Source organism: Ramlibacter sp. (genome assembly GCF_035627355.1).
Classification (GTDB): domain Bacteria; phylum Pseudomonadota; class Gammaproteobacteria; order Burkholderiales; family Burkholderiaceae_C; genus Ramlibacter.
The window spans coordinates 1-40,392 of sequence record NZ_DASPLW010000027.1; the positions used below are offsets into that span (position 1 = coordinate 1).

A 40,392-nucleotide genomic window follows, 5' to 3' on the forward strand; every position below is an offset into this window, starting at 1 on the left:
TTCTGGAACGAGTCGATGGCGCCGGCGATCCGCGCCGGCCGGCGGCTGGTGGTGGCAGCCCACGGCAACTCGATCCGCGCGCTCGTCAAATACCTGGACGGCATCTCCGACGACGACATCGTCGGGCTCAACATTCCGAACGGCATCCCGCTGGTCTACGAGCTCGACGACGAGCTCAAGCCACTGCGGCACTACTACCTCGGCGATGCGGCAGCCGCCGAGAAGGCGGCGGCCGCGGTCGCCGCACAAGGCAAGGCCTGAAACTGAAATCTGCCGCGGCGCCCTCGGGTACGAGGAACCCCGGCAGACAACTTGCTTCCAAGCTGTGTATATTGGTTTGACAGGCGACAAGGACATTTAAATGGGGCAGAAACTCAAGATCACCGGCTGGGTCGCAGCCGGCGCCGTTGCTGGCGCGCTGACCACCGTCTCGTTGCAAACAGTTGCACGAGGCTCATTGGCCCCTCTCCCACTCGAAGAACTGCAGCAGCTCGCAGCCGTGTTCGGCATGGTGAAGAGCGACTACGTCGAGCCTGTAGACGAAAAGAAGCTGATCTCGGACGCGATCTCCGGCATGGTCGCCGGGCTCGATCCGCATTCGCAGTACTTCGACAAGAAGTCCTTCAAGGAATTTCGAGAAGGCACCACCGGCCGCTTCGTCGGGGTGGGCATCGAGATCTCGCAGGAAGACGGCCTGATCAAGGTGGTGTCGCCGATCGAGGGCTCGCCCGCCTTCCGCGCCGGCCTCAAGCCCAACGACATGATCACCCGCATCGACGACACGGCAGTGCGCGGGCTCTCGCTCAACGAGGCGGTCAAGCGCATGCGCGGCGAGGCCAACACCAAGGTGCTGCTGACGATCTTCCGCAAGGATGAGAACCGCACCTTCCCGGTGACCATCACGCGCGAGGAGATCCGCACCCAGTCCGTCAAGGGCAAGATGGTCGAGCCGGGCTACGCCTGGATCCGGCTGTCGCAGTTCCAGGAGCGCACGGTCGAGGACTTCGTGCGCAAGGTCGATGAGCTGTACAAGGCCGACCCCAACCTCAAGGGCTTGGTGCTGGACCTGCGCAACGATCCGGGCGGCCTGCTCGACGCCGCGGTCGCCATCTCCGCCGCCTTCCTGCCGGACAACGTGACGGTGGTCTCCACCAACGGCCAGCTTCCCGAGAGCAAGTTCGTCTACAAGGCCTCGCCGGAGTTCTACCAGCGCCGCGCCGGCCCCGACCCGCTGCGCCGCCTGCCGGCCGCGATCAAGAACGTGCCGCTGGTGGTGCTGGTCAACGAAGGCTCGGCCTCGGCCAGCGAGATCGTCGCCGGCGCCCTGCAGGACCACAAGCGCGCCACCATCCTGGGCAGCCAGACCTTCGGCAAGGGTTCGGTGCAGACAGTGCGCCCGCTCGGCCCCGACACCGGCCTGAAGCTGACCACGGCGCGCTACTACACGCCGAGCGGCAAGTCGATCCAGGCGCGCGGCATCGTGCCGGACGTGCTGATCGATGAGAGCGAGGAAGGCAACCTGTTCTCGCTGCTGCGCACCCGCGAGGCCGACCTCGAGAAGCACCTGGGCAACGGCCAGGTGCCGGAGGTGAAGGACCCCCTGCTGGAGAAGCGGCGCGAGGAAGCGCGCAAGCGCGCCGAGGAGGAAGCCCGCAAGCCGGCGTCGGAGCGCAAGCTCCCCGAGTACGGCGTGCTGGAAAAGGACTTCCAGCTGGTGCAGGCGCTCAACCAGCTCAAGGGCCGCCCGGTGCTGGTGAGCAAGACCCAGGTGATCGAGAACAAGGCCGAGAAGAAGGAGAACTGAACTGGCGCGGCGCGCAGCGCCGCCCGGTCATCCCCGCCTTCGCGGGCCTGACGCGATCCAGAAGCCGGCGACCTGCCGGCTTTTCTTTTGCGCCCACAATTCCCCCATGACCGACGACGACCTGCTGCGTTATTCCCGCCACATCCTGCTGGAGGAAATCGGCGTGGAGGGCCAGGAGCGGCTGGCGCGCAGCCATGCACTCGTGATCGGGGCCGGGGGCCTCGGCTCGCCGGCGACGCTGTACCTGGGCACCGCCGGGGTCGGCCGCATCACGCTGGTGGACCACGACCACGTGGACCTGACCAACCTGCAGCGGCAGCTCGCCCATGCCATGGACCGGATCGGCCAGCCCAAGGCGCAGTCGGCCCGGGCGGCCGTGGCGGCCCTGAACCCGCACGTGCGGGTCGAGCCGGTCGTCGCCCATGCCGACGACGCGCTGCTCGACCAGCTGGTGCCGCAGGCGGACGTGGTGCTGGATTGCTGCGACAACTTCGCCACCCGGCAGGCCGTCAACGCCGCCTGTGCGCGCCACCGCAAGCCGCTGGTGTCCGGCGCCGCCATCCGCTTCGACGGCCAGGTGGCGGTCTACGACACCCGGGATCCGGCCTCGCCCTGCTACGCCTGCCTGTTCCCGCCGGACAGCGCCCCGGAAGAGACGCGCTGCGCCACGCTGGGCGTGTTCGCGCCCCTGGTGGGCATCGTGGGCGCCACCCAGGCCGCCGAGGCCCTGAAGCTGCTGTGCGGCATCGGCACCTCGCTGGCCGGGCAGCTGCTGATGCTGGACGCCCGCAGCATGGACTGGAGCCGCATGCGCACGCCGCGGCGGGCTGGCTGCCCCGTTTGCGGAACTCGAAGCTAGGCGCCGAAGGCCGCTAGGGCGCGGCCGGCTTGCCTGGAGTGGCGATGCCGGCGGTGTCGGCCGCTTGTGCGGGCGTCCGCGCGCTGGCGGCCGGCGCCTTCCGCGCAGGGCCCGACCCCTGGCTCGCACGGCCTGCGGCCGGACCGGCACCCATGCGCTTGCCCGCATCCGCGGCGCCCGCGCCCGCTGCCACATCCTTGTCCAGCCGCGATTTCGCGCGCGGCGCCGCCACCGACTGCAGCGTGCCGGCGCAGTTCGCATCCTGGCCCGGACCGGTCTCCACGGTGGCGGCGAGCGCCAGCAGCGGGTTGATGGCCCCCAGCGCGATCGCCAGCCCCGCACGGCCGGCCAGGGCGCCCTTGTCCAGCCCCACCTCGGGCGCACCGAAGGTGCCGGCGATGTGCAGCGGCGATCGCAGGCTCAGGATGCTGGTGTCCTTGGGCGAGGGGCGGATCACGATGTCCATGCGCTCGCGTCCCAGGTGGAGGGTGCCGCCGCCTTCGAAGACCGTGTCGTCGGTGTCGATGACCAGCGCGCGGGAGGTCATGAGGCCATCCTGGACGTCGAACGAGACAGCCGCGCATCGCAGCTTCACGCGGTCGTCGCCCCGGACCAGGAACTTCATGATCTCGCCGCCGTCCAGCCCGGCGAACTCCAGCAGCAGGTTGCTGATCTGGCCGTTGCCCATCAGCAGCGCGAGCTGGCCGTCGGCACTGGCCAGCAACTGCGCGACCGAACGCCCCTGCGCCGCCAGGTCGACCTGGCCCTGGATCTTGCCGTAGCTGTTGCGGACCGATTCGGACTGCGGGAACAGGCGGCTCAACTCCAGCGAACGCGCATCCAGCCGCGTCTTCACCGCCACCGGCTGCGCGTTGGCATCGATGCGCAGCGTGCCGGCCAGCCGGCCACCCGCCACCCCCAGGTCCATGGGATCGAGCACCAGCACGCCGTCCTGCAGCCGCACGTGCGCGGCCATGCGGTCCAGCGGCAGGCCCTTCGCATTGACGACCTTGGCGGCATCGATGCGCACGTCCGCGTTCATGGCCTGCAGGCCGCCGACGTTGAGCGGGGCGGCCGGCAGCACCTTGCGGCCGGGGTCCTTCGCCTCCGGGCGTTCGCCGCGCCGCTGGTCGTGCTTCGCCGCGCCGCGCGCGCTTTCATCCAGGCCGATCACCGGAGCCAGGTCCTCGAAGTCCAGGGACCGCGACTGGAGGTGGCCGGTGAGCAAGGGCCGGGCGCCCGAGCGGTCGAAGGCCAGCTCGCCTTGCATGTCGGTGCGGCCCAGCGTGGCGTCGATGTTGCGCACGTGCCAGGTGGCGCCCTCCCGGGACAGGTGCCCCATCACCGCGTAGCGGCGGGTGTCGGGCAGCGTCACGCCCACCAGCCGGTAGAGCTCCGCGAGGTTGGGCCCATGCAGGCGGAAGTCGACGTTGGCGCCGTCCAAGCTGGCCAGGCTGGCGACGGTGCCGCTCGCGCGCAGCTGCGTGCCACCGGTGCTCGCCTGCACCTGCGCCGGGAAAGGCTGCTGCAGCGGCTGGCTCAGGTACAGCACGTCGCCCGTGCGGCCTTCGGCCCGGAACGGCTGGTCGTGCCAGCGGCCCTGCGCCTGGAAGCGCAGGGGCATGGGCGGCCCCGCCTGCCCGCCTGCGGCGCCCTGCCGCGGATCGATCGCGAAGGTGGTGCGGATGTCGGCCCCCTGGTGGGAAGCGAGATAGTGGAGCGAGCCTTCGTCCACCACCAGCGCGCCGATCGCGGGCACGTTCTTCTCGTCCGAGGTGTCGCCGCTCAGCGCCCAGGTGCGGCGGCCGTCCGGCTCGATCTGCAGGCCCAGTTGCGGCTTGCCCAGGTGCACGGAGGGCAGCACGATCTCGCGCCGCAGCAGCAGCGGGACGATGCGCACGGCCACTTCGGCGCGCTCGGCCTTGATGAGGAAGGGATCCTGCGCCCAGTCGGGGTTGGCGAACTCGACGCCGTCCATGAGCACGCGGGTGGTACGGCCGAGCTCGACATCGAGGTGGCGGGTGATCGCGAAGTGGCGCCCGGTCTTCTCGCTCACGTAGCGGTTGACCGGCCCGCGCAGCAGGTCCCAGGGAAAGAGCGCCAGCAGCAGGACGAGGGCCGCGATGGCCGCGGCCAGCACGGCGAGCGCCTTCAGCCACCCCCGCGCTCGCAGGGGATGGGAAGGCGCGGCGGTGCTCATGGGATCAGGCGGTCATCGCCCGCTGGCGGTGTGTGTAGCCGCTGGCGGAGCGACCAGCGCTTGCCAGGCGTCGGCCGGCTCGCCCAGCGCCACGATGGCGGCCGCGACCAGCGTGCCGAAGAAGATCATCAGGGTATCGAGAACCAGCTTCATGGCCGTGGGGCGTACTGCATGGGGGCGGGATGGACCGCGAGCAGTGTGGCGGCCGAGGAGGCACGGATCGGTCAGCACCGTGCGTGACGTCCTGTCGTCCTTGGCCTACGGGACACCGGTAGGAGTGCTCCTACGGCCGGGCTTGCCCATGGGCCTCACAATCGGGGTGAGCGGCGCGCCACAGGAGGCACGCTGGCGCGACCTCACCTTCGCCCGTGGAACTGAAAGCCTTCATCGTCGAGGACAACGCCACCATCCGGGAGAACCTGATCGGCGCGCTGGAAGAACTGGCCGCCATCCAGGTGCTCGGGTGGGCGGAGGCCGAGAACGACGCCAAGGCCTGGCTCGCCAAGCCGGGCGACGACTGGGACCTCGCGATCGTCGACCTGTTCCTCAAGCAGGGCAGCGGGCTGGGCATCCTGGACGCGCTGCGCGGCCGGCGCCCCGGACAGCGCGTGGTGGTGCTGTCGAACTACGCCACCACCGACATGCGCAAGCGCTGCTCGCAACTGGGCGCCGATGCAGTGTTCGACAAGTCCAACGAGATCGACGCCCTGATCGACTACTGCGTGCAGCAGTCGCACGCGCGGGCGTGAATCACACGGGCGGCATCGCCATCATGGCGAGGGGGCCGCGGCCACAGCGACGCGAGGAAGCCAGGAACGCGAAAGCCCTGGATTCCCGCCTTCGCGGGAATGACAGGGCTCCCTGGTACCGGTACGCGCCGCTTCAGTCGATCAGCTTGTTCTTCAGCGCGTAGTAGGTGAGGTCGCTGTTGGAAGCGAGGCTCATCTTCTCCATCAGCCGCGTGCGGTAGGTGCTGACGGTCTTGACGCTGAGCGACAGGGCCTTGGCGATGTCGCCCGCGGTCTCGCCCTTGGCGAGCTTGAGGAACACCTGGAACTCGCGTTCGGACAACTGCTCGTGCGGCGCGCCGCCTTCCTTGCGATTGAGCTGCTGGGCGAGCAGCTCCGCCACCGCCGGCGAGATGTAGCGGCGGCCCAGCGCGATGGTGCGGATCGCGTTGACGATCTCCATCGGCTCGCATTCCTTGTTCAGGTAGCCGCTCGCGCCCTGCCGGATCAGGTTCATCGCGTAGTGCTCCTCGGGGTAGCCCGAGAGGATCAGGATGCCCACGTCAGGCGCCTTCGCGCGGATCATGCCGAGGGCATCGATGCCGCTCTGGCCTGGCATGGAGAGGTCCATCACCAGCACGTCGAGCTCGGTGGTCCGCACCAGGTCGATGGCTTCGCGGCCGCTCGCGGCCTCGCCCACCACGCGCAGGTCCACCTGCTCGGAGAAGAACTGCTTGAGCCCCGAGCGCACGATGGCATGGTCATCCACAATGCCGACTTTGATCATGTCTGTTCTCTTTCCAAGTGGCAGCCGCCAAGGCAATTGTGACCCAAGGCGCGCCTGAAATGGCCTACCCTCCAGCCATGATTATTCCGGGTTTCATTCTCATCGGGTGTGCATCCAAGTGAAAGCAGGGCACTCGAAAGGACTACCCGCGAAGGCGATCAGCCTGCTGCTTGCGGTGCTGTCGGCCTGCCTGCTGATCGGCATCAGCGAGGCCGGCTACTACCGCTCGCGGGCCGAACTCGACAGGATGTCGGAAGAGGTGCAGGCGCGCACGGCCATCAGCCGGCTGCTGCAGCTGGTGCTGGACGCCGAGACCGGCTCGCGCGGCTTCCTGCTGACCGGCGACCCCCGCTACCTCGAACCCTACAACAAGGCGGTGGGCGACATCGGCCAGGGCCTGGAAGCGCTGCGGCAGGCCTATGCCGGGGCGCCGGAGGAGTCCGGCATCGTCGGCCAGCTCGCCCGCAACGTGCAGCGCAAGCTGGCGGAGATGGACCTCACGGTTCGCATGCGCAAGGAGGGCAAGGAGGACACCTGGAAGTTCGTGCTGCTCAGCGACGTGGGCAAGGAGCAGATGGACGCGATCCGCGAGCAGGCCGGGCGCCTGACCCAGCTGACCGGCCGCCGCATCGACGTCGGCCGGGACCAGGTGGGGACCACGCTGATGTACGCGCGCATCGGCGTCGCGCTCGGCGCGCTGGCGGCGCTGCTCGCGTTCTGGCTCTACCTGCGGCTGGCCACCGCGCTGAAGGCGGCCGACGAGAAGCAGCAGCGGGCGCTGGAGCAGGAGCGCGACCTGCTCGGGCAGCAGGTGCGCGAGCGCACCGCCACGCTGGCCGAACTGGCCACCCACCTGCAGCAGGTGCGCGAGGAGGAGCGCGGCCACCTGGCGCGCGAACTGCACGACGAACTGGGGGCCCTGCTGACGGCCGCCAAGCTCGATGTGGCCCGCCTGAAGTCGCGCCTGCACGGCCAGCCGCCGGAAGTGGGGCAGCGCCTGCAGCACCTGACCGAGACCCTGAACAGCGGCATCGCGCTGAAGCGCCGCATCATCGAGGACCTGCGGCCGTCGGCGCTGTCCAACCTGGGGCTGACCGCGTCCCTGGAGATCCTGGCGCGCGAGTTCTCCGATCGCTCCGGCGTCGAGGTGGCGGCCAGCCTGGAGCCCGTCGAACTCGACGACGCACACCAGCTCACGGTCTACCGGCTGGTGCAGGAGTCGCTCACCAACATGGCCAAGTACGCGCACGCCCGGCATGCGCAGGTGAACGTGCACGGGTATGGCAACCACGTCGAGGTGGTCGTGAGCGACGACGGCAAGGGTTTCGATCCGGCGCAGGTGAAGCCCTCCACCCACGGGCTGGCCGGGATGCGCCATCGCGTCGAAGCCGCCGGCGGCCGCCTGACGGTCACCAGCAGTCCGGGGGCTGGAACCCGCGTGAAGGCGGTGCTGCCCTCCCGGCCACTGCAGGTCCGTAAGGGCCCGCCACGGATGGAGCCCGGTTCAAAAGAACCCGAACGGCTGTAGTCGGGTTCCTACAGAGCGCCGCCTTGCCTGCCGACAGCCGGTCACGCCTGCGGCTGATCAGCCAGGGCCGGCTTCGACGCTTACGCTCATTGCTCGCCCGCGCTTTCCGCAGCAGCGCACGCGACGGTTGCCGCGTCCGGGCCGCGGCAGACAACCACGAACGAGAGGACACCCCATGGCCTTCAGCAGCAGATCGCTCCGTGCCGGAGCCGCCCAGCAATCCTTTGCCGACGATGCGCGGGAGAAGATGCGCGACATGCGCTACGGCGCCCAGGACCTCGCCAGTCGCGGCATGAGCGCGGTGGGCGAAACCGCCGCTGCCGCCCAGGAGCGCCTGGGGCGCTACGCGGGCGCCACCGGCCGCTACGTGTCGGAGCAGCCCGTCAAGTCGGCGCTCATCGCTGCCGCCATCGGCGCCGCGGTGGCCGCCATCGTGATGGTCGCGCGCAGCCGCCGCCACAGCCGCTACTACTACTGAAGCCGGCCATGAGCCTGGTGCACCCGATCTTCTCGGTGCTCGTGAGCCGGCCCGAGCTGGTCATGAACCACGTGGCCGGCTACGCCGCGCTGGCCCAGGAGGAAGCGACCTCCGTCGGCACCGAGGTCGCCAAGCGCGCGATCGCATGGGCCGTCTGCGGCGTCTGCGCCCTGGTTTTCGTGCTGCTCGCCGGCGTGGCGCTGATGCTGGGCGCGGTGAACGGCGATTTCCACTGGGCGCTGCTGCTGGTGCCCGCCGTGCCGCTGGTGGGCGCGGTCGTGGCCTGGACGATCGCGCGCAGGCAGCTGCCGGCGCGGGCCTTTGCCGAGCTGCGGGCGCAACTCGATGCCGACGTGCAGGCACTGCGCACTCTCGGGGGGAGGCCATGAGCGCCGCACGGCCGCCCGAAGGCGCTCGCCCCCTCCGCTTGCGGAGGGGGGAGGCGCAGGCCGCGAAGCGGACAAGCCTGGGGGAGGCTCGATGAGCGCCGGGTCCGATCGCCTGGAGCGCAGCCGGCTGGCCATCCTCGAGCACGTCCACCGCAAGGAACTGCGCCGGCAGGGCCGGCCCGCCGCAGAAGGCAGCACCGCCGCCGTCCACGCCGGTGATGCCGGCACCGAAGTCGACGCGCCGGGCGCGCGACCAGGTGGCGGACCCGCCTGGTTCGAGGCGGCCCAGGACATGCTGGATGGCTGGTGGCGATACCACCCGGCGCACCTGGCGCTGGACATCGCGCGGCCGGCGCTCACCGCCTACGCCCGCCGCAGCCCCCTGCTCTACCTGGGCGCTGCGGCCGCAGCTGGCGCGGCGGTGTTCTACATGCGGCCGTGGAAGCTGATCTCCGTCACCGGCGTGCTGCTGGCGATCGTGAAGTCGCCGCAGGTCGCATCGCTGGCGATGCGGGCCCTGTCGGCCGGTCGAACCCCGCCCTCGGACGGCGGGGCCGTCCAGCAGTGACGAACGCGCGGGCCGGCGTGGTGCGACCGGACCGGGCGTGCAGGACCAACGCACCGTAGTACTGGAACCGGGAGCAGACATGAAGCAGTACGCACGGGCCCTGGCGATCGCCGCGTTGGCCGGCGCCACCGTGTTGGCCACGGGTTGCGCCGTGGTGCGCGGCCAGGAAACGGCCGGCGCCTACGTGGACGACACCGCCACCACCACGGCCGTCAAGGCCAAGTTCGTGGAAGACAAGACGGTCGATGCCGCCGCCATCAAGGTGCAGACCCTCAATGGCACGGTCCAGCTGTCGGGCTTCGCGAAGTCCAACGCCGAGAAGGCCCAGGCCGAATACCTGGCTCGCAACACCAAGGGCGTGCGCGCCGTCCGCAACGACATCCTCGTGCGGCCGGGCAACTGAGCGCCGTCCGGCTATCCGCTCGCCAGCGTGAGCTGGTCGTTCACGCGCCGCACGCCCTTGACGGCGTGCGCCAGTTCGCCGGCGCGCGCTCGCACTGCCGCCGTGGGCACCGAGCCGCTGAGCGTGACGACGCCATCGCGGGTGTCCACGTCGATGCGCACCTCGCGCAGTTCGGCATCGGCCGCCAGGCGCGCCTTCACGCCGGCGGTGATCTCGGGATCGGGCTCGCGGCCGCCGGCGGGGGGCGGCAAGGCCCCCGGAACGCCCGGCGGCAAGGCCCGCGCGGGTGCCGCGCCCATGCTGGCGGTGCGGGGGTCGGGGTCATCGCCGGCCTGGCGCGTGGCCGAGCGGTCCTGCGCCGCGGCCGTCGTGGACGAGCGCGGGCTGCTGTCCGCCCGGTCGCTCTCCGATCGCGGATCGGGCGCGGGCTTGCACCCCGCCAGCACGAGCAGGGCCAGAGCGGCTGTCGCCGCGGCCAGGGCTTTGTTCACCAAAACTGTCATCGGATCTCCGTCAGGGGCCAGGCGGCTGCGCCGCATCGGTCCAATCTAGGAAGCTGCACGCGACCTGTCCGGCCGCCGAGGCCGCAAGCGGCTGTAGGACCACTCGCGCAGGCGCTCAGCCAGGATCGCGGGCGGCCTGCCGCAGGATGCGGTCCAGCCGGGCCGACAGCTGCTCGGTCGTGAGCTGCTCGCGGAAGCGTTCCACCATCAGCGGCAGGCTCAGCGGGCTGGGGTGCCGCAGCTGCACGTGGTCGATGCGCAGGGTGCGGAACCTCTCGAGCGTGGCGCGCAGCCGCGAGATCTCCAGTTCCTGGCCCAGCACTTCCTGCTCGGCCTGCGACAGCAGCAGGTTGCCGCGGTCGTACTTGCGGAACACCTCGTAGAACAGACCGCTGGAGGCCTGCAGCTGGCGCAGGCTGCGGGGCTGGCCCGGGTAGCCGGTGAACACAAGGCCGGCCACGCGGGCGATCTCGCGGAAGCGGCGCTGCGCCAGCTCCGAGGCGTTGAGCGAGGCCAGCACGTCGTGCAGCAGCTCGCCGGTGTCGAACAGGCGGCCATCGAGCGCCGGCGCGATGTCGAACGGCTCGGCGCTCACCAGCTCGAAGCCGTAGTCGTTGACCGAGAGGCTGAAGGTGTTGGGCCGCTCGCGCGCCAGCCGCCACGCCAGCAGGCTGGCCAGGCCCAGGTGCACGTGGCGGCCGGCGAACGCATGCACGTACAGGTGCTGGCCCTCGCGCGACTGCAGGCTCTCCAGCAGCAGCATGCCGGGGGTGGGGATGCGCGACAGGCGCGCCTGCAGTTCCAGCAGCGGCCGCGCGGCCCGCAGCTCGGGATGCGGGTAGCGGCCCTCGGCGGCGACCTGCAGCATCTCCAGCACCGCGTCGGCCAGTTCCGCGCTCAGGGCCATCTTGCTGCCCATCCAGGTCGGCACGGTGCCGCGGCTGCGCTCGGCCTTGCGCACGTAGGCGACCATCTCGCGCACGCGCACGAACTCCAGCAGGCGCCCCGCGAAGTAGAAGCAGTCGCCCTTGCGCAGGCGGGCGATGAAACCTTCCTCGATGGTCCCCAACGTGCCGCCGGAGAGGTATTTCACCTGCATCGCGGCGTCGCTGACGATGGTGCCCACCGACAGCCGGTGCCGGCGCGCGATGCCGCCATCGGGCACGCGCCACAGGCCCTGCTCGTCCTGGGCGATGCGGTGGTAGTCGGGATAGGCCGTCAGGCTCTCGCCGCCGCGCGCGCAGAAGGCCAGCGCCCAGTCGAACTCTTCGCGGGTGAGCTCGCGGTAGGCCCAGGCGCTGCGCACCTCTCCGTACAGCGCGTCGGCCTCGAAGCCGCCGCCCAGGGCCACGGTGACGAGGTGCTGCACCAGCACGTCCAGCGGCTTGGCCGGCGACTCGCGGCTTTCCACCCGCCCCTCGTAGGCGGCGCAGCGCGCGGCGGCGGCCTCCACGATCTCCAGCGTGTGGGTGGGCACCAGGGTCAGCCGGCTGGCGCGGCCCGGCGCATGGCCGCTGCGGCCGGCCCGCTGCAGGATGCGCGCCACCCCCTTGGCGGACCCGATCTGCAGCACCCGCTCCACTGGCAGGAAGTCCACGCCCAGGTCCAGCGAGGAGGTGGCCACCACCGCGCGCAGGGTCCCTTGCTTGAGGCCCGCCTCCACCCACTCGCGCGTGGCCCGGTCCAGGGAGCCGTGGTGCAGTGCGATCTCGCCGGCCCAGTCCGGACGCGCCTGCAGCAGCAGCTGGTACCAGGCCTCGGCCTGCGAGCGCACGTTGGTGAACACCAGGGTGCTGCCGCCGGCACGGGCGATCTCCTCGGCGACGGGCTGCTGCATCTGCGCGCCCAGGTGGCCCGCCCAGGAATACTGGCCCGGCTCGCGCGGGATCAGCGTGTCGATCACCAGCTTCTTGTCGATCCGGCCGCGCACCAGCACGGGCTCGGGTCGGGCGGCCTCCCCGCAAAGCACCGCCATGGCCTGCTCCAGGTTGCCCAGCGTGGCACTCAGGCCCCAGGTCACGAGCCCGGGGTTCCAGCGGCGCAGGCGGGCCAGCGCCAGCTGCACCTGCACGCCCCGCTTGCTGCCGATCAGCTCGTGCCACTCGTCCACGATCACGAAGCCGACCGACTGCAGTTCGGCGCGCGCGTGTTCGCGCGTGAGCATCAGGCTCAGGGACTCGGGCGTGGTCACCAGCGCCGTAGGCCAGCGGCGGTCCTGGCGAGCCCGTTCGGCGGCGGCGGTATCGCCGGTGCGCTGGCCCAGGGTCCAGGCCGGGGCGAGATCACGCAGCGGCTCGCCGAGCGCGCGCGTGGTGTCCGCCGCCAGCGCGCGCATCGGCGTGATCCACAGCGCCCGCAGCGGCTCGGCCATGCGAGCGGGTGGATGGCGCCGCCGCAGTTCGTCCAGCACCCCCAGCCAGACCGCGTAGGTCTTGCCGGCGCCGGTGGTCGCGTGCAGCAGGCCGCTGCGGCCCTGGGCGATCGCGCGCCACACCTGGCGCTGGAAGGCGAAGGGCTTCCAGCCGCGCGCGGCCATCCAGGCCGCTCCCGGCGCGCTGCCCTGCGGGCGGGTGTGGTCGGCAGGCAAGGTCGATCGGATGCGATCGATTGTGCATGGGCCAAGGCCGTCGCGAGGGTCGCTCGCGGACCATGCGGCTCGCGTAAGCTCGGCTCATGCGCAGCAGCTTGTCCCGCTGGTTCCCCTTCCTGAACTGGCCCCGGCCCACCCTGGGCCTGATGCGCGGCGAGGTAGCCGCCGCCCTCACCGTGGCGGTCGTCATGGTCCCGCAATCGGTGGCCTACGCCAACCTGGCCGGCATGCCGCTGGTCACCGGCCTGTACGCGACCTTCCTGCCGATGCTGGCGGCGGTGCTGTTCAGCGCCTCGACCCGGCTGTCGGTCGGCCCCTCGGCCCTCAGCAGCGTGCTGGTCGGCGCGTCCCTCATCGGCATGGCCGAGCCCGGCAGCGGTCAATGGGTGGCACTGGCCGTCTGGCTGGCCCTGCTGGCCGGGGCGATGCAGCTGGTGGTGGGCGGCAGCCGCTCGGCCTGGGTGCTGAACCTGGTGAGCTCGCCGGTGCTCACCGGCTTCAGCCAGGCCGCGGCCGTCCTGATCATCGCGTCGCAACTGCCGCGTCTGCTCGGGCTGCAGGGGCCACTGTCCTCGCTGCTGGACCGGCCGCAGTTCGAGCTGGAGGGCATGGCTTACGGGCTGATCAGCGTCGCGCTGTTCGAGCTGGGCAAGCGGCGCTTCCCCAAGATCCCGATGGTGCTGCTGGTGCTGGCCGCCGCCGGCGCGCTCAGCGCCTTCACGGGCTACGACACGCGCGGCAGCGTGGTCGGCGCCCTGCCGGCCGGCCTGCCCTCCCCCTACTGGCCCGGCTGGCCAGGCTGGGAGGCGCTGCGCGACCTGGTCGCCCCGGCCCTGGTGCTGGCGCTGGTCAGCTCGCTGGAGATGGCGGCCAGCGCCAAGATCGAGAACCAGAAGGAGGGCCGGCGCTGGGACGCCAACCAGGACCTGATCGGCCAGGGCATGGGCAAGCTGGTGTCGGGCCTGTCCGGCGCCTTTCCCACCAGCACCTCGTTCTCGCGCTCGGCCATCACTCTCTACGCCGGGGCCAAGACCGGCTGGGCGACGGTGGCGGCCACGGCCATCGTGCTGGTGGTGCTGGTGGCGCTGACGCCGGCGCTGTACCACGTGCCCTCCGCCGCCCTCGCCGCCGTGGTCGTCGCCGCGGTGATGGGCATGATCAAGCCGCGCGTGTTCAAGGCGCTGTGGCAGGTCGACCGGGTCGAGGCGGTCACGGCCGGCGTCACCGTGCTGGTGACCGTGCTGTCGGCCCCGCGCATCTACTGGGGCGTGCTGACCGGCGTGCTGCTGGGGCTGGCGCACTTCCTGTACCTGCGGCTGCACCCGCGCATCATCGAGGTGGGCCTGCACCCGGACGGCAGCCTGCGCGACCGGCACCTGTGGGGCCTGGTGCCGCTGGCGCCGCAGGCCTATGCCCTGCGCATGGACGCCGAGCTGGACTTCGCCTCCGCCTCGGCGCTGGAGCGCACGCTGGTCGAGCACCTGGCCGCGCACCCCGACACCCGCCACGTGTGCCTGTTCGCGCAGCCGATCAACCGCGTGGATGCCACCGGCGTCGAGGTGTTTGCCTCCCTGCGCAAGCTGCTGCAGGGGCGCGGGATCACGCTGCACATCAGCGGCATGAAGCTGCCGGTGGAACGGGTGCTGCGCCGGGCCGGCGAATTGCCCGAGGGACCCCAGCTGCGCCTGTACCGGACCGACCAGGAGGCGCTGCAGGCCTTCGATGGGCTCAACGCCTGAAGGCGAAGTGCTTGCTGCCCAGGTAGTTGAACGCCAGGGCCGCGATCGACGCGATGGCGAAGGGCACGATGGGCCGGGCCGCCATCGCGGGGGAGGCCAGCACCAGCCCGGTGTAGAGGCCGAAATTGACGCCGGTGCCCACCAGGCTCACGGCCAGGTAGCGCCCCAGGCTGCGCAGCAGGCCGATGCCCGGGTCCGGGAAAGTGAAGCCGCGATGCAGCCACCAGGTCGCCAGCACCGCGGCCGGGAACGAAATCGCCCGCGCGGCGATCGGCCCCCAGCCGGCGATCGACACCAATGCCTGCAGCAGGCCGCCATCGACCACGAAGCCGATGCCGCCGACCAGGCTGAAGCGCAGCAGCGGCGGCAACACCGCGATGCGCCCCGGCACCGTCACACCAGGCCCCGGAAATCGAGCAGGCGCGCCGCCACCCCGACCAGCACGACCAGGGAGACGGCAGCCGCGCTCGCCAGCACGGGCCGCGGCCGCTGCCGCAGCTGTCCGCCCAGCCAGGGCAGCAGCACCAGCGTGGCCAGCATCACCGCCAGCAGCGACCAGTAGTGGTAGCGCATGTCGGTGGCCACCCCGATCAGCAGGTAGGCCCCCGAGTACCCCAGCGCCGAGACCGCCAGCACGCGCGCGAGCGCCACGGCACCCGTGGCCGGCTCGCGCCGCAGCAGCACCAGCAGGCAAGCGGCCCAGGCCAGCCAGGTGACGGGCCAGACGCCCGGGTTCTTGCGCAGCAGGTCCATCCGCACGTCGCGCGCGGTCACCAGTTCCAGCGGCGGGCGGGTCGGGTCGCCGGTGCGGTACTCCGGCGTCAGGCGGATGTGCTTGAGCGGCACGGCGAACAGCAGCGCGGAGTTGAAATGCTTGAGCCGGTGCTGCATCCACGCGATCGGGTGGGCGGCGATGCTGCGCAGCCATTGCTGCGCCAGCCCGTCCGGCCGCGTCGGCATCTCGGCGCCGGCGGGTCGGTGCACCTTGTCGGCGCATCGGCCCCACGGGCTGAGGCTGTCCCACCAGTACGGCGAATAGCACTCGCGCAGTTCCTCGCGCGTGAAGGTCGCGCGCGGCTCCAGGATGGCCGGATCGCCGGTGTGCACGGCGATCCCCATCAGGTCGTACAGGAACAGCGACTGCACGGCGTGCTCGGGCTTGGGATCGAAGAGCACCCGGTTGGCGAACTGGCTGGCCGGCAGCGCCAGCACCGCCACCACGACGGTGGCGGCCAGCAGGCGCGGCGCGCGCAGCCAGCTGGCGGGCGCGAGCGCATAGAGCAGCAGCGGCCCCAGCCCGAACAGCGCGTTGGTGCGGACCATCGCCCCGTAGAACAGCAGCGTCGCCACGGCAACACCGGCCGCGATCGACAGGCGGCGGTGCTGCACGCGATGCACGTACAGCACGCCGATGGCGGCTAGCCAGGCCACGGCCATGCCGACGTCCTTGACCACCTGCGCGTTCACGTACAGGAAGGGCGGGAAGGCGCCGGCCAGCAGCACGGCCCAGGCCAGCCGCGGAAAGCCGCTGCGGCGCACCGCGTCGGCGACCAGCCCGAAGCCCAGCCAGTACAGGGTCAGGTGCAGCAGCAGCAGGGGCGCCGGCCCGTCGCCGAACAGGTGCAGCCAGGACCACAGCCAGGCCATGATCGGCGGGTGCCAGTCGCCGTACTGGCCGGTCAGTGCCTGCCGGTACTGGCCGATCGAGTCGTTGTTCATCACGCCGGGGAAATGCAGGACGGCATTGGCGACGAACAGCCCCAGCGCCAGGGCCGCGAGGGTCCAGCCGGACAGCGACAGGCCGCGGGCACGCTCGCCGGTGTCGCTCTCGCCCCAGCCGAACAGCAGGTCGGAATCGGTGTGCATGGCCTGCGCTCAGGACAGCGCCAGCGGGATGTCGGGCAGGGTCGCTTCGTCGGCAGGCGCGGTCGCCGGCTTGCGTCGGCGGCGCGGGGCGGACGGCACGGCGACCGGCTGCGCCGCGGTCTCGGCCGGCCACCCGGGCGCGGGCACGTCGAGGTAGGCCAGCCGCTTGAGTTCGCGGCGCGAGTGCGTCACGGTGTCGAGCACCAGCCCGCACCCCAGCGAGAGCACCGCCACCAGCATGATGCCCACCGACAGGATGGCGGTCGGGAAGCGCGGCACCAGCCCGGTTCTCAGGTACTCCAGGATGACCGGCGTCGACAGGCCGACCGACAGCAGCGCCAGCAGCAGCGCCGCGCAGCCGAAGAACATCAGCGGACGCTCCTCCTTGACCAGCAAACCGATCATGCGCAGGATGCGCAGCCCGTCGCGGATGGTGTTCAGCTTGGACGCGGAGCCTTCGGGCCGGTCCTTGTAGCGGGTGGGCACCTCGGCCGTCTTCATGCGCAGTTCGAGCGCGTGCACCGTGAGCTCGGTCTCGATCTCGAAGCCGCTGGAGGCCGCGGGAAAGGACTTGACGAAGCGCCGCGAGAACACCCGGTAGCCCGAGAGCATGTCCTCGAACTGGTTGCCGAAGATGACCTGCACCAGGCCGGTGAGCATGCGGTTGCCGAAGCGGTGGCCGAAGCGGTAGGCCTCCTTGATGTCGGTCACGCGGGCCCCGTTGACCATGTCCAGCTGGCGGTCCAGCAGCAGGCGGACGAGCGCCGGCGCGTCAGTCGCGTCGTAGGTATCGTCCCCATCGACCAGCACGTACACGTCGGCGTCCACGTCGCTGAACATCCGGCGCATGACGTTGCCCTTGCCGGGAAAGGGCTCGTGGCCGACGATCGCGCCGGCGCGCGCGGCGACCTCCGCCGTGCGGTCGGTCGAGGCGTTGTCGTAGACGTGGATGCGCGCGGTGGGCAGCGCACGGCGGAAGTCCGCAACGACGCGACCGATGGCGACCTCCTCGTTGTAGCAGGGGATCACGACCGCGATGTCGACGTCGTTCAGGTCTCTTGGCATGAATGGCCTCCGGTGGAACGGGCGACGCGTGCGCAACCGTTCGTGAAGTGGGGCCATGCTAGGTCGACCGCAGCGGCCGCATCGGGCTTTTGGCCCGTTCGGGCCATGCCTCGGCCGTTCGTTCGCGGCGCCTTCCTACGCGCTGACGATCCAGCCTTCCAGCGGGTCCAGCTCTTCGGGCAAGCCGTAGCGGGGCGGGCCCTGCCGTTGGGCCCAGGCGGCCTGCAGCAGGCACAGCACAGCGTCCAGCGAATCGCCGCTGGCATCCTCGACCAGCGCATCGCGCTGCGCATGGCTGAGCTTCAGGCGCAGGCCGAGCCGGGTACGGCCCGCCTCGAGCGCCGCGACGATGTCCTTGCGGGCGATCAGGCGCTCGGGCGTCTGCTTGCTGCGCTCGTCGCTCTTGTAGCTGCGCCGCGCGACCAGTTCGCGTGCCAGCAGGCCGGGGTAGGCCTCCAGCGCGACGCGGGCCGGGTCCCCTTCGCGCAGCCCGGGGATGTGCACCCCCGCGGCGATCAGCAGCGGAATCGCCGCGTGCAGCATGTAGGCGACCGGCGGATTGACCCACTTCATCGACGGGCTGGAGCCGGCGCGCCGGTCGAAGGCGCGGTGCGCGAACTTGTCGCCGGCGGGGCGCGCTGCGCAGTAGGCCGCGAAGGTCTCCCGGATCCGGCTGCGGTCCAGGCTGGCGTAGTGCGCCATGCAGGCTTCCCACTGCAGCGGCCAGCCGAGCTGCTCGACCAGCGCGCGCGGCAGGCCGAAGGGAAAGTCGAAACCGGCCACCCACGGGCCCGGCTGGCGCAGCCACTGCGCAAAGCCTTCCAGCGTGGGCAGCACCTGCAAGCGCTCGAGCACGACAGCGTCGCGCGCGGCATGGCCGAAGGCCAGCACGATGGGCTTGCGGCGGGTGGGGCTGCTGGAGAAGTCGCAGCCGACCAGCAGCGGGCCGGCAGCCGGCGTCGTCACGCCGCGGGCATTTCGCCCCACGCCGCGCGCAGCTCGTCCGGCAGCGGCTGGCTGCGCAAGGGCGTGCCGGGGCCGGCCTCGTAGCGGCACCACACGCGCGCCTCGTGGCCGCGCGCGAGCGGCTGCTCCTGGCCCTGCAGGAAGAACTCGTACTGCAGGGTGAAGGAACTGCGGCCGAGCCGGGTGACCGAACTGCGCACCTCGCAGTCGTCGCCGAACGTCGGCGAGCGCATGAAGGCGCAGCCCGAATCGACCAGCGGCACGGCCATGTGCTCCGCGCGCATGCGCTGCGCCGGCCAGCCGCACTGCGCCAGCAACTCGCCAATGGCGGCGTCCATCCAGCGGTAGTAGGTGGGATAGAAGATGATGCCGGCGGGGTCGCAGTCGCCCCAGGCCACGGTGCGGGACAGGCGGAAGATCCGGCTCATGCGCGGCGCGTGCTCAGGTGCGGTTGCAGATGGAGGCCGAGGCCACCAGGTCGTCAAGCAGCGCGAGCGCGGTCTTGCCGGAGGCGCTGTAGGGGTCCAGCTCCGGTGTCTCGAAGTACTTGAGCAGGACGTTCTGGTTGGCCTTGTCGAGATTGACCATGCCCATGCTCCAGCCGCCGAAGCGGCGCTCGGCGATCTCCTCGTAGTACAGCAGCGCGACGTCCTTGTGGCGGGGATCCCTCAGGATCTCGCCGAACAGGTGCGACACGGGCATGCGGCCGCCTTCGATGCACTGCAGGAAGATGCCGCGTCCCCAGCACAGGACCCCCGTGATGCCGCAGGCGGGGTTCTGCCCGCGGGCCTGCGCCAGGATGGGTTCGATCGCCGCGGGCGATGCGTCCACGGCCCGGCTGCAGTAGAGCAGGCGAACCAGCATGGTCAGCCTCCGTTGCGTCTGGGGATCAATGAGAGGAATTCCCGGCGCAGCGCCGGGTCCTTGAGGAACACGCCGCGCATGACCGAGTTGATCATCTTGCTGTCCATGTCCTTCACCCCGCGCCAGGCCATGCAGTAGTGGCTGGCTTCCATCACGATGGCCAGTCCGTCGGGCTGGGTCTTCTCCATGATGAGGTCGGCCAGCTGCATCACGGCCTCCTCCTGGATCTGGGGCCGGTCCATCACCCACTCGGCCAGCCGCGCGTACTTGGACAGCCCGATCACGTTGGTGTGCTCGTTGGGCATGATGCCGATCCACAGCTTGCCGATCACCGGCACGAAGTGGTGGCTGCAGGCCGAGCGCACCGTGATCGGCCCGACGATCATCAGCTCGTTCAGGTGCTCGGCGTTCGGGAACTCGGTGATGGTCGGCGCCTTGTTGTAGCGGCCGCGGAACACCTCGTGCAGGTACATGCGGGCCACCCGCCGCGCCGTGGCGCCGGTGTTGTGGTCGCTGGCGGTGTCGATCACCAGGCTGTCCAGCACGCCCTGCAGCTTGCCCGCGACCTCGTCCAGCAGCGCCTCCAGCTCGCCCGGCTCGATGAAGGCGGCGATGTTGTCGTTCGAGTGGAAGCGCTGGCGAGCCGCCAGCAGGCGCTCGCGGATCTTCACCGACACGGGCGTACCCTCGTCGGTGTCCGCGGGAACCAGCGGGCTCGGTTCGGCTTTCATGAGCATGGGCAATGGTAGCAAGGTTGGGGCCCGCACCCCGGCTCACCCCAGCAGGGCCTCCAGGTCGGCCAGGGTATTGGCCTCGCGCAGGGGCTTGTCGTGCCGGATGCGCAGCATGCGGGGAAAGCGCACCGCGATCCCGCTGCGGTGGCGGCTGCTGCGGTTGATGCCCTCGAATCCCAGCTCGAACACCAGGGAGGGCCGCACGCTGCGTACCGGGCCGAACTTCTCCACCGTGCTGCGCCGGATCAGAGCGTCGACCTGCCGGAACTCCTCGTCCGTCAGGCCGGAATAGGCCTTGGCAAAGGGCACCAGCTGCAGTGCCCCGGGCACCGGCGGGTCCTTGCGGGCGATCGCCCGCAGCACCTGCTCGACCTCGGCGTCGTCCTGCGGCTCGCGATTCCAGACCGCGAAGGTGTAGTCGGTGTAGACCGACGCGCGGCGGCCGTGGCCGGCCTGGGCATAGACCAGCACGCAGTCGATGCTCATGGGATCGATCTTCCACTTCCACCACAGGCCATCGGCCTTGGTACGGCCGGTGCCGTAGGCCGCGTCCAGCCGCTTGAGCATGAAGCCTTCGACGCCCAGTTCGCGCGAGCGTGCCCGCTGCCGCGCGAAGTCGAGCCAGGATTCGGCGGTCGCGACGGGCGAGAGCCGGATCCCGGTGCCGGCCAGCAGGCGCTCCAGCCGCTCGCGGCGTTCGCGCTGCGGGAGGTCGCGGACGTCCACCCCGTCCTGCTCCAGCAGGTCGTAGGCGAGGAAGGTCACCGGCGCCTCGGCCAGCACCTTGCGGGTCAGGTTCTTGCGCCCGATGCGCTGCTGCAGCAGCGAGAACGGCGCCGGCCCCCCGGCCAGGCTGGCCGAGAGGCCGCTCTCGGCATCGTCCTTCCAGGCCAGGATCTCGCCATCGAGGACCGTGCCATTGGGCAGCGCCTGCGCCAGCGCGACGATTTCGGGAAAGCGCTCGGTCACCAGTTCCTCGCCGCGCGACCACAGCCAGGCCTGCCCCTGGCGCCGCACCAGCTGGCCACGGATGCCGTCGTACTTCCATTCCACCTGCCAGTCCGCCACCGGCCCCAGCCTGGCGGCGAAGGTTTCCGCGGCGCCATCGAGCTGGTGGGCCAGGAAGAAGGGATAGGGCTGGCCCGCGTCGGCCGGCGAGGGCTCGCCGCCCTCCTCCTGCGCGGCCAGCAGCGCGGCGAAGCGCGCGGCCGAGGGCATGGTCTTGCCGTCGGTGTAGCCCATCATGCGCTGGGCGACCCGCTTCGGATCGATGCCGCCGTGGGCCGCCAGCGCGCGCTGCACCAGCAGGCGGCTGACGCCGACCCGGAAGCCGCCGCCCACCAGCTTGGTGAGCAGGAAGCGGCCATGGTCGTCCAGCTCGCGCCACCAGCCGCGCACCCGCGGCGCGATCGCCTCCGGCGGCAGCCCGCGCAGCGGCAACAGCCGGTCCTCCACCCACTCGGCCAGGCCCACGTCACTGGTCTCCCCGGAGTCCGGCAGCACGTGGGCGATGGTTTCGGCCAGGTCGCCCACGGCCTGGTAGCACTCGTCGAACAGCCAGGCGGCGATGCCGGCTTCCTCGCACGCCAGCTGCGCCAGCAGCGCCATCGGCATGACCTGGCGCGGCTTGCCGCCCGCGAGGAAATACACCGCCCAGGCCGCGTCGGCGGCGGGCGCCGCGGCGAAGTAGCGCTGCAGCGCGTCGACCTTGGCGTTGGTCGAGGTGGTGGCGTCCAGTTCGGCGAACAGCTGCGAGAAGCGCTTCATGGCCCCTCCTGCGCCGGCGCCGGCTCGGCCAGGTCGGCCTCGATGCGGTCGTCGCCGTACTCGGTGTCGAACGCGCCGGCATCCAGCCCCTGCTCGCACAGGTAGCGCACCATGGCCGCCGCGCTGCCATGGGTGACGATGACGCGCTGCGCGCCGGTGGCGGCGATCGCCCCCAGCAGGCCGGGCCAGTCGGCATGGTCCGACAGCACGAAGCCGCGGTCGTAGCCGCCGCGCCGGCGCGCGCCGCGCAGCTGCATCCAGCCGCTGGCAAAGGCGGTGCCGGCGTCGCCGAAGCGCCGCATCCAGGGGCTGGCGATCGCACTGGGTGGGCACAGCACGAGCGCCCGCCGCAGCTCGGATCGGTCCTTCACCTCGGTGGCGATCCGGGTGTCCGGCAGCGCGACCCCGGCCGCCCGGTAGGCCTCGTTGAGTGGCTGCACTGCCCCGTGCACGAGGACCGGTCCTATGCCCGGATCGATGCCCGCCAGGATGCGCTGCGCCTTGCCGAAGCTGTAGCAGCCCAGCACGCTGGCACGGCCCGCCAGCACGTTGTGCGACCACCAGTCGTTGACCGACGCCATCAGCTCGGCGTCGGGCCGCCAGCGGTAGATCGGCAGGCCGAAGGTGGACTCGGTGATGAAGACGTCGCAGCGCACCGGTTCGAACGGGGCGCAGGTGGGGTCCGGCGCGACCTTGTAGTCGCCGCTGGCGACCCACACCCGGCCGCCGTGCTCCAGCCGCACCTGGGCCGACCCGAGCACGTGGCCGGCCGGGTGCAGCGACAGGCGCACGCCATGGTGGGTGATGGCCTCGCCGTACGCCAGCAGCTGCAGGTCGATCGCCCCCAGCCGGGCGCGCAGCACGCCCTCGGAGGGCGCCGCGGCCAGGTAGTGGCCGTGGCCGAGGCGCGCGTGGTCGGCATGCGCGTGCGTGATGACGGCGCGCTCCACCGGCCGCCAGGGATCGATGTGGAAATCACCCGGCGGGCAGTACAGGCCCTCGGGCCGCTGGACGACCAGGTCTTCCATGCCTCACCAGTAGGTCTTCTTGCCCTGGATCGCGAGCGCCAGCCGCATCAGCGCGAGCGCGACCCGCTCCAGCACCCGCTCGCGCAGCGGGCGCTGCGCGTACTGGGCGGCTTCCATCCGCTGGCCCTCGTGCGCCACCGCGTGCAGCAGGCGCGCCCGCAGGTCCTGCGCGAACGCGCGGTCCTCGATCAGCACGTTGGCCTCGCGCGCCAGCAGCAGGCTGAGGGGATCGATGTTGGAGGAGCCGACGGTGGCCCAGCGGCCGTCGACCACGGCCACCTTGGCGTGCAGGAAGCTGGGCGAGTACTCGTGGATGTGCACGCCGGCGCGCAGCAGCACGCCATAGACCGGCCGGGCCGCGTAGTACTGCATGAAGTACTCGTAGCGGCCCTGCAGCAGCAGGATCACCTTCACGCCGCGGCGCGCCGCGCTCACCAGCGCCTTGCGCATCTTGTGGCCCGGCACGAAGTACGCGTTGGCGATGATCACCTCGGAACGCGCGCGGCCGATGGCGCGGCGGTAGGCGCGTTCGATGTCGGTGCGATGCCGCAGGTTGTCGCGCAGGGCCAGCGCCGCCCGGCTGCCCTGCCGCGACAGCGGGGCACGCGGCGCGGCTGGCGCCGGCCGCTGGCCGCGCAGCGAGGTGAGCGCGCCGGCAAACCCGCCGTGCTTGAGCTCCTCGAAGGCCCGCATGCGCTGCCACAGCTGCAGCATGGCCAGCCGCGCCTGGGCCACCAGCGGGCCGGACGCCTGGACCGCGAAATCGAGCCGCGGCGCGTCGAGAGGGCCGTGGTTGGGGTCGTGCAGGTCGTCCAGGATGTTGATGCCGCCGCAGAAGGCCACCTGCTCGTCGACCACGCACAGCTTGCGGTGCAGCCGGCGCCAGCTGGCCGGCCGCAGCACGCCGAAGCGGCCCGGCGGCGCGTACGAGCGCCAGTCGACGCCGGCGGCCACCAGCCGCAGGCGCCAGGGCGGCGGCGGCTCGCCGGAGCCGAAGCCGTCGACCAGCACGCGCACGTGCACGCCGCGGCGCGCGGCCCGCTCCAGCGCCCAGGCCACCTCGGCGCTGTCGCCGTTGAAATCGAAGATGTAGGTCTCCAGCCAGACCTCCTGGCGCGCCGCATCGATCGCGGCGACCAGGGCGGGAAAGAGCTGCGCGCTGCCCTCCAGCAGCCGCAGGGTGTGGCCGGTGCGCAGCGGCGGGATCCGTTGCGCCATCGCGGTCAGATCCGGAAGGTGGCGATCAGCGGCAGGTGGTCGGACATCTGCCCCCACACCCGTCCGCGCGGAACCTCCACCCCCTGCGGCTTGAGGCCCCGGCCATAGACATAGTCGAGCTGCGTCAGCGGCAGGCGCGAAGGGTAGGTACGCGCCCTGTCGTCCCGGAAGTCCTTCAGGCCGATCTGCGCCATGGCCGGCCGCAGCTTGCCGCCCCAGTCGTTGAGGTCGCCGGCGACGATCAGCGGCGCCGTACGCGGCACTTCCCGGTCGATGAAGCGCGCCAGCTGTTCGACCTGGCGCACCCGGCTGCCCGCGATCAGGCCCAGGTGCAGCACGATCACGTGCACGTCCTGCCGCCCGACCTGCACCTGCACGTGCAGCAGCCCGCGCTGCTCGAACCGGTGGTCCGACATGTCCTCGTGGCCGTGCGACACCACCGGCCAGCGCGACAGCATGGCATTGCCGTGCTCGCCGTGGCGGGTGGTGGCGTTGGTCTGGTAGACGGCCGCGTAGCCCTCGGGGCAGAGGAACTCGGCCTGCGGCAACTCGGGCCAGCGGGTGAAGTACTGCTCCTCGCGACGGTGCAGCTTGCGCACCTCCTGCAGGCACACGATGTCGGCGTCGAGCTGCTCGACCGCATGGCCGAGGTTGTGGATCTCCAGCCGCCGCACGGGGCCTATCCCCTGAACGCCCTTGTGGATGTTGTAGGTGGCGACGCGCAAGACGCTCATGCGGCGAATTCTGGCAGCAGCAGGATCGCTTCGGCGTTGGACGGCGAGAAGCAGGCGTCGGCCGCCTCCCGCCACGGCAGCCAGCGGAAGGCCGTGTGCTCGCGCGGGTCGATGCGGACCTCGGTGCCGGCCGGCACGAGCAGGCCGAACACGTGCTCGGTGTTGTGCGTCACGCCCTCGGCGTAGCGATGGCGCCAGCGCGGGTAGATCTCGTAGACGTTCTCCAGGCCCCAGTCGCGCAGCACGCCGGCATCGGCGGCTATGCCGGTTTCCTCGCGGACCTCGCGGATCGCCGTCTGCTCCAGGGGTTCGTCCTCCCGGTCCTGGGACCCGGTGACCGACTGCCAGAACCCCGGTGCGTCCGCGCGGTTGATCAGCAGCACCTCCAGCGCAGGGGTGTGGATCACGACCAGGACGGACCGGGGGATCTTGAAGGGCTTGGGCACAGCGGCATTCTGCCCACCTGGGTCGGCCGCGACGCGCCATGCACCCGCCCCGCGGCGCGTTGCGCTGGATCCTCCGCTGCGCGGAGGATGACCAGGGCCGACGGCTTACGCCGCCTGGGGATTGCGCAGCCGGATGTGCAGCTCGCGCAGCTGCTTCTCGTCCACCGGGCCCGGGGCCTGGGTCAGCAGGTCCTGGGCGCGCTGGGTCTTGGGGAAGGCGATCACGTCGCGCAGGCTCTCGGCGCCCGTCATCAGCATGACGAAGCGGTCCAGGCCGATGGCGATGCCGCCGTGCGGCGGGGCGCCATACTGCAGCGCGTCCAGCAGGAAGCCGAACTTGGCCTGGGCCTCCTCGGCGCCGATCTTCAGCGCGCGGAACACCTTGCTCTGCACGTCCTCGCGGTGGATACGCACCGAGCCGCCACCCAGCTCGATGCCGTTGAGCACCGCGTCGTAGGCCTTGGCCATGCAGCGGCCGGGATCGGTTTCCAGCCAGTCCTCGTGGCCGTCCTTGGGCGAGGTGAACGGGTGGTGCACCGCGATCCAGCGCTGGCCCTCGTCGTCGAACTCGAACATCGGGAAGTCCACCACCCACAGCGGCTTCCACTCGCCTTCCAGCAGGGCGTGCGACTTGCCGAAGTCGCTGTGGCCGATCTTCACGCGCAGCGCGCCGATGGCGTCGTTCACCACCTTGGCCCGGTCGGCGCCGAAGAAGATCAGGTCGCCGTCCTGCGCGCCGGTGCGCCGGATGATCTCGGCCAGCGCGGCGTCGTGGATGTTCTTCACGATGGGCGACTGCAGGCCCTCGCGGCCCTTGGCGGCCTCGTTGACCTTGATCCAGGCCAGACCCTTGGCGCCGTAGATCTTGACGAACTCGGTGTAGCCGTCGATCTCGCCGCGGCTCATCTCGCCGCCGCGCGGCACCCGCAGGCCCACCACGCGCCCGTCGGCCTGGTTGGCCGGGCCGGAGAAGACCTTGAAGTCCACGTCCTTCATCACGTCGGTGAGCTCGGTGAAGGCCAGTTGCACGCGCAGGTCGGGCTTGTCCGAGCCGTACAGGCGCATGGCGTCGGCGTGCTTCATGACCGGGAAGGCGCCGATGTCGATGCCCAGCACGTTCTGGAAGGTGCTGCGGATCATGCCCTCGAACATGGCGCGGATCTCCTCCTCGCGCATGAAGGAGGTCTCCACGTCGATCTGGGTGAACTCGGGCTGGCGGTCGGCGCGCAGGTCCTCGTCGCGGAAGCACTTGGTGATCTGGTAGTAGCGGTCGAAGCCTGACACCATCAGCAGCTGCTTGAACAGCTGCGGCGACTGCGGCAGCGCGAAGAACATGCCGTCGTGCACGCGGCTGGGCACCAGGTAGTCGCGCGCGCCCTCCGGCGTGCTCTTGGTGAGCATGGGCGTCTCGATGTCGATGAAGCCGTTGGCGTCGAGGAACTTGCGCACCTCCATCGTCACCTTGTAGCGCAGCATCAGGTTCTTCTGCATGTACGGCCGGCGCAGGTCCAGCACGCGATGCTGCAGGCGGGTGGTCTCCGACAGGTTCTCGTCGTCCAGCTGGAACGGCGGCGTGACCGAGGGGTTGAGCACCACCAGCTCGTGGCACAGCACCTCCACCTTGCCGCTGCGCAGGTGCTCGTTGGTGGTGCCGGCCGGCCGCTCGCGAACCAGGCCCTTGACCTGCACGCAGAACTCGTTGCGCAGGCCTTCGGCGGCCTTGAACATCTCGGGCCGGTCGGGGTCGCACACGACCTGCACGTAGCCCTCGCGGTCGCGCAGGTCCACGAAGATCACGCCGCCGTGGTCACGCCGGCGGTTCACCCACCCGCACAGGGTGAGGGTCTGGCCGAGCAGCGACTCGTCGACGAGGCCGCAGTAGGTGGTGCGCATTTGTTGGGAAGACATGGGAGCAACCTTGGAGAGAAGGCGCACCGCCGCGGCGGTGCGCTAGCGGGCGTCGGACAGCGCGGGCGGCACCGCCGGTACGGCAGGTGCAGCGGGCACCACCACGCCCATGGAGATGACATAGCGCAGCGCCTCGTCCACGCTCATCTTCAGCTCGATGCAGTCCTTGCGGGGCAGCAGCACGAAGTATCCGCCCGTGGGGTTGGGCGTGGTGGGGACGTAGACACTCACGAAATCGCCGTCCAGGTGGTTGGCGACGTCGCCGCCGGGGGTGCCGGTGATCAGTGCGATCGTCCACACACCGGGCCGGGGCCACTCGACCAGCACCGCGGTGCGGAAGGCATTGCCCGAGGGCGAGAACAGGGTGTCGGAGACCTGCTTGACGCTGGAGTAGATCGACCGCACCACCGGGATGCGGTGCAGCAGCGCATCGCTCCACTCGATGAGCTTGCGGCCGACGATGTTGCTGGTGATCGCGCCGACCGCCAGCAGGATGGCCAGCGCCAGCAGCACGCCCAGGCCGGGGATCCGGTGGCCGAACAGCCGGTCCGGTTGCCACGAGTCGGGCAGGATCAGCAGCGTCTGGTCGAGCGTGCCGACGATCCACTGCAGCACCCACAGGGTGATGCCCAGCGGGGCCAGCACGAGCAGGCCGGCAAACAGCCATCGGCGGAGAGCGGCCATCGCGATCCTGTGGCGTGCTTCAGTGGCAGGCGCAGGCGCTGCCGCAGTCACCGGCCGAGGCCGAAGGCGCCTCGGACTTGGACGCGCCGCCCTCGGCGGGCTTGTCGGCCGGCTTGGCATCGCCCGACGCCGGCGCTGCGTCACCGGTGGCCGGCTTGGCGCCGTTGCCGTTGTTGCGGAAGTCGGTCGCGTACCAGCCAGAGCCCTTGAGCTGGAAGCCGGCGGCCGTGAGCTGCTTGGTGAAGGTGTCGGCCCCGCAGGCCGGGCAGGTCGTCAGCGGGGCGTCGGAGATCTTCTGCAGGACGTCCTTGGCATGGCCGCAGGACCCGCATTTGTAGGCGTAGATGGGCATGGCAGGGAGTTGACCACGAAGGGTGGCAAAGCCCTCAATTATAGGCGGGGGCCCGGATCCCAAGCCCCTCGCCTCCGCCCGCCGGGCGCGGCGCTCAGGCCGTGGCGCCGGACCCGAAGTGGTGGACGTGGCCCTTGTGGTTGGCGATCCACTGCGGCGCCAGCGACCCCACGACCATGCCGGCGAAGGCCGCGATCAGCCCGGCCAGCTGCTGCGGGAACTCCTCCGCCAGCGGCGGGCTGACCACGAAGAACAGCCAGGTGCCCAGGCCGGCCGCCACCGAGAACAGTGCACCCTGGGTGGTGGCGCGGCTCCAGTACAGGCCCATCACCAGCGGCACGAACGCGCCGACCAGCGGCACCTGGTAGGCGCCGGAGACCAGGTCGTAGATCGAGGTGCCCTGCATCACGATGGAATAGGTCAGCACGATGGCGGTGAAGACCACCACCGAGATGCGCATCGCCTTGAGGGTGGCCTGGTCGCTCATGCCGGGCACGATGTTGCGCAGGATGTTCTCGACGAAGGTGGTGGCCGGCGCCAGCAGCGTGGCCGAGGCGGTGGACATCACGGCCGACAGCAGCGCGCCGAAGAACGCCACCTGCAGCAGCACCGGCATCTTCTGCATCACCAGGGTGGGCAGCACCTTCTGCGGATCGTCCGCCAGCAGCGTCGCGCCCTCGGCACCCAGCACCATGACCGCCGCCGTCACCACGAACATGGGCACGAAGGCGAACAGCAGGTACAGCGAGCCGCCGATGATGGGGCCGCGGCGGGCCGTCTTCGCGTCCTTGGCCGACATGACACGCTGGAACACGTCCTGCTGCGGGATCGAGCCCAGCATCATGGTGATGGACGCGGCGAAGAAGAAGGTCCAGGTCTTGGCGTCGCCGTCGACCGGGAAGAACTGGAACTTGCCGTGGGTGGACGCGTAGTCGAACACCGCGCCGGCGCCGCCGGCCAGCTCGGCCGCGAACCAGGCGATCGCCAGCAGGCCGGCAGCGATGACGATCATCTGCATGAAGTCGGTCAGCGCCACCGACCACATGCCGCCGAACAGGGTGTAGACGAGGACGATGATCGTGCCTATCGCCATGCCGCCGGTGACCGAGACCGCGTCGGGCATCAGCACGTGGAACACCAGCCCCAGCGCCGTGATCTGCGCCGCCACCCAACCCAGGTAACTGATGATGATCATGATCGAGCACAGCACTTCGATCAGGCGGCCGAAGCGCTGGCGGTAGTAGTCGCCCAGGGTGATCAGGTTGCGCTGGTACAGCTTGTAGGCGAAGAACAGTCCGACCAGGATCAGGCACATGGAGGCGCCGAACGGATCCTCCACCACCTCGCCCAGGTTGCCCGAGACGAAGCGAGCCGGCACGCCCAGCACGGTCTCCGAGCCGAACCAGGTGGCGAACGTCGTGGCCACCACGATCGCCAGCGGCAGCTTGCGACCCGCCAGTGCGTAGTCGGTGGTGTTCTGCACGCGCCTGGCGGCCACCAGCCCGATGGCCACGGACAGCAGCAGGTACAGCACGACGAAGGTGATCAGCATGGGCGTCTCCGGCGGGTGATTCACGGGGCCGTCTGGGCGGCCTGGGGCGGGATTATGGCAACGGATGGGCTGGACGACGTTGCAAATGTGCCCGCCTGGGCCCAGGCCCGACGGCAGCCCTCATGCCGCCGACGCGGATTCCTGCTTTTTAGGGGAAGGCGGAGTCCCCTACAACAGGTGCGACCGCATCAGCATCTGCATCGCGAGCAGCCCCAGCGTGAAGCCGATGCCGCCGTAGAGGAAGGCCTGCAGCAGCCGGTTGGTGCGGCGCTGCTCCTCCAGCAGCGCCTCCAGCTCGCGCCGCGCGTCGGCCGGCTTGCGGCGCAGGTAGTCGTGCAGCAGGCGCGGCAGGTCGGGCAGCAGCTTGGCGTACAGCGGGGCCTGGTCGCGCAGCTCGTCCAGCAGCCGCTTGGGCCCGACCTGGTCCAGCATCCAGCGCTCCAGGAAGGGCTTGGCCGTGGCCCACAGGTCCAGGTCCGGGTCGAGCTGGCGGCCCAGGCCCTCGATGTTCAGCAGCGTCTTCTGCAGCAGCACCAGCTGCGGCTGGATCTCGACCTGGAAGCGGCGCGAGGTCTGGAACAGGCGCATCAGCACCATGCCCAGGGAGATCTCCTTGAGCGGGCGGTCGAAGTAGGGCTCGCAAACCGCCCGCACCGCCGACTCCAGCTCGTCGACCCGCGTGCCCGGCGGCACCCAGCCCGATTCGATGTGAAGCTCGGCCACCCGCTTGTAGTCGCGCCGGAAGAAGGCGTTGAAGTTCTGCGCCAGGTATTCCTTGTCGAACTCGGTGAGCGTGCCGATGATCCCGAAGTCCAGCGAGATGTAGCGCCCGAAGGTGGCCGGGTCCAGGCTGACCTGGATGTTGCCCGGGTGCATGTCGGCGTGGAAGAAGCCGTCGCGGAACACCTGGGTGAAGAAGATGGTGACGCCGTCCCTCGCCAGCTTGCGCAGGTCGACCCCGGCCTGCGCCAGCCGCTCGGCTTGGCTGATCGGCACGCCGTACATGCGCTCCATCACGATCACCTCGGAGTGGCACCAGTCCCAGAACATCTCCGGGATCAGCAGCAGGTCCAGCCCCGCCATGTTGCGGCGCAGCTGGGCGGCGTTGGCCGCCTCGCGCAGCAGGTCCAGCTCGTCGTGCAGGTACTTGTCGAACTCGGCGACCACCTCGCGCGGCTTCAGCCGCTTGGCGTCGTACGACAGGCGGCCGACCCAGCCGGCCATCATGCGCATCAGCGCCAGGTCGTTCTCGATCACTGCCAGCATGCCGGGCCGCAGCACCTTGACCGCGACTTCGCGCGTGCGGCCCTCGCGGTCGCGCAGGGTCGCGAAGTGCACCTGGGCGATGGACGCGCTGGCCACCGGTTCGCGCTCGAAGCTCACGAAGATGGCGTCCAGCGGGCGGCGGAAGGCCCGCTCGATGGTGGCGATGGCGATGGCCGGATCGAAGGGCGGCACCCGGTCCTGCAAGCGGGCCAGCTCGTCGGCGACGTCGCCGGGCAGCAGGTCGCGCCGGGTCGAGAGCACCTGGCCGAACTTCACGAAGATCGGCCCCAGCCGCTCCAGCGCCTCGCGCAGGCGCTGGCCGCGCGGCGCGTGCAGGCGGCGGCCGTAGCGGATGATGCGCGTCAGCCGCACCAGCCAGGGCTGCCGGAAGCTGCTGAGGACGAGCTCGTCCAGCCCGTAGCGCAGGGCGATCCAGACGATGAAGGCGCCGCGCAGGTAGCGGGTCATCCCGGTCCCGGACCCGTCGGCCCGACGGGCCCCGGCGCGCTGCCGGGCGCGCCCGCGGGCGCCGCCGACGGCGTGGGCGCCGCCGGCGTGCCGCCCGCACCGGCGGGCACGAAGCGGCGCAGGGCCGCAGCCATGGCCCGGGCGCCCTGCCCCACGGCATGGGCCGGCGCATCGCCGATCAGGCGCGAGAGGTCCTCCTCCAGGTCCCAGCGCACGTGGTCGACCAGCCAGTTGACCTCGGCGGCGAACTGCACGTCGCCCTCGATGCGCACCGGCGGCTTCTCGCCGCGCAGGGCACCCTGGGCCAGCCGCCAGGGCGAGTCGTCGGTCACGGTCAGCGTCAGGTCCGGGGCGGCAGCGGGCGACCCCAGGTCCAGCAGGCCGGCTGGCGTGGCGACCAGCCGCACGGTGAACACGCGCCAGCGGCCCTCGACGGTTCGGCCCGCCTGCCGACGCAGCCGCTCCATGGCCTGGGGCTCCTGCATCAGCACGTGGTTGAGCAGCAGCACCAGGCGTCGCTGGGCTTCCTGCACCGCCCAGGGCGGCGGCGCAAGCCGCTGGCTGACGGCATCCAGCAGGCTGTCCACGAAGGGAAAGGGGGACCGTGTCGGCATGGCCCCGATTATTGATGACGAATGAAGCGGCCCAGGCGCCGCGAGGCGAAAGGTGCCGGCGATCCCGGCGTGACAAATGACGAGGGGCCCGTGCGGGCCCCTCCGTCGTGCGTCATGCGTCCTTCACTGGAGCGCCTGCACCCCCGCCACCAGCCAGCCGCTGCCGCCGTCGCGGGGCTTGGTCATGTTCCAGACCTCGCGGAACGGACTGGGCCCGGCGGAAGGCTGCTCGCGGATCATCCCGGAGAACTCGACGCTGGCCATGTAGGCGTCGCCCAGGTCCTCGATGCCCAGCAGCTGGGCCTGCAGCATCACGACCTCGGTCTTGTTCGGCTCGCCGCCCGACTGCTTCTCGCGCTCGGCCAGCTGCTGGCGGATCTCCGCCACCATCTCGTCGGTCATCATCGAGCGCAGGGAGGCGATGTCCGAGCGATCCCAGGCGTCCTGCAGGGTCAGGAAGTTGCGCTTGGCCGCCTTGACGAAGCCCTCGGTGTCGAACCCGGCCGGCACGCCCCAGTTCTGCGACCCGGCCAGGGCCGAGCCGATCTGCACGCCGCCGGAGCGGTTGGCGTCGAAGGCCATGCTGCCGCGTTCCCAGGGCCGTGCCGAAGCGTCGTTGCCGACCTTGTCGGGGCTGTACTGGCGCGGCGCGGTGGCCAGTTCGGGAGCGCCGGCCCAGCCCGCGCTCCGGGCTGCGGGCGCGGGGGCACGGCGGCGCATGAGGAAGCCGACTACCGCCATGATGACAAGGGCCAGCAGGGCGAACATCATGAATTGCGCGAGGGCCGGGCCGAAGCCCAGCGCGTTGGCCAGCCAGGCGAGGCCGAGGCCGGCGGCCAGCCCGCCCAGCATGCCGCCCCAGCGCGAAGGCGCGGCCGGCGTCGTGTTCGGGGTCCCCGGGCGCGCGGCGGCCTGGTTGGCCGGGGCCGGCTGCTGGCCGGCCTGCTGCTGGCCCGTGGTGTTCTGCACCGGGGCCTGCCGCGGCGGGGCCTCGCGGGTGACGTTGGGCGACTGGCGGCCGAAGGAGCCGCCGCCGCCCAGGCGGCGGGCGTCGGCTTCCAGGCTGGTGGACAGCGCCAGCACGCCCACGAGTACGGCAGTCGACAGCTTCATGATCGATCCTTCCTGATCAGTTGTGGATGTCCGGGGACAGATGGGGCTTCAGCACCTGATTCCAACATGCAGGGCGACCACGCCGCCGGTCAGGTTGTGATAGTCGACGTGGCCGAAGCCGGCCTGCTTCATCAAGCCCTTGAGTTCATCCTGGGCGGGATGCATGCGGATGGATTCGGCCAGGTAGCGGTAGCTGGCCGAGTCGCCCGCCACCAGCTGGCCCAGCCGGGGCAGCACCTGGAACGAATACCAGTCGTAGGCGCCCGCCAGCGGCCGCGCCACCTTCGAGAACTCCAGCACCAGCAGCTTGCCGCCGGGCTTGAGCACGCGGGCCATCTCGGCCAGGGCGGCGTCCTTGCGGGTCATGTTGCGCAAGCCGAAGGCCACGCTCACCAGGTCGAAGCGGCGGTCGGCGAAGGGCAGCTTCTCGGCATCGCACACCAGCGTGGGCAGGACCACGCCCTCGTCGAGCAGCCGGTCGCGGCCGGTGCGCAGCATGGCTTCGTTGATGTCGGTGTGCACCACCCGGCCGGTCGGGCCGACCTTGCGGGCGAAGGCACGCGCCAGGTCGCCGGTGCCGCCGGCAATGTCGAGCACCTGCTGGCCCGGCTGCACGTTGGCCACCAGCACGGTGTAGGCCTTCCAGGCGCGGTGCAGGCCGAACGACATCAGGTCGTTCATGAGGTCGTAGCGGGGCGCGACCGAGTCGAACACGCCGCGCACCCGCCGCGCCTTGTCGCGTTCCTCGACGGATTCGAAGCCGAAATGCGTGCTGCCCATGCCCCGATGGTAGGGGCAATCGCGGGCGGGTCTGTCCGGAAACCCGGGTTTGTGCGTCAGTGATGGCCGCAGCCGTGGCCGCCGCGCGTCACCATGGGCGCGTCACGGTCCACGCCGGCCTGCGCGAGGCGGCGCTCGTAGTCGGCCCAGAGCTGCTCCTGCTGGGAGCCCAGGAAGTACAGGTACTCCCAGGAGAAGATGCCGCTGTCGTGCCCGTCGGAGAACTGCGGCTGGACGGCATAGTTGCCGATGGGCTCCAGGCCCAGCAGGTCGACATTGCGCTTGCCGGTCTGCAGCACCTCCTGCCCCGGGCCGTGGCCCTGCACCTCGGCCGATGGCGAGTAGATGCGCATCAACTCGAACGGGATGCGGAACACCGCGCCGTCGGAGAAGGCGACTTCCAGCACGCGCGACTGCCCGTGCACCGTGATCGACTGGGGCGCCGGGGCGCCGGGTTTCAGGCCTGCCATGGGGCGATTGGATCAGAAGCGGACGCCGATGTTCACGTACAGCTTGTCATCGCCCCTCTGCGGGGAGGCGGCATTCACGGCCAACGGCACCCGGCTGCCCGTGACCAGGCGGCCGTACTCCAGCGACGCGACCAGCGGCCCGCTGCCGTAGCGCAGGCCGAAGCCCAGGCTGGCGAGCCGGTCGCTGGACGGCTTGTTGGCGCCGTTGGGGCTGTTGTTCCACAGCCAGCCGGCATCGGCGAAGCCGAACAGGCGCAGCCCCGGCGCCAGCTCGGGCGTGCTGACCTCGACCGACCCGGCCAGGCCCTTGTCGGCCGAGACCGGCCGCTCGATGGCCGTGCCGCGCACGGAGCCGGAACCGCCCAGGCCGAACTGCTCGCCCGAGATCAGCACGTCCGGGCTGTACTGGTACTGCGCCCGCGCCGACACCAGCCAGTTGCCGGCGAACGGCGCCGCGTAGTGCAGCGTACCGCGCAGCGCCTTCCAGCCGGTGGTGGTGATGCGCGGGTCCTCGCTCTGGTAGGCCGCCAGGGTGTTGGCGCGCCCGCTGCCGGTGTTGACCGCCAGGTACGCGTCATAGCCCCACACCGCAGTGTCGCTCTCGGTGCGGGCGTTGTAGCCGAGGACCAGCGGGCGGCTGCGCCGGTCGAGCGCGAGCGGCACCACGACGTCGTTGATGCGGGCCGCCTCGAACACCTTGTCCTCCAGGCCCAGCACCACGTAGCTGCGGCGCCCGCCTTCGGGCGGCAAGTACCAGGTGTAGTTCAGGCCCAGGGTGTGGCCGGCGCCGGTGCTGGTGAAGGCGCCGAAATTGCCGACCACGTCCGATCGCGTGTAGCTGGCCCCGACGACCCCGCCCAGCGCGTACAGCGGGACGCGGTAGGACAGGCCGAGCTGCTTCACGTCCGACATGCGCTCCAGCGAGGTGGTCCAGGCGCCGGTGAACTGGTGGTCGCGGTCGAACAGGTTGGTGTGGCCGCCGGCAACCGTCACGCGGTCGCGGCCGGTGGTGTCGGAACCCGTGTTGGAGGCATTCACGGCGAAGGTCCAGGGCCGGCTTTCCTTCACGGTGACGGTGGCGTCGATCCGGTCCGGTTCGTCGCCTTCGCGGATGCCGACCTGCACCTGCTTGTTGGGGTTCTCGTTGGCGATCGCCGTCTGCACGGCCAGCCGCTTGAAGTTGGGCGTGCGGCCTTCCTGCAGTTCGGGCAGCGTGCGGCGCACGTTGTCCTCGCCGTAGATCTGTGCGCCCTCAATGGCCACCTTGCTGACGGTGAAGGTGACGATCTCCAGCCGCACCGTGTCGCCCACCTCCTGCGGCGGCAGCGACACGCGGTGCAGGCCGTAGCCCCGGGCTCGCAGCGCCGCTTCCAGCGCGCTGGTCGCCTGCTGCAGGCTGTCCATGGTGGCGTCGGGCCGCACGAAGGGCGCGAGGATGCGGCCCGTCTCGGCCGGATCCAGCGGGTTGTCGCCCGTCACGTGGAAGCCCTTGATCGCGAACACCGGCTGCGGTGCCGGCGCCGGCACGGCGGCCGGTGCCTGCGCCCATGCGGCGGATGCCGCCGCCAGTGCCAGCGCGAGAACGGCCGGCGCGGCCCGCCCGCCGCGGCGCGGCGCGGCGCGATTGCCCTTGGTCATGATCGTCTGGCCCCTCTCATCGTTGTCTGTCCGCCGCGGCGACCGGCGCCGGGGCGTGGCTGCCCGTGCAGGCTCAGCTGCAGGTGTTCCTCGACTTCACGTTGTTGTCCTGCAGCACCGACTGCAGCAGCGGGTTCCGGCTGGTGGGCAGCGGGACGCTGTCGAAGTCGATGAACTTCGGGATGTTCACCGGCCGCGCCGTCGCGCCGTTCTCGCCGGCGAACCCGGCCTCGCCCCGGCCCAGGTGCAGCACCTCGCCGGCGGTGGCCACCTCGATGTGGCCGTCGCGCACGAACACGAACAGGCCTTCCTGCGCATCGGACACGTCTTCCTTCGCGAACAGCTTGGGCGGCACCGGCACGCCGTCGGGCCGCGGCCCGTCGATCGCCGGCTGGCTGTTGATCGGCACGATGCCGGCGCTGGGCGAGATGAACAGCCCCTGCCCGGCCTGCAGCACCTGCAGCGCGGTCTGCCCCTGCGGCGTCACCACGATGGAGCCGAGCCAGGTGTAGACGGTCAGGCCGGCGTCGTTGCCGGTCGGCGGCTCGCCCGCGCAGGCGCCGGTGCAGCCGATGTCCAGCCCGGTGCCACGCACGCCGATGGTGGCGGTGGCGGTGGAGAAGCCGACGTTGCGGTTGTTGGCTTTGGCAATCAGGCCGGTCAGCGCGCGCACCGTGCCGCGCAGCACGGAAGCCAGGAAGCGCCCTTCGCTGGCGTTCTGCTCGTCGTAGACGAAGTTGTCGACCCGGAAGCGGGTGGACGCGCCCAGCGTGATGCGGGTGTCGTCGCGGAAGGCGATCACCGCCCGCGTGCCGGTGCCGGTCTCGACGACGTCGCCGGGATAGATGCTGCCGCCGTCCACCAGCCGGCGGCGCTGGCCGGAGGCATCGACCGCGTACACCTCGCCCTGCGACTGCACGACCTTGGCGCTGGCCAGCACTGCGTTCGGCCGCGCCTTGTCGGCCACCTTGCCGGACTCGGCGCCGCAGTCGCGGGCGCACAGGCGGGCATCGAAGTCGGTGCCGCGGATGCCGATGGTCGCCGTGCTGGTCTGGACCTTGGCGGCATGCGGCGAGCTCTTGGCGATCAGCCCGGTCACCGCGCGGAAGCCGCCGCGGATCATCTGCAGCAGCATGCTGTTGTCCTGGGCGTTCTCCTTGAACCGGTACTGGGTCAGCACGATCTCGGAGTTGGGCCGCACCGTCATCCGGGTGCCGTCGGCCAGCTTCACGATGGCCGAGGCGCCTTCCGACGTGGTGATGCGGTCGCCCTGCTGCAGTTGCAGCCCCTTGCCCAGCGTGCGCGGGGCCTGGCCGGCCGTCTGCGCGAAACCCACGCCGCGGGCGAACTCCACCTCGCCCGCCGCCTGCGCCCATGCCGTGGCGGCGCCCAGCGCCAGCAGCGCTCCCGCGGCCAGGCGGGCCAGTCGCTTGTCGATGTCCTGCCTCCTCATGGGCGACCTCCGGATGCTCTGTATCCAGATGTTATACCCGCTGAAGAGCTCGCCGGGACCCGCAGGCGACCCCTCGGCCGCGCCGGCGCTGTGCGGAATTCCACGGCGGGGTCGCGGGCAGGCGCCCCCGACCCCGTTTTCAGACCAGAACGCGCTCGATGCCGCCGGCGTTGGCGGCACGGACGTACTGCGGCAGCCAGTCCTCGCCCAGGATGTGGCGGGCCATCTCGATCACGATGTAGTCGGCCTCGAGCAGCCCGTTCTGCAGGTCGTTGCCGTAGCGCGTCAGGCCCTGCAGGCAGCTGGGACAGCTGGTGAGGACCTTGATGTTGTCCTGCGGACCCACCGCGCCGGACGCCCGCAGCGCGGCCTCGTCCATGCGCAGCTGCTCCTCCTTGCGGAAGCGCACCTGGGTGGCGATGTCCGGCCGGGAGATGCCGAAGGTGCCCGACTCGCCGCAGCAGCGCTCGGTCTTGCGCACGTTCTCGCCCAGCAGCGCCTTGACGGTCTTCATCGGCTCCTGCTGCTTCATCGGCGTGTGGCAGGGGTCGTGGAACAGGTAGCCCTTGCCGCCCGGCAGGGTGATGCCCTTTTCCAGCAGGTACTCGTGGATGTCGATGATCCGGCTGCCGGGGAAGATCTTGTCGAACTCGTAGCCCTGCAGCTGGTCGTAGCAGGTGCCGCAGCTGACCACCACGGTCTTGATGTCCAGGTAGTTCAGCGTGTTCGCGACGCGGTGGAACAGCACCCGGTTGTCGGTGATGATCTTCTCGGCCTTGTCGTACTGGCCGGCGCCGCGCTGCGGGTAGCCGCAGCACAGGTAGCCGGGCGGCAGCACGGTCTGGACGCCGGCGTGCCACAGCATCGCCTGGGTCGCCAGCCCCACCTGCGAGAACAGGCGCTCGGAGCCGCAGCCGGGGAAGTAGAACACCGCCTCCGTCTCCGCCGAGGTGCCCGCCGGGTTGCGGATGATGGGGACGTAGTCCTTGTCCTCGATGTCCAGCAGCGCCCGCGCCGTCTTGTTCGGCAGCCCGCCCGGCAGCTTCTTGTTGACGAAGTGGATCACCTGCTCCTTGACCGGGGCCGGTGCGTGGGTCGAGGGCGGCAGCGCCATCTGCTTGCGGGCGAAGCCGCGCAGCAGGTCGCTGGCCAGGCGCTGGGCCTTGAAGCCGACGCCGACCATGCCGGCGCGCACCAGCTTGATGGTGTCGGGATTGGTGGCGTTGAGCATGAACATGGCCGCCGCGTTGGCCGGCCGGAAGCTCTTCTTGCCCATCTTGCGCAGCAGGTTGCGCATGTTCATGGACACGTCGCCGAAGTCGATCTTGACCGGGCAGGGATTGGCGCACTTGTGGCAGACCGTGCAGTGGTCCGACACGTCCTCGAACTCCTGCCAGTGCTTGATCGACACGCCGCGGCGGGTCTGCTCCTCGTAGAGGAAGGCCTCGACCAGCAGCGAGGTGGCCAGGATCTTGTTGCGCGGGCTGTACAGCAGGTTGGCGCGCGGCACGTGGGTCGCGCACACCGGCTTGCACTTGCCGCAGCGCAGGCAGTCCTTGATGGAATCGGAGATGGCGCCGATGTCCGACTGCTGCATGATCAGCGACTCGTGCCCCATCAGCCCGAAGCTGGGGGTGTAGGCGTTGGTCAGGTCCGAATAGACCGAGGTCTCGCCCTGCTGGGTGGACGGTCGCAGCAGCTTGCCCTTGTTGAAGCGGCCCTCGGGGTCGACCCTGGCCTTGTAGTCGGCGAAGGGCGCGATCTCCTCGTCGCTCAGGAACTCCAGCTTGGTGATGCCGATGCCGTGCTCGCCGGAGATGACCCCGTTGAGCGAACGGGCCAGCGCCATGATGCGCTTCACCGCCGCGTGGGCGGCCTGCAGCATCTCGTAGTCGTCGCTGTTGACCGGGATGTTGGTGTGCACGTTGCCATCGCCGGCGTGCATGTGCAGCGCCACCCAGACCCGGCCCTTGAGCACGCGCTGGTGGATCGCGGCGACCTCGTCCAGCAGCGGCCGGAACGGCTGCCCGGAGAACACCTGCTGCAGCGGCGCCCGCAGTTGCGTCTTCCAGCTGGCGCGCAGGCTGTGGTCCTGCAGCCGCGGGAACAGCGTGTCCAGGTCGTCCAGCCAGCCCTGCCACTCGCGGCGCACCTCGCCGACCAGGGCCAGCGCCTGCGCCACCCGGTCCTCCAGCAGTTCGGCCGAGGGGATCTCGTGGGCGTCGTCCAGCCGGCCCAGCGGCAGGTTGCCGCGGCGGAAGAAGGCCTCCAGCTCGTCGGCCAGCCGGATCTTGTTGCGCAGCGACAGCTCGATGTTGATGCGCTCGATGCCGTCGGTGTACTCCGCCATGCGCGGCAGCGGGATCACCACGTCCTCGTTGATCTTGAAGGCGTTGGTGTGGCGGCTGATGGCGGCCGTGCGCTTGCGGTCCAGCCAGAACTTCTTGCGCGCTTCCGGGCTGATCGCCACGAAGCCTTCGCCGCTGCGCGAGTTGGCCAGGCGCACCACCTCGGAGGTGGCGCGCGCCACGGCGTCCGCGTCGTCGCCCACGATGTCGCCCACCAGCACCATCTTGGGCAGGCCGCCGCGGCGCGACTTGGTGGTGTAGCCCACCGCCCGCAGGTAGCGGTCGTCCAGGTGCTCCAGGCCGGCCAGCAGGACCCCACTGCAGTCCTTCTCGGCGAACATGAAGTCCTTGATCTCGACGATGCTGGGCACCGCGTCCCTGGCGTTGCCGAAGAACTCCAGGCACACCGTGCGGGTGTGCGCCGGCATGCGGTGCACCACCCAGCGGGCGCTGGTGATCAGGCCGTCGCAGCCCTCCTTCTG

Annotated in this window: 39 protein-coding genes; 10 read left to right on the forward strand and 29 right to left on the reverse strand. The window is 70.7% G+C overall.

Going from position 1 to position 40,392, the window contains the following annotated elements; all coding sequences use genetic code 11:
- The 3 genes from VEC03_RS07475 to VEC03_RS07485 form a co-directional block, all read left to right on the forward strand.
- The coding region (locus tag VEC03_RS07475) for a 2,3-bisphosphoglycerate-dependent phosphoglycerate mutase (RefSeq protein WP_324914074.1) at positions 1 to 261 on the forward strand (261 nt) is incomplete at its 5' end.
- A gap of 100 nt (positions 262 to 361) precedes the next feature.
- Complete coding sequence (locus tag VEC03_RS07480) at positions 362 to 1,804, forward strand: S41 family peptidase (RefSeq protein ID WP_324914075.1); 1,443 nt, start codon at positions 362 to 364, stop codon at positions 1,802 to 1,804.
- 106 nt (positions 1,805 to 1,910) lie between these two features.
- Positions 1,911 to 2,663, forward strand: coding sequence for a molybdopterin-synthase adenylyltransferase MoeB (locus VEC03_RS07485; RefSeq protein ID WP_324914076.1), 753 nt, complete (start codon positions 1,911 to 1,913; stop codon positions 2,661 to 2,663).
- Between the two features lie 13 nt (positions 2,664 to 2,676).
- Here VEC03_RS07485 and VEC03_RS07490 read toward each other — a convergent pair whose 3' ends face one another.
- Together VEC03_RS07490 and VEC03_RS07495 are read right to left on the reverse strand one after the other, a co-directional pair.
- A complete protein-coding gene (locus VEC03_RS07490) occupies positions 2,677 to 4,863 on the reverse strand; it encodes an AsmA family protein (protein ID WP_324914078.1) in 2,187 nt (728 codons plus the stop codon).
- A gap of 12 nt (positions 4,864 to 4,875) precedes the next feature.
- Positions 4,876 to 5,016: a hypothetical protein gene (locus VEC03_RS07495; protein WP_324914079.1), complete on the reverse strand. Its 141-nt coding sequence runs from the start codon at positions 5,014 to 5,016 to the stop codon at positions 4,876 to 4,878.
- 215 nt (positions 5,017 to 5,231) lie between these two features.
- Between VEC03_RS07495 and VEC03_RS07500 the strand changes: the two genes are divergently transcribed.
- Positions 5,232 to 5,612: a response regulator gene (locus tag VEC03_RS07500; protein ID WP_324914081.1), complete on the forward strand. Its 381-nt coding sequence runs from the start codon at positions 5,232 to 5,234 to the stop codon at positions 5,610 to 5,612.
- A gap of 133 nt (positions 5,613 to 5,745) precedes the next feature.
- Here the strand turns inward: VEC03_RS07500 and VEC03_RS07505 are convergent, their stop codons facing one another.
- Entirely contained in the window at positions 5,746 to 6,378 is a 633-nt protein-coding gene (locus VEC03_RS07505) for a response regulator (protein ID WP_013902425.1), read from the reverse strand.
- Positions 6,379 to 6,496: 118 nt separating this feature from the next.
- Between VEC03_RS07505 and VEC03_RS07510 the strand changes: the two genes are divergently transcribed.
- From VEC03_RS07510 to VEC03_RS07530, 5 genes are all read left to right on the forward strand, one after another.
- Positions 6,497 to 7,906, forward strand: coding sequence for a CHASE3 domain-containing protein (locus VEC03_RS07510; RefSeq protein WP_324914083.1), 1,410 nt, complete (start codon positions 6,497 to 6,499; stop codon positions 7,904 to 7,906).
- 175 nt (positions 7,907 to 8,081) lie between these two features.
- Positions 8,082 to 8,384 carry a hypothetical protein gene (locus tag VEC03_RS07515; RefSeq protein WP_324914085.1) on the forward strand — a complete coding sequence of 101 codons (303 nt, stop codon included), beginning with the start codon at positions 8,082 to 8,084 and terminating at the stop codon, positions 8,382 to 8,384.
- Between the two features lie 8 nt (positions 8,385 to 8,392).
- A complete protein-coding gene (locus VEC03_RS07520; RefSeq protein WP_324914086.1) occupies positions 8,393 to 8,773 on the forward strand; it encodes a phage holin family protein in 381 nt (126 codons plus the stop codon).
- A gap of 91 nt (positions 8,774 to 8,864) precedes the next feature.
- Positions 8,865 to 9,341, forward strand: a complete 477-nt coding sequence (locus VEC03_RS07525; RefSeq protein WP_324914087.1) for a hypothetical protein — start codon at positions 8,865 to 8,867, stop codon at positions 9,339 to 9,341.
- Between the two features lie 79 nt (positions 9,342 to 9,420).
- A complete protein-coding gene (locus tag VEC03_RS07530; protein ID WP_324914089.1) occupies positions 9,421 to 9,744 on the forward strand; it encodes a BON domain-containing protein in 324 nt (107 codons plus the stop codon).
- Between the two features lie 11 nt (positions 9,745 to 9,755).
- On the opposite strand, the gene VEC03_RS07535 is transcribed toward VEC03_RS07530, so the two are convergent.
- Together VEC03_RS07535 and VEC03_RS07540 are read right to left on the reverse strand one after the other, a co-directional pair.
- Positions 9,756 to 10,235, reverse strand: coding sequence for a BON domain-containing protein (locus tag VEC03_RS07535; RefSeq protein ID WP_324914090.1), 480 nt, complete (start codon positions 10,233 to 10,235; stop codon positions 9,756 to 9,758).
- A gap of 127 nt (positions 10,236 to 10,362) precedes the next feature.
- On the reverse strand, positions 10,363 to 12,783 hold the full coding sequence (locus VEC03_RS07540) for a ligase-associated DNA damage response DEXH box helicase (protein ID WP_324914124.1): 2,421 nt from the start codon (positions 12,781 to 12,783) through the stop codon (positions 10,363 to 10,365).
- Between the two features lie 137 nt (positions 12,784 to 12,920).
- Between VEC03_RS07540 and VEC03_RS07545 the strand changes: the two genes are divergently transcribed.
- A complete protein-coding gene (locus tag VEC03_RS07545) occupies positions 12,921 to 14,576 on the forward strand; it encodes a SulP family inorganic anion transporter (protein WP_324914091.1) in 1,656 nt (551 codons plus the stop codon).
- On the opposite strand, the gene VEC03_RS07550 is transcribed toward VEC03_RS07545, so the two are convergent.
- The 24 genes from VEC03_RS07550 to VEC03_RS07665 all read right to left on the reverse strand — a co-directional run.
- A complete protein-coding gene (locus VEC03_RS07550; protein WP_324914092.1) occupies positions 14,566 to 14,973 on the reverse strand; it encodes a GtrA family protein in 408 nt (135 codons plus the stop codon). The genes VEC03_RS07545 and VEC03_RS07550 overlap by 11 nt on opposite strands.
- Positions 14,970 to 16,442 (reverse strand): hypothetical protein, encoded by a 1,473-nt coding sequence (locus VEC03_RS07555; protein ID WP_324914093.1) that lies wholly within the window; start codon positions 16,440 to 16,442, stop codon positions 14,970 to 14,972. The genes VEC03_RS07550 and VEC03_RS07555 overlap by 4 nt, the downstream gene beginning before the upstream one ends.
- 9 nt (positions 16,443 to 16,451) lie before the next feature.
- On the reverse strand, positions 16,452 to 17,507 hold the full coding sequence (locus VEC03_RS07560; RefSeq protein WP_324914095.1) for a glycosyltransferase family 2 protein: 1,056 nt from the start codon (positions 17,505 to 17,507) through the stop codon (positions 16,452 to 16,454).
- 135 nt (positions 17,508 to 17,642) lie between these two features.
- Positions 17,643 to 18,473 carry a DUF429 domain-containing protein gene (locus tag VEC03_RS07565; RefSeq protein ID WP_324914096.1) on the reverse strand — a complete coding sequence of 277 codons (831 nt, stop codon included), beginning with the start codon at positions 18,471 to 18,473 and terminating at the stop codon, positions 17,643 to 17,645.
- Positions 18,470 to 18,901: an acyl-CoA thioesterase gene (locus VEC03_RS07570; protein WP_324914098.1), complete on the reverse strand. Its 432-nt coding sequence runs from the start codon at positions 18,899 to 18,901 to the stop codon at positions 18,470 to 18,472. The genes VEC03_RS07565 and VEC03_RS07570 overlap by 4 nt, the downstream gene beginning before the upstream one ends.
- 13 nt (positions 18,902 to 18,914) lie before the next feature.
- The gene (locus VEC03_RS07575; protein ID WP_324914099.1) at positions 18,915 to 19,337 is read right to left on the reverse strand and encodes a BLUF domain-containing protein; all 423 of its coding nucleotides are present in this window, start codon (positions 19,335 to 19,337) and stop codon (positions 18,915 to 18,917) included.
- A gap of 2 nt (positions 19,338 to 19,339) precedes the next feature.
- Positions 19,340 to 20,074, reverse strand: coding sequence for a GTP cyclohydrolase I (folE, locus tag VEC03_RS07580; protein ID WP_324914100.1), 735 nt, complete (start codon positions 20,072 to 20,074; stop codon positions 19,340 to 19,342).
- A 36-nt stretch (positions 20,075 to 20,110) separates the two neighbouring features.
- Positions 20,111 to 21,838 carry an ATP-dependent DNA ligase gene (locus VEC03_RS07585; protein ID WP_324914102.1) on the reverse strand — a complete coding sequence of 576 codons (1,728 nt, stop codon included), beginning with the start codon at positions 21,836 to 21,838 and terminating at the stop codon, positions 20,111 to 20,113.
- Positions 21,835 to 22,866 (reverse strand): ligase-associated DNA damage response exonuclease, encoded by a 1,032-nt coding sequence (locus tag VEC03_RS07590; protein ID WP_324914103.1) that lies wholly within the window; start codon positions 22,864 to 22,866, stop codon positions 21,835 to 21,837. The genes VEC03_RS07585 and VEC03_RS07590 overlap by 4 nt, the downstream gene beginning before the upstream one ends.
- A gap of 3 nt (positions 22,867 to 22,869) precedes the next feature.
- Positions 22,870 to 24,084, reverse strand: coding sequence for a cardiolipin synthase ClsB (gene clsB, locus VEC03_RS07595; RefSeq protein WP_324914104.1), 1,215 nt, complete (start codon positions 24,082 to 24,084; stop codon positions 22,870 to 22,872).
- 5 nt (positions 24,085 to 24,089) lie between these two features.
- Positions 24,090 to 24,818, reverse strand: coding sequence for an endonuclease/exonuclease/phosphatase family protein (locus tag VEC03_RS07600; RefSeq protein ID WP_324914106.1), 729 nt, complete (start codon positions 24,816 to 24,818; stop codon positions 24,090 to 24,092).
- Positions 24,815 to 25,264 (reverse strand): dihydroneopterin triphosphate diphosphatase, encoded by a 450-nt coding sequence (gene nudB / locus VEC03_RS07605; protein WP_324914107.1) that lies wholly within the window; start codon positions 25,262 to 25,264, stop codon positions 24,815 to 24,817. Before nudB ends, VEC03_RS07600 begins: the two co-directional genes overlap by 4 nt.
- A gap of 105 nt (positions 25,265 to 25,369) precedes the next feature.
- A complete protein-coding gene (gene aspS / locus VEC03_RS07610; protein ID WP_324914108.1) occupies positions 25,370 to 27,172 on the reverse strand; it encodes an aspartate--tRNA ligase in 1,803 nt (600 codons plus the stop codon).
- A 42-nt stretch (positions 27,173 to 27,214) separates the two neighbouring features.
- The gene (locus VEC03_RS07615; protein WP_324914110.1) at positions 27,215 to 27,856 is read right to left on the reverse strand and encodes a DUF502 domain-containing protein; all 642 of its coding nucleotides are present in this window, start codon (positions 27,854 to 27,856) and stop codon (positions 27,215 to 27,217) included.
- Positions 27,857 to 27,875: 19 nt separating this feature from the next.
- Positions 27,876 to 28,208, reverse strand: a complete 333-nt coding sequence (locus tag VEC03_RS07620) for an FmdB family zinc ribbon protein (RefSeq protein WP_324914111.1) — start codon at positions 28,206 to 28,208, stop codon at positions 27,876 to 27,878.
- Positions 28,209 to 28,302: 94 nt separating this feature from the next.
- On the reverse strand, positions 28,303 to 29,760 hold the full coding sequence (locus tag VEC03_RS07625; protein WP_324914112.1) for a sodium:solute symporter family protein: 1,458 nt from the start codon (positions 29,758 to 29,760) through the stop codon (positions 28,303 to 28,305).
- A gap of 168 nt (positions 29,761 to 29,928) precedes the next feature.
- Positions 29,929 to 31,494: a ubiquinone biosynthesis regulatory protein kinase UbiB gene (gene ubiB, locus VEC03_RS07630; protein WP_324914114.1), complete on the reverse strand. Its 1,566-nt coding sequence runs from the start codon at positions 31,492 to 31,494 to the stop codon at positions 29,929 to 29,931.
- Positions 31,491 to 32,108 (reverse strand): hypothetical protein, encoded by a 618-nt coding sequence (locus VEC03_RS07635; RefSeq protein ID WP_324914115.1) that lies wholly within the window; start codon positions 32,106 to 32,108, stop codon positions 31,491 to 31,493. The genes ubiB and VEC03_RS07635 overlap by 4 nt, the downstream gene beginning before the upstream one ends.
- A gap of 123 nt (positions 32,109 to 32,231) precedes the next feature.
- On the reverse strand, positions 32,232 to 33,224 hold the full coding sequence (locus VEC03_RS07640) for a Tim44-like domain-containing protein (protein ID WP_324914126.1): 993 nt from the start codon (positions 33,222 to 33,224) through the stop codon (positions 32,232 to 32,234).
- Positions 33,225 to 33,269: 45 nt separating this feature from the next.
- Positions 33,270 to 34,001, reverse strand: coding sequence for a bifunctional demethylmenaquinone methyltransferase/2-methoxy-6-polyprenyl-1,4-benzoquinol methylase UbiE (gene ubiE / locus VEC03_RS07645; protein ID WP_324914116.1), 732 nt, complete (start codon positions 33,999 to 34,001; stop codon positions 33,270 to 33,272).
- Between the two features lie 56 nt (positions 34,002 to 34,057).
- Positions 34,058 to 34,471 carry a DUF971 domain-containing protein gene (locus VEC03_RS07650; protein ID WP_324914118.1) on the reverse strand — a complete coding sequence of 138 codons (414 nt, stop codon included), beginning with the start codon at positions 34,469 to 34,471 and terminating at the stop codon, positions 34,058 to 34,060.
- A gap of 12 nt (positions 34,472 to 34,483) precedes the next feature.
- Complete coding sequence (locus VEC03_RS07655) at positions 34,484 to 36,109, reverse strand: ShlB/FhaC/HecB family hemolysin secretion/activation protein (RefSeq protein ID WP_324914119.1); 1,626 nt, start codon at positions 36,107 to 36,109, stop codon at positions 34,484 to 34,486.
- Positions 36,110 to 36,182: 73 nt separating this feature from the next.
- On the reverse strand, positions 36,183 to 37,562 hold the full coding sequence (locus tag VEC03_RS07660) for a FecR family protein (protein ID WP_324914121.1): 1,380 nt from the start codon (positions 37,560 to 37,562) through the stop codon (positions 36,183 to 36,185).
- A 139-nt stretch (positions 37,563 to 37,701) separates the two neighbouring features.
- Positions 37,702 to 40,392: FAD-binding oxidoreductase (locus tag VEC03_RS07665; protein WP_324914123.1), on the reverse strand; the 2,691-nt coding region annotated here is incomplete at its 5' end.

Coding starts and splice junctions, on each gene's coding strand:
- VEC03_RS07545 (WP_324914091.1), top strand. CDS start 12,921: ATGCGCAGCAGCTTGTCCCGCTGGTTCCCCTTCCTGAACTGGCCCCGG.
- VEC03_RS07540 (WP_324914124.1), bottom strand. CDS start 12,783: ATGGCCGCGCGCGGCTGGAAGCCCTTCGCCTTCCAGCGCCAGGTGTGG.
- VEC03_RS07485 (WP_324914076.1), top strand. CDS start 1,911: ATGACCGACGACGACCTGCTGCGTTATTCCCGCCACATCCTGCTGGAG.
- VEC03_RS07635 (WP_324914115.1), bottom strand. CDS start 32,108: ATGCCGACACGGTCCCCCTTTCCCTTCGTGGACAGCCTGCTGGATGCC.
- VEC03_RS07615 (WP_324914110.1), bottom strand. CDS start 27,856: ATGGCCGCTCTCCGCCGATGGCTGTTTGCCGGCCTGCTCGTGCTGGCC.
- VEC03_RS07530 (WP_324914089.1), top strand. CDS start 9,421: ATGAAGCAGTACGCACGGGCCCTGGCGATCGCCGCGTTGGCCGGCGCC.
- VEC03_RS07660 (WP_324914121.1), bottom strand. CDS start 37,562: ATGAGGAGGCAGGACATCGACAAGCGACTGGCCCGCCTGGCCGCGGGA.
- clsB (WP_324914104.1), bottom strand. CDS start 24,084: ATGGCGCAACGGATCCCGCCGCTGCGCACCGGCCACACCCTGCGGCTG.
- VEC03_RS07625 (WP_324914112.1), bottom strand. CDS start 29,760: ATGCTGATCACCTTCGTCGTGCTGTACCTGCTGCTGTCCGTGGCCATC.
- VEC03_RS07515 (WP_324914085.1), top strand. CDS start 8,082: ATGGCCTTCAGCAGCAGATCGCTCCGTGCCGGAGCCGCCCAGCAATCC.
- VEC03_RS07590 (WP_324914103.1), bottom strand. CDS start 22,866: ATGGAAGACCTGGTCGTCCAGCGGCCCGAGGGCCTGTACTGCCCGCCG.
- VEC03_RS07575 (WP_324914099.1), bottom strand. CDS start 19,337: ATGCTGGTTCGCCTGCTCTACTGCAGCCGGGCCGTGGACGCATCGCCC.
- VEC03_RS07505 (WP_013902425.1), bottom strand. CDS start 6,378: ATGATCAAAGTCGGCATTGTGGATGACCATGCCATCGTGCGCTCGGGG.
- VEC03_RS07555 (WP_324914093.1), bottom strand. CDS start 16,442: ATGCACACCGATTCCGACCTGCTGTTCGGCTGGGGCGAGAGCGACACC.
- VEC03_RS07620 (WP_324914111.1), bottom strand. CDS start 28,208: ATGCCCATCTACGCCTACAAATGCGGGTCCTGCGGCCATGCCAAGGAC.
- VEC03_RS07480 (WP_324914075.1), top strand. CDS start 362: ATGGGGCAGAAACTCAAGATCACCGGCTGGGTCGCAGCCGGCGCCGTT.
- folE (WP_324914100.1), bottom strand. CDS start 20,074: ATGCTCATGAAAGCCGAACCGAGCCCGCTGGTTCCCGCGGACACCGAC.
- ubiE (WP_324914116.1), bottom strand. CDS start 34,001: ATGGGCAGCACGCATTTCGGCTTCGAATCCGTCGAGGAACGCGACAAG.
- VEC03_RS07570 (WP_324914098.1), bottom strand. CDS start 18,901: ATGAGCCGGATCTTCCGCCTGTCCCGCACCGTGGCCTGGGGCGACTGC.
- VEC03_RS07495 (WP_324914079.1), bottom strand. CDS start 5,016: ATGAAGCTGGTTCTCGATACCCTGATGATCTTCTTCGGCACGCTGGTC.
- VEC03_RS07655 (WP_324914119.1), bottom strand. CDS start 36,109: ATGACCAAGGGCAATCGCGCCGCGCCGCGCCGCGGCGGGCGGGCCGCG.
- VEC03_RS07585 (WP_324914102.1), bottom strand. CDS start 21,838: ATGAAGCGCTTCTCGCAGCTGTTCGCCGAACTGGACGCCACCACCTCG.
- VEC03_RS07490 (WP_324914078.1), bottom strand. CDS start 4,863: ATGAGCACCGCCGCGCCTTCCCATCCCCTGCGAGCGCGGGGGTGGCTG.
- VEC03_RS07525 (WP_324914087.1), top strand. CDS start 8,865: ATGAGCGCCGGGTCCGATCGCCTGGAGCGCAGCCGGCTGGCCATCCTC.
- VEC03_RS07560 (WP_324914095.1), bottom strand. CDS start 17,507: ATGCCAAGAGACCTGAACGACGTCGACATCGCGGTCGTGATCCCCTGC.
- VEC03_RS07650 (WP_324914118.1), bottom strand. CDS start 34,471: ATGGCAGGCCTGAAACCCGGCGCCCCGGCGCCCCAGTCGATCACGGTG.
- VEC03_RS07600 (WP_324914106.1), bottom strand. CDS start 24,818: ATGAGCGTCTTGCGCGTCGCCACCTACAACATCCACAAGGGCGTTCAG.
- ubiB (WP_324914114.1), bottom strand. CDS start 31,494: ATGACCCGCTACCTGCGCGGCGCCTTCATCGTCTGGATCGCCCTGCGC.
- aspS (WP_324914108.1), bottom strand. CDS start 27,172: ATGTCTTCCCAACAAATGCGCACCACCTACTGCGGCCTCGTCGACGAG.
- VEC03_RS07520 (WP_324914086.1), top strand. CDS start 8,393: ATGAGCCTGGTGCACCCGATCTTCTCGGTGCTCGTGAGCCGGCCCGAG.